This is a genomic window from Pseudoxanthomonas sp. SORGH_AS_0997 (genome assembly GCF_031453535.1).
GTDB classification, from domain to species: domain Bacteria; phylum Pseudomonadota; class Gammaproteobacteria; order Xanthomonadales; family Xanthomonadaceae; genus Pseudoxanthomonas_A; species Pseudoxanthomonas_A winnipegensis.
The window spans coordinates 2514887-2572557 of sequence record NZ_JAVIZI010000001.1 but is presented as its reverse complement, the minus strand read 5'-3'; the positions used below and the strand labels follow the sequence as shown (position 1 = coordinate 2572557).

Genomic DNA, 57671 nt, shown 5'->3' with positions numbered 1-57671 from the left:
GCGCGTCCCAGGCGGCCTTGACCTGGCGCGGATGCAGCAGTGCCAGCAGGGGACGCGGCAGGAAGCCGTAGTTGACCAGGAAGTCCTCTTCCACCTGCAGCCGCGCGTAGCGGCGCTCCAGGTCCCCGGCGCGATAGTCCTTGACCCGATGGCGCAGGATCAGGTCCTGCGCGCGTGCCGGGGCGCGGATCGGATCGGCCTGGACGAAGCCCAGCTTCGCGATCGCGCCGGCCAGCGTGGTCGGGGTGAACAGGCTGCGCGCGACCGCGTAGCGGCGCAGGTCTTCCAGTCGGGGCGGGGCGGGCATGGGCGGCATTGAATCATGCGGCGAAGGATCGGCCCGATCGTGCATTGCCTGAGTTGCCGATGAAACAGTCGCGCCGACGCAAAAGCCGTGGTATCAATGCTGCCCATGAACGCACACCGCGCCCGCTATTACTTTTGGTTTCCGAAGCCACAGGCGGAGGAAGGAGCGCGTTCACCCTGAAGAAACCCTTCAGACGCATCCCGAAAGCCGCCAGCAACCCTGGCGGCTTTTTTGTTGCCAGCCCGGCGGTCCACGTACCCCACCGATCCGACGACACGAGACTTCAAGATGGCCCCGCTCACTTCCGACCTGCGCATCCGCAAGATCGAGCCCCTGCATACCCCGGCCGAGCTGATGACGGAGTTTCCCTGCGATGACGTCGCCTCCGACACCGTCGCCGCCGCGCGCGCGGCGCTGCACGAGATCCTGCACGGCCGCGACGACCGTCTGGCGGTGGTGATCGGCCCCTGCTCGATCCACGACCCGGCCGCGGCGATGGACTACGCGCGCCGGCTGCGCCCGCTGCGCGATGCGCTGGGCGGCGAACTGGAAATCATCATGCGCGTGTACTTCGAGAAGCCGCGCACCACGGTGGGCTGGAAGGGCCTGATCAACGACCCGCGGCTGGACGGCAGCTTCCGCATCAACGAGGGCCTGGCCACCGCGCGCAGCCTGCTGCGCGAGATCAACCTGCTCGGCCTGCCGGCCGGCTGCGAGTACCTGGACGTGATCTCGCCGCAGTACATCTCCGACCTGGTGGCCTGGGGCGCGATCGGCGCGCGCACCACCGAGAGCCAGATCCACCGCGAGATGGCCAGCGGCCTGTCCTGCCCGGTGGGCTTCAAGAACGGCACCAGCGGCGATGTGAAGATCGCGGTGGACGCGGTCGGCGCGGCCTCGCATCCGCATCATTTCCTGGCCGTGACCAAGCACGGCCAGTCGGCGATCGCCTCGACCACCGGCAACCCGGACTGCCACGTGATCCTGCGCGGCGGCAAGGTGCCCAACTTTGATGCGGCCAGCGTGCAGGCCGCCAGCGAGGTGCTGGCGCACAACGGCCTGGCGCCGCGCCTGATGATCGATGCCAGCCACGCCAACAGCGGCAAGAAACCGGAGAACCAGCCCAAGGTCGTCGAGGATCTGGTGGCCCAGCTGGCGGCCGGCGAGGAGCGCATCGTCGGGGTCATGGTGGAAAGCCACCTGGTGGGCGGCCGCCAGGACCTGATCGAGGGTCAGCCGCTGACCTATGGCCAGAGCATCACCGACGGCTGCATCGGCTGGGACGATTCGGTGGCCGTGCTCGAGCGCCTGGCCGCCGGCGTGCGGGCGCGTCGCGCCCGTCGGATCGCGCAGGCCGCATGACCGCGCGCGCGGCCCGGCGGTCGCCGCCGGCCGCGCATACGTCCTGAACACACGCGTCGGGCATGCTTGGCCCGATGAACGCTTCCGACGCCGCGACGGCCCAGCGCCGTCCATCCCCCCTGCGCCGCTGGATGCGGCGCCTGGCCTGGCTGCTACTGGGCTGCTACGCGGCCTATCTGGTCGCCGGTAACCTCTACCTCAACACGCCGCTGGGGCCGTGGAGCGTCAACCGCAAGCCGGAGAAGTTCGCCATGCACTGGGGCCCGGCGCTGACCTGGTGGCCGGGCGAGATCGTGCTGTGGAAGGTGTCGCTGCGCGGCCATGTCGGGCGCGTGGTGTGGACCATGCAGGCCGATCGCGTGGCCGGGCACATCTCGCTGCTCAACCTGGTGCACAAGGAAGTCTATGTGCCGCGCGTGCGCGCCACCGAGGTGACCGGGCAGATCGTCAGCGTGGCGCAGGAGATCCCGCCGCCGCCGGTGCGCCCGGGGGGCTGGCTGCTCAACTTCCCGGCCATCACCAGCGACAGCGTGCGCGGCGGCACGCTCGGGCCCTTGACGCTGGAGGGGCAGGGCAAGGCCAAGGTGGGCTTCACCAAGCGCCTGCGCGGCGGCCCGGCCGAGCTGCTGCCCTCCACCGCGCACTTCGAACATCTGCGCCTGGGCTATGGCCAGGTCGCGCTGCTGGAGGACGCCACGCTGGGCAGCGAGTTCGCGATGACCCCGACCACGCGCGCCCAGGCCAAGGGCATCCAGAAGCTGCGGCGCATGCGCATCGCGCTCGACGTGGCCGGCGGCACGCCGGCGCTGGCGGCCCGGCAGAGCGATGCGGGCAAGCTCGAACTGACCCTGCAGCCCGGCCAGGGCCGCGTGCAGGGAGCGCTGAAGCTGGTGCAGGCCGAACTGGCGCCGGGCGGCGTGCTGTCCTGGCGCATGCCGGTGGTGATCACCGATGTGCACGGGCAGGTGCATCGCAGCACGCTCACCGCCCAGCTCTCGGTCGACCGCGATCTGCATCTGAAGGCCAACATGCCGCCGCAGACCGACGGCGTGCTGGCGCTCGACGCGGACCTGCGCGCCGATGGCACGCAGGTCCCGTTCGAGCAGCCGCGCACGTTGCTGCCGCGCACGTCCGGGCGGCTGGCCGGGCAATGGCAGTTCAGTTCGCTCAAGTGGGTCACCTCGCTGTTCGTCAACGTGCCCTGGCTGTCGCTGGACGGCGCCGGGCGGGTGCAGGGCGATGTCACGCTGGACCACGGCGTGCTGGCCGTGGGCAGCCACCTGGAGATCCCGCACGTGCAGGCGCAGGCCGACGTGGTGGCCCAGCGCGTGACCGGCACCGGCAGCGCCAAGGCGCGGCTGGAAGCTGGCGAGGGCGGGCGGCCGCGCTCGCGCGTGGACGTGGCGCTGACCGACTACAGCGTCGCCGCGATCGACCAGCTCAAGCGGCCCTACATCCGCGGCAAGGACCTCAAGCTCCATACCGACAGCGACGCCGACCTGGCCAAGGCGCGCGAGTCGCTCAAGGCGCAGGCGACCTTCACCAATGCGCAGGTGCCGGACCTGCGGGCGTACAACCGCTTCCTGCCCAATGACCATCTGCGCTTCGACGGCGGCTCGGGCACACTGACCGGGCAGCTGGCGCTGGATGCGGCCGGCCAGGCGGGCAACGGCCAGGTGCGCATCGCCGCGCGCGCGGCCCAGGTGCGGGCGGCGGGGCTGGCGATGCGCGGCGATGTGGACGTGGACCTGCGGCTCAAGCGCGCCGACCTGCAGCGCCAGCGGTTCGCCGTCGATGGCAGCACGGTCGCGCTGAAGAACATCAGCTTCGCCCACGCCGGGCTGAGCCGCAGCGGCTGGTGGGCCAACGTGTCGCTGCCGCGCGCGCAGATGGACGTGGCAGACGAGCGACTGGCGGTGCAGGGCACGGTGTCCACGCAGATGAAGGACGTGGGCTTCCTGCTGGACCTGTTCTCGCAGGATCGCGATTACCCGGGCTGGATGGTCAAGCTGGTCGATGCCGGCACGGTTCGGGCGTCCACGCGCGTGCGCTGGCGCCAGCACGACCTGGTGCTGGACGATATCGACGCGCGCAACGACCGCTTCGACCTGGTCGGGCGCTTCCGCCTGCAGGGCCGCGACAAGGCGCAGGGCGATCTCTACGCGCGCTGGGGCGTGCTGGGCGCGGCGGTGGAGCTGCGCAACGGCGCCCATACTTTCCACTTGCTGGGCGCCAAGCGCTGGTACGAGGCCCAGCCGGGCTACCTGGATTGAGGTTCAGCTTGCAGCAGGCGTTCGTTTTGCACTGCAGCGTGCAATGTCCTCGCGGGGGGCGCAGGATTGACCCGCATCCCGACGTGGGGGAGGGAGCAGGCCCGGAACTGGCGCAAGCTGTTTCGGGCTTTTTATTGCCTGTTTTTTGGGTCGCGTGGTCGGGGAAGCTGACTTCGGCGAGCAGCCTCGACCCGGCCGGGCGCGGCTCCTCGACTCGGTCCGCCCTCCATGGCGGACTCGCCGCCGCAGGCCATCCCTGGCCCGCTCTCCGCCGCGCCCGACCGGGTCGAGGCTCCTAGGCCCATGGATCGGGATTTCTTTCGATTCGAAGGCATCGAGCAGCGCCTTGCCCCCTCCCTTTCGCCGCAGGCGAAGGGGAGGGCCGGGGAGGGGTGCTTTTGCTCTTGCTTCTGTGGCTTGCCCGGTAAAGCCCCGACCCCTCCCCATCCCTCCCCTGCGCTTCGCGCAAGGGAGGGGGCTTAAACCGAAGTCCTGTTACCTGACGCGCGAGGCAGCGGGCCACCGCCCGCTGGACCGCTGCCCCTCCGAAGTCGAAACGCCCACAGGCCGAGATTCTTGACCGGGAGAACAGTCCCCGAGGGAGAGCGCTGCCTTTGCGGCTTTTGGGCGACGGCGGCGATGGGCATCGTCGGTGGAGCCTCATCGCCGCCATGGCGGCTCCCACCTTCCACCACCTCTCGGCTCCCGACTCCCGCATCGCATTGCTGCGTTCCGTGGGGCGGGACGCGCGCGGCGGCGGGGGCGGGGCCCAGGCGATAGAATGACGCCATGGACACGCCCGCTCCCCGCCAGATCCCGTTGCAGGTCGTCACTGCGCCCACCGCCGCCGCCTCGCTGGAGACCGGCGCCAAGCAGCTGGGCGGCGACAAGATCGGCCGCTCGCCGGTGCAGTTCGCCGACGCGCCGGTGCTGCGCAAGCCCTCCTGGATCCGCGTGCGCATCCCCTCGGGCAACGCCGTGGCCAACCTCAAGGCCAAGCTGCGCGAGAACCGCCTGGTCACCGTCTGCGAGGAAGCCAGCTGCCCGAACATCCATGAGTGCTTCGGCCATGGCACGGCGACCTTCATGATCCTGGGCGAGGTCTGCACCCGCCGCTGCTCGTTCTGCGACGTGGCCCACGGCCGGCCCAAGCCGCCCGATGCCAACGAGCCGGCCAGCCTGGGCAACACCGTGGCCGACATGGGCCTGAAGTACGTCGTGGTCACCAGCGTGGACCGCGACGACCTGCGCGACGGCGGTGCCCAGCATTTCGTCGACTGCATCGGCGCGATCCGCGAGAAGTCGCCGGGTACCCGCATCGAGATCCTGACGCCCGACTTTCGCGGCAAGGGCCGCATGGAGCGCGCGCTGGAGATCCTGGCGACCAATCCGCCGGACGTGTTCAACCACAACATCGAGACCGTGCCAGACCTGTACCGCAACGTCCGTCCGGGCGCGGACTACCAGTGGTCGCTGACCCTGCTCAAGCAGTTCAAGGCCCAGCACCCGGAGATCCCGACCAAGTCCGGCATCATGCTCGGCCTGGGCGAGACCTTCGAGCAGATCCAGGCCACCATGCGCGACCTGCGTGCGCACGAGGTGGACATGATCACCATCGGCCAGTACCTGCAGCCCACCCCGCACCACCACCCGGTGCTGCGCTACTGGACGCCGGAGGACTACAAAGCCCTGGAGGTCTATGGCTACGAGCTGGGCTTCAGCCACGTCGCTTCGGGCCCGATGGTGCGCTCGTCCTACCACGCCGACCAGCAGGCCGCCGGCGCGGGCGTGGCCGCCTGATCCGCGCCTCCCATCCCAACCTGCGCAGCACCCTGTCCCGCCGCCTGGCCCTTGAGCCTGGCGGCGGTGTCGTATGGACGCCTTGTGCGGGCGCGTTCACATTGCGGAACCGCCTCCCCCCTAGGCTCGCATCGTGCGTGACAGCCCGCGCAACTTTCGGCACTGTGGCGTTGTCAACGTTCCACGCATCTTTCCCCACACGCTTCCACCGGCCCCGCGGCCGCGAGTCCATCGAATGAAAGCCAAGCTCACCCTGACCCTGCTGGCCCTGGCCCTGACCGCCCCGGTGGCGCTGCTGGCGCGGCCTGACGCGACACCCAGCAAGCCGGCCAGCACCAGCGTGGTGCCGATGGGGCCGACCGCCGACCAGTCCACCACCTCCAAGCTGGTCTACGGCCTGCTGTCCGACAGCCGCTACGCCTACCGCCCGCGCGCGCTGGACGATGCGCTGTCCCAGGACGTCTACAAGCGCTACCTGGATGCGCTGGACGGCGGCAAGCAGTTCTTCACCGCCAAGGACATCGAGGGCTTCATGCCGCTGTCCACGCGGCTGGACGATGCGATCAAGAGCGGCCAGCTCTCGCCGGCCTACGACATCTTCCAGGTCTACCGTCAGCGCGTCGGCGAGCGGGTGGCCTATGCGCGCAGCCTGCTGAAGAAGCCGGACTTCGATTTCACCACCCACGAGCGCTGGGAGTACGACCGCGAGAAGGCGCCGTGGGCCAAGGACAGCGCCGAGCTCGACGCGATCTGGCGCAAGTCGGTGATGAACGACTGGCTGCGGCTGAAGATGGCCGGCAAGAAGCCCGACGCCATCGCCCAGACGCTGGACAAGCGCTACGCCAACATCCAGCGCAGCGTGGACGAGCTGGACAGCGAGGACGTGTTCCAGACCTTCCTCAACGCCTATACCTCGGCGGTGGATCCGCATACCGACTACTTCACGCCCAAGACGGCCGAGCAGTTCAACCAGCAGATGTCGCTGTCGCTGGAAGGCATCGGCGCGGTGCTGCAGCGCCAGGACGACACGGTGGTGATCCGCGAGATCGTCCCGGGCGGCCCGGCCGACCTGTCCAAGAAGCTGCAGCCCGGTGCGCGCATCGTCGGCGTGGCCCAGGGCAGCGATGGCGCCTTCACCGACGTGATCGGCTGGCGCACCGACGATGTGGTCGATCTGATCCGCGGTAAGAAGGGCACCCGCGTGCGCCTGGAGTTCATCGCGCCGGAGGCGGGCATGGACGGGCCGCACAGCACGGTGACCATCGTGCGCGACAAGGTGCAGCTGGCCGAGCAGGCCGCCAAGAGCGAGATCGTGACGCTGCCGGCCTCGGGTACCACGCCTGAGCGGCGCATCGGCGTGATCAAGCTGCCGGCGTTCTATCAGGACTTCGAAGGCCGTCGCCGCGATCCGAACAACTACACCTCGGCCACGCGCGACGTGCGCAAGCTGCTGGACGGCTTCAAGGGCCAGCACATCGACGGGGTGGTGATGGACCTGCGCAACAACGGCGGCGGCTCGCTGGACGAGGCGGTCGATCTGACTGGGCTGTTCATCGACCAGGGCCCGGTGGTGCAGGTGCGCGAGTCCGGCGGCCGCGTATCGGTCAGCGGCGACACCACTCCGGGCGTGTCCTGGGACGGGCCGCTGGCGGTGCTGATCAACCGAGGCTCGGCCTCGGCCTCGGAGATCTTCGCCGGCGCCATCCAGGACTACGGCCGCGGCCTGGTGATCGGTGAGACCAGCTTCGGCAAGGGCACCGTGCAGAACCTGGTCGACCTGGACCGCTGGCCGGCCAACGAGGGCGGCAAGCGCTTCGGCCAGCTGAAGCTGACCATCGCCCAGTTCTTCCGCGTGGCCGGCGGCAGCACCCAGCACAAGGGCGTGGTGCCGGACATCGCCTTCCCGGCCAGCATCGATGCGACCGAGTACGGCGAGGACACCTACGACAACGCGCTGCCGTGGACCAAGATCGCGCCGGTCAGCCACACCCAGTACGGCAACTTCGCCCCGCTGCTGCCGAAGCTGGAGGCCCTGCACGACGCGCGCGTCAAGAACGACCTGGAATACCAGTGGTGGTCCGAGGACGTGGCCCAGTTCCGCGCCGAGAAGGCCAAGAAGTACGTGACGCTCAATGAGGCCGAGCGCCTGGCCGAGCGCGATCGCCAGGAAGCCCAGCGCAAGTCGCGTCAGGAAGAGCGCAAGAAGCTGGGCATGCCGCTGGACCCGCTGGCCGGCGATCTGGCCGACGACGGCCTGGGCGCGAGCGAGCGCGACATCGTCAAGGATGCCGCGCGCGAGAAGCTGGCCGACAAGCGTCCCGATCCGCTGCTGCACGAATCGGCCGCGATCCTGGGCGATGCGATCGGCGTGCTGGGCCAGGACAAGCAGCTCTCGGCGCAGGTGTTGCCGGTGTCGACCAAGTCGGGCAGCTGGGCAGATTGAGGGCGTCGCCACTGGCGGGAGCAGCTGTCTCCTTAAATCTCGCAGCGGTCTGCCTGTAGAGCGGAGCTCGCTCCGCTGCTCTTCGTTCAGTTCGTGGGGAAGGCCCCAGCGGAGCGAGCTCCGCTCTACAGGGGGGAGCCGGCATTCCCGCGTTCGCGGTAACGGCGGTAGGAGATTTCCGGAAGCTTTGGGTTGGTGGCCGCCGGACGATGATCGGATGCGGGCGCCTTCGGGCGCCCGTGTCGTTTGGGGTCCGGGCGAGCGCTCGCAACGTCGGATTCCACCGGTGCGGGTGTAGCCAGGCGCGGGGCAGGCCCTAGACTGTGCGGCCCCGCGCTGTGGTGAACCCCCATGTCTTCCCCGATGCACGCCGCCACGTCTCCGCGCACCGGCGGCCTGGCCGTGCCGGCCGCGCTGCTGCTGGTCTACGTGGTCTGGGGTTCGACCTATCTGGGGATCCGCATCGCCCTGGAGCATGGCGTGCCGCCGCTGCTAGTGACCTCGGGCCTGCGTTTCGTGGTCGCCGGCGCGCTGCTGTTCGGCGTGCTGCGCCTGCGCGGGGTGGCCGCGCCGACGCGCGCGCAGTGGAAGAACCTGGTCATCATGGGCGCGCTGCTGCTGGGCATGGGCAATGCGCTGGTCGTGCTGGCCGAGACCACGGTGTCCTCCGGCCTGGCGGCGGTGGCGGTGGCCTCGGTGCCGGTGTGGATGGGGCTGTTCGGCCTGCTGCGCGGCCAGCGCGCCACGCGCATCGAATGGCTCGGCCTGATGCTGGGCTTCGCCGGGGTGGTGTGGCTCAACGCCGGCGGCACGCTCACCGCCAGTCCGCAGGGGCTGGTGTGCCTGCTGCTGGCGCCGATGGCCTGGGCCTTCGGCTCGGTGTGGTCGCGCGGGCGCGACCTGCCGTCGCCCTTCATGGCCGCCGCCGGGCAGATGCTGTGCGGCGGCACGTTGATCATGCTGGCCGGCTGGCTGCGCGGCGAACGCCTGCACGCCGTGCCGCCGCTGGAGGGCGTGCTGGCGGTGGTCTATCTGGCGCTGTTCGGCTCGGTCATCGCCTTCACCGCCTATGTCTGGCTGCTGCATCACGTGCGCCCGGCGCTGGCCGGCAGCTATGCCTACGTCAATCCGGTCATCGCCGTGGCGCTGGGCGCCTGGCTGGCGCATGAGCGCTTCACCGCGCATGACCTGGGCGCGATGGCGGTGATCCTGGTCGGCGTGGTGGTGATCACGCTGGCCAAGGTGCGGCGCAAATGAGCGTGGCGGCGCCGACGCTCGACCGGCGCGGCGTGGCCGCCACGGTCGGCGCGTTCGTGGTGTGGGGCCTGTTCCCGCTGTACTGGCGGCTGCTGCAGCACGTGCCGTCGCTGCAGATCATCGCCCACCGCGTGGTCTGGAGTGCGGTGCTGGTGGTCGGCTGGCTGTGCCTGCGCGAGCGCGGCGCCTGGCTGCGGCGCATCGCCGCCCAGCCGCGCGCACGCGCCACCCTGGCGCTGACCTCGGTGCTGATCAGCTGCAACTGGGGGCTGTACATCTGGTCGGTCAACAACGGCCATGTGGTCGAGGCCAGCCTGGGCTATTTCATCAACCCGCTGGTCAACGTGCTGCTGGGCGTACTGGTGCTGCGTGAGCGGCTGACGCGGCTGCAGTGGATCGCGGTGGCGGTCGCGGCCGGCGGCGTGGCCTGGCTGACCTGGCAGGCCGGGCGCGCGCCCTGGATCGCGCTGGGCCTGGCCCTGAGCTTCGGCGCCTATGGCCTGCTGCGCAAGCTGGTGCAGGTCGATGCGGTGTCGGGACTGGGCATGGAGAGCGTGTACCTGTTCGTGCCGGCGCTGGCGCTGGTGGCCTGGGGCGAGGCCGGGCACGGCGGCGCCTTCGTGCACGGCTGGAGCCTGGGCACCGACGTGCTGCTGGTGCTGGCCGGGGCGGTCACCGCACTGCCGCTGCTGGGCTTCGCCTACGGCGTGCGGCGCATCCCGCTGTCGCTGGTCGGGCTGCTGCAGTACATCGCGCCGACCCTGCAGCTGCTGCTGGGGGTGCTGGTGTTCGGCGAGCCGTTCGGGCTGGAGCGGGCGCTGGGCTTTGCGCTGATCTGGGCGGCGCTGGGCGTGTTCGTCGGCGACAGCCTGTGGCGCGGACGCCGGCGCGGCTGATGGCCTCACGACCCCGTCAGCCCGCAGGCGCGACCATGGTCGCCATGAAGGACGACGTGACCGCCCCGCCGAAGATCGCCGACGTCCAGCGCGCGGTGCTGGACGCCGCCGCCGGCGCCGACCCCGCGCATGCGGCGCTGGCGCTGGTGGTGGACACCGACGGCTCGACCTATGTGCGCGCCGGCGCGATGGCGCTGTTCGATACCCACGGTGGCCAGGTCGGCTGGCTCAGCGGCGGTTGCCTGGAGCCTGAGATCCAGGTGCGCGCGTTGGCGGCGATCGAGCACGGCGCGGCCGACTGGCTGGAACTGGACACCCGCGAAGACGAGGACCTGCTGTCCGGCTCGGCGATCGGCTGCCGCGGCCGCCTGCAGCTGGCGCTGCTGCCGCTGGCGCTGCTGCCGGGGCTGGAGACCGCGATCGCCGCCTGGCGCGGCGGCCAGGACCAGACGCTGCGGCTGCAGACGCACAAACCCGATCAGCTGATCCTCACGCTGGGCGCGCAGCGTTGGACGCTGCCCTGCGCGCCTGCGCCGATCGGGCTGGCCGCCGGCATCGGGCTGCTGTTCCAGGCGCCGCCTCAGGTGCTGGTGCTGGGCGCCGGCCCGGAGACGCCGCTGCTGCTGCCGCTGCTGCGCGAGATCGGCTGGACCACGACCCTGGTCGAACGCCGCCCGCGCTGGCAGCCGGCCGACGCGCAGGCCGTCGGCGCCGATGCGCTGCAGCCGCTGGCGCCTGCCCAGGCGCTGACGCTGCCGGCTTCGGCCGCGGCCGATGCCGCGCTGGTCATGCACCACAACTTCGAACTGGATCGCGAAGCGCTCGAAGCGCTGGCCGCGACCGATATCCCCTTCGTCGGCCTGCTCGGGCCGGTGCGGCGGCAGCAGGACCTGTTCCGCCTGTTGCCGCCGGTGGCGCGCCAGGCGCTGGCCCCGCGGCTGCGTTCGCCGGTGGGGCTGGACCTGGGCGGGCGCGGCGCGCAGGCCATCGCGCTGAGCATCGCCGCGCAGCTGCAGGCCTGGCACCACGGCCGCACGGCGTGAGCGACCACATCGCCGTGGTGCTGGCCGCCGGCGGGAGCCGGCGCCTGGGCCGCGCCAAGCAGCTGCTGCCGCGCGCGGGCGAACCGCTGGTCTGCCGCGCCGTGCGCCTGGCCCGTGCCACCGCGCCCCTGCGCCTGCTGGTGGTGGTCGGCGCGCGCGCGACCCAGGTCAGCGCCGCGGTGCGCGCCGCCGATGTGGAGACCGTCATGAACCGCCAGTGGCGCGAAGGCCTGGCCGCCAGCGTGCGCGCCGCGCGCGATGCGCTGGCGATCGACGCGCGCGGCGCCACGCGCGTGCTGCTGCTGGCCTGCGACCAGCCGGCGCTGGAGGCCGCGCATCTCCAGGCGCTGCTCGAGGCCGCCGCGCGGTCCGATTCGGGATGCGCCGGCACGGTGCACGGCGCGCGTATCGGCATCCCCGCCGTGGTCACGCTGGCGCGCCTGGCGCAGGCCCAGCCGCAGGGCGATGCCGGCCTGCGCGAGCTGCTCAACGCGCTGACACCCGAGACGGTCGGCCGGCTCGCGGCGCCGGAGCTGGAGTTGGACCTGGACACGCCGGCGGACCTGACCACGGCGACCGCCCGCGGCCTGATCGATCCGCTGCCGTCTACGAGCGAGTAGCCGCTTCTTGGGGGTAGCCGCTGTCTCCTCGAATCTCGCGGCGGCCTACATGTAGAGCGGAGCTTGCTCCGCTGGGGGCTTTTCCACGAACTGAACGAAGAGCAGCGGAGCAAGCTCCGCTCTACAGGCGGGAGCCGTCCTTATGGCTTTTTGGCCCACGGCGGCGAAGTGCTTTGCCGGTAGAGCCCGTCGCCGCCATTGGCCGAAAAGGCCACAAGAGCGGCTCCGGCGATGCAGGGCTTTCGCTTCGCAACTGGCCTTACTGGGCAGACAGTGGTGCGGCGTGATCGGAAGGCCTCATCGCCGCTGCGGCGGCATCCGGCTTGTCGCCTTCAGCGCTGCGCCGTCAGTGTCTCGGTCGGCAGCGGCGGGGTCAGCGCCTCGGGCACGGGGCAGCGCGAGGCCGGGGTGGCGGTGGCGGCGAACCAGGCGTCCACCGTCGGTGCCAGCCGATCCAGGCGCATCGGCAGGCTCAGATGGGTTTCGCCCGGGACTTCCAGATAGCGGTCGCGCGGTGCGGCGGCGGCGAGCATGCGGCCGTGCGCGACCGGGATGTGGTGGTCGTTGGCGCCATGGACGATCAGCACGCAGGCCGCGGGTGGCGCGCAGGGCGCCGGCCACGTCGACATCGTCCAGGTTGAGGCCCAGCTGCGCGTCGGCCGCGGCGATCACCGCGTCGAGGTTCTGCCGGCCGTAGGTGGCCTGCGCGATCAGCGTGGTCGCGGCGGACTTCCACGTGTCCGGCCGCGCGGCCAGCATGTGCGGGACCATGTCGCGGATGCCGCGGCCGGCGTTGGCGAAGGATTCCATCGCCACCACGCCGGCCACCTGGGTGCCCAGGTCGTGCGCGGCGAAGATCGCCGTGGCCGCGCCGTAGGACACGCCGAACAGGTACAGCGGGCCGGCGATCTCGCCGCGCTGGCGCAGCTGGTCGACCACGCGCGCCACGTCCTGTCCTTCGCGCGTGCCGTAGCCGGCCGGGCCGCTGCCGGAGCGGCCGTGGTTGCGCAGGTCCAGGGTGATGGTGCGGTAGCCGGCCTGGGCCAGCTGCAGCGCCCAGGGCATCAGCGAGTCGCCGTCCATCATCCAGCCATGCAGCAGCACGACCGTGCCGCGCGGGGCGGCCGGCGCCTGCGGCCGCACGAAGTCCACATCGAAGGCCACCTGCTGCAGCGCGCTGCCGTCCGGGTTGCCGGTGTAGCGGTAGTCCAGCCGGTAGTCGCCCGGGTCCAGCGCGCGCCAGTAGATCGGCACGCCGCCTTGCCCCGGCAGCTTGCCGCTGCGGGTGGGCAGGCGCGCCATCAGCCCCTCGATGCGCGGAGCATCCAGCAACGGCGACACGCCACCGGGCGCGACGATGCGGGTGCTGAGCGAGGTCGAGTTGGGCGGGATGCAGGCGACCAGCCAGACGCAGCAGGCGAGTACCAGCACAAGCAGGCGGGACATCGGCGTGGGGAAGACAGCGAACGGCGGCGCAGCCTAGCGCCGCCGCCGGCGGGCGCGCTATCGCACCGGCGTGACATTCGCATGACAGCTGTCGTGGGTTCAGACAGGCGGCTTGCGTGCGGGGAGACGGTCACCGCGCCGACGCTGCGCGGTGACCGCCCTGTCTGATCGACTGCAGGCGTCGATGGCCAGACCGCCGGCGACGCCACGCCACCCCTTCCGCTGCGCCGGCGGTGACCTCACCGCCTCCAGGCGCTCATGACGGAAGCAGCCCTCAGACCTCGCGCAGCGCCTGGGTGATCGGCAGCCGCGCCGCGCGCAGGGCCGGGAACAGCCCGCCCACCAGCCCGATCGCCAGCGCCCACTTCAGCCCGCTCCACAGCAGCGGCGCGGAGACCTTGAACTGGAACACCACCTGGCTGAAGTTCTGCCCCAGCGTGGACACGCTGTAGTTGTTGAACAGCAGCCACGCCAGCGCGCCGCCCAGCAGCCCGCCCAGCAGCGCCAGCAGCATGGTTTCCAGCATCACCGCGGTCACCACCGGCAGGCCACGGAAGCCGATCGCGCGCATGGTGGCGATCTCGCGGGCGCGGGCGGCCACCGCCGCATACATCGTATTGAGCGCCCCGAACACCGCGCCCACCGCCATGATCGCGCCGATCACCGTGCCCAGGATGGTCAGCAGCTTGTTGAGGCCGCCGCCCTGCTTGGCGTAGTAGGCGCGCGTGGTCTCCACGTCCAGCTTCAGGCGCGGGTCGCCGGCCATGGCGGCCCTGAACTGCTCGAAGCCGGCCTTGCCCTCGGTCCTGACGGTCACCGACTGGTAGGCGCGGCGGTTGTAGGCGCTGGCCAGGGTTTCCGCATCGGCCCACAGCTCCGAGTCGTGCGCATCGCCGGAGGCGAACACGCCGACCACCTGCCACTGCTGGTTGCCCAGCTTCAGCGGCTGGCCGACCGAGAGTCCACCGAACTGATGCAGCGCGCCCTGGCCGACCACCAGCTCGCGCATGCCCGGCTTGAAGCGCCGGCCCTGGATGATCCGCATGCGCTCGTGCACGGCCCAGGCTTCCTCGCCCACGCCGCGCACCTGCACATTGGTGTCCGAACCATCGGACTTGGACGGCAGCGCGACCACCTGCGACAGCTCGGCCGAGACCAGCGGCCGGCCGTTGGCATCGCGCGCGATGCCGGGCAGGCGGCCGATCAGCGGCAGCTGGTCGCGGGTGATGACCGAGTTGGCCTCGGCCTGCGAGCCGCCGCGCAGCACGATGGCGCTGGTCTCATCGCCGGTGTCGTTGAGCTGGGCCTGGAAGCCGTTGCCCATCGCCAGCATCGCCACCAGCACCGCGACCACGCCGGCGATGCCGACCACGATCACCGAGGCCGCGCCCCAGCGCTGGGGCAGGCTGGCCACGCCGATGCGCGTGGCCTGCAGCGCCAGGCGGCCGGTGCGGGTCAGCCCCAGCCACAGCCCCAGCAGCGCCGCGAGCGCCAACACGAGAAACCACGGCAGCGCCACCCAGACGCCGATGGCCACCACCAGTGCGCCGATGGTCAGCGCATTCCACAACCCTTGCTTGCGTTTCATGCGTGCGCTCCTTCAGCGGCCGGCCAGTGCATCGACGATCTTCAGGCGGCTGGCGCGTAGCGCCGGCAGCACGCCCACCACCAGCCCGATCACCACCACCAGGCCCGCGCCGACGGCCCAGGTCTGGCCGGGCACGCGCGCCGGCAGCATGCCGCCGGCCTTGGCCGCCAGCGCCGGCAGGATGCCCGCCGCCAGCCCCAGGCCGATCGCCCCGCCCAGGCCGATCAGCAGCAGCGATTCGACCAGCACCAGCCACAGCATCGTGCGGTCCTGGAAGCCCAGCGTCTTGAGCGTGGCCAGCTCCGGCACGCGCTCGCGCACGGCCTGGGCCATGGTGTTGCCGGTCAGCAGCAGCAGGGTGAAGAACACCGCGCCCATGATCGAGGTGACGATCAGGCCGATGTCGGCGAACTGCTTGACGAAGGCCTGCTGCCAGGACGACTCGGTCTGCGACTTGGTCTCGTGGTCGGAGTTCATCGACAGCGCATCGATGGCCTGGGCCACGCGCGAGGCGTCGTCCGGGTTGTTGAGCGTGACCGTGTACCAGCTGACCTGGCTCTTGATGTAGTCGTTGGACTCATCGAAGTACTTCCAGTTCATCACCAGCTGGTTCTCCTCGTTGGCCGCCGTGCTGCGGTCCTTGGCGCGGAAGATGCCCACCAGCTGCAGCGGCCAGTCGTTGCTGCCGCCGCGCGGGAAGATGGTGGCCTGCAGCGGGATGGTGTCGCCGAGCTTCCAGCCGAACTTGTTGGCCAGCGTCTCGCCGACCACCGCGCCGGTGCGCGTGGTCTGGAAGGCCTTGAGCTGCGCGGGCGGCAGCTGCAGGTTGGGGTAGAGGTCGAAGTAGTTGGGCGCGACCGAGAAGTTGGGGAAGAAGTCCTTCGGGTCGCGGTAGATGCCGCCGAACCACATCGCATAGGTCACGTCCTTGACGCCCTGGACCTGCTTGATCTTCTGCTCCAGGTTGAGCGGCAGGGTCTGGGTGATGGACAGGCGCGAGGCGACGATCAGGCGGTTGGCGCCATCGACCGAGCCGCCGGAATTGAACGCCACGCGCACCGAGTCGAGCATCCCGTACAGCAGGAACGCGGCGACCACGCTGAGCAGGGTCAGGAAGGTGCGCGTCTTGCTGCGGAACAGCTGCGCCCAGACCAGGGAGAGATATTTCATGACGGACCTCGTGAGGCGAGGAGGGCTAAGGAAGAAGCGCGTGGAGGTGTCGTGCGGCGCGGGCCTCGGCGCGCGATTGCGTTCGCGCACGGCCCGCGCCGGAGTTCATCACTCAATGCTCGAGCGCATCGACCAGCTCGCCCTTGTCCAGGTGCACCGTATGGGTGGCGTACTCGGCGGCCTTGGGATCGTGGGTGACCATGATGATGGTCTTGCCATGGTCGCGATTGAGCAGCTGCAGCAGGGTCAGCACTTCCTCGGCCGAGGCGCGGTCCAGATCGCCGGTGGGTTCGTCGCAGATCAGGAAGGTCGGGTCGGAGACGATGGCCCGGGCGATGGCCACACGCTGCTGCTGGCCGCCGGAGAGTTCGTTGGGGCGATGGTCGCGGCGCTCGGCCAGGCCCACCAGGGTCAGGGCGATCTGCGCGCGGCGCTTGCGGTCGGCGGCCGACAGGTCGGTCAACAGCAGCGGCAGCTCGACGTTCTTCTGCGCGGTGAGCATCGGCATCAGGTTGTAGAACTGGAACACGAAGCCCACATGCCGGCTGCGCCAGTTGGCCAGCTGTCCGCCGCTGAGCCGCTCGATGTGCTCGCCCTCGATCTGGATCTCGCCCGAGGTCGGCGAATCCAGCCCGCCGATCAGATTGAGCAGGGTCGTCTTGCCCGAGCCGGACGGCCCCATCAGCGCGACGAAGTCGCCGGCGGTGATGTCCAGGTCCAGGCCGTGCAGCACGTGCACCTTTTCCGGGCCGCGCTGGTAGGTCTTGGTGAGGTTGCGGATCGAAACCAGGGACGTCATGGCGATGCCTCGTGTGGATGTGGGCCAAGGCCCGGGCAGAAGGAAACAGGCGCAAGGCGCGTGGGGCCCTTCGCGTGCGGTCCGGCGCCTGCTGCGCCGGTCTTGCTCGATTGCAACGACGCTCGTGCGCGGCGGGCTTCGACATCGCCCGCCGCCTGACACTCAAAGACCTCAGGACGCCGGTGCGCCGTCGCCGACCGCGACGCTGTCGCCGTCCTTGAGCGTGGCCGGCGGATCGAGCACCACCTGCTCGCCGGCGCGCAGGCCGTCGAGGATCTGGCGCTCGCTGGCCAGCGTCTGGCCGGGCTTGAGCGTGCGGCGCTGGACCTTGTCGCCCTCGACGACGAAGGCCACCGGTACGCCATCGCGCTCCACCACCGCCGCGGCCGGCACGCGCACGCCCTGCGGCGCCGGTGCGTCGGCCCTGGGCGCGGCCTCCAGGAAGCTCACGTTGACGCCCATCTCCGGCACGATGCGCGGGTCCTTGACCTTCAGCGCGATGCGCACCTTGACCGTGGCCTTGCCGCGGTCGGCGGTGGGGATCACGGCGATCACCTCGGCCGGGATCTTCCAGTCCGGATAGGCGTTGAGCGTGGCCACCACCGGCATCTTGGGCTGCACGCGGCCGATGTAGGCCTCGCCCACGTCCACCTCGACCTCCAGCGAATCCATGTCCACGATGGTGCCGATGCCGGTGCGGGTGAAGCCGCCGCCGGCCGACAGCGGCGAGACGATCTCGCCGGGCTGGGCCGCCTTGGCGGTGATCACCCCGGCGAAGGGCGCGCGCACCACGGTGTAGTCCTTGCCGATGCTGGAGATCTTCAGCTGATCGCGGGCGACCTGCACGTTGCGGCGCGCGGTCTCCAGCTGGGCGCGCAGCGCATCGCGCTCGGCGACCTGCTGGTCGAACTGCGAGCGCGAGACCAACTGTTGGTTCACCAGCGCATCCAGGCGCCGGGCCTCGGCCTCGGCCCGGGTCAGCTGCGCCTGCACGTTCTGCACCTGGCTCTGCGAGGAGGAGAGCTGGGACTGCGCCAGGCGCTTTTCGGCATCGGCATTGATCGGGTCCAGGCGCGCCAGGATCTGGCCGGCCTCCACGCGCTGGCCTTCCTCGATCATCACCTCCTCGACCCGGCCGGTGATCTGCGCCGAGACGGTGGCCGTGCGCCGCGCGACCACATAGCCGGTGGCGTCCAGCACCGAGGCTGGCGCGTCGGCGCCGCCGGTCATCGCCGCGACCGTGGCCGTGCGCACCTGCACCGGCTTGGCCCGGCCGAGCGCGAACCACGCGGCCGCCGCCAGCACCAGCAACACCAGCACGACAACCACCGCGATCCACACGCCCTTGCGCGAGGGCGCCGGCGGCGGGGCCTTGCTGCGATCGATGCGCAGCTCCTTGAGCAGTTCGGCTGAGGCGTTCATGGATCCATCGATGACGTCGTTGAGGCGCAAGTGTGACCAGACCGGGTGATTCGTACCAAGTTGCCGGAAGTCACAACCTGCCTGCGGTCGGGGCGCAGCATGCGCGGCGCGTGGGCCCTGCGGCCAGTGACAGCTGTCATCCGCAATGGCTGATCGACGCCACTGCCGGACCCGCGCATGACGGCGCAGGCTAACCGCACCTTCCGGTAATGGCTGATACGTCCCATGCCCGTCATTCCTCTCGATCCGGCTTCACCGGCACCCGCGGCGCTGCTCGGCGCGCATGCCCGCTATGGCGCGCTGGTCGCGCTCGACGGCGTCGACCTGGCGCTGCGGCCCGGCCAGGTGCTGGCGCTGCTCGGCCCCAACGGCGCCGGCAAGAGCACCAGCGTGGCCCTGCTGCTCGGCCTGCAGCGGCCCGACGCCGGGCAGGCGCTGCTGTTCGGACACGATCCCGATGCACTGAGCGCGCGGCGCCGGGTCGGCGTGATGCTGCAGAGCGCCGCCTTGCCCGACACGCTCACCGTCGGCGAGCTGATCGCGCAGACGCGCGGCTACTACGCCTGCCCGCTGAGCGTGGCCGACTGCGTGGCCATCGCCGGCCTGGACGGCCTGCTGCCGCGCCGCTACGGCCGGCTGTCGGGCGGGCAGCAGCGGCGCGTGCAGTTCGCCCTGGCCATCTGCGGCCGGCCCGAGGTGCTGTTCCTGGACGAGCCCACCACCGGCCTGGACATCCAGGCGCGGCGCCAGCTGTGGGCGGCGATCCGCGCCCGCGCCGCGGCCGGCTGCGCCGTGCTGCTGACCACCCACTACCTGGAGGAGGCCGAGGCCCTGGCCGACGAGGTCGCGGTGCTGCAGGCCGGGCACATCGTCGCGCGCGGCAGCGTGGCCGAGCTGCGCGGCCGCGTGCTGCAGCGCTGCATCCGCGCCCGCACCCGCGTGCCGGCGGCGGAGATCGCCCGCTGGCCCGGCGTGCACGCGGTGCGCCACGACGGGCAGGTCCTGGAGATCCAGGCCGAACCGGCCGAGCCCATCGTCGCGCGCCTGCTCGCCGCCGATCCGCAGCTGGACGAACTGGAAGTGCGCCGCGCCGGCCTGGCCGACGCCTTCCTCGCCATCACCCAAGGGCGGGAGGCCGCATGAACGCCATCACCGCCACCGCGCCGTCCACGCTGCGGCTGTATGCCAACGAGGCGCGCTTCGAGGCGCTGCGGCTGCTGCGCACGCGCTCCTTCGTGCTGCCCACGCTGCTGTTTCCGCTGATGTTCTATCTGCTGTTCGGCGTGCTGCTCAACCATGGCAACGCCGAGGCCAAGCGCTACCTGATGGCCAGCTACAGCGTGTTCGGGGTGATGGGGCCGGGCCTGTTCGGCTTCGGCGTCAGCCTGGCGCTGGACCGCGAACGCGGCCTGCTCACCCTCAAGCGCGCGCTGCCGGTGCCGCCGGGCGCGCCGCTGGCCGCGCGCATGCTCATGGCCATGGTCTTCGCGCTGTGCGTCGGCGTGCTGCTGCTGATCGTCGGCACCGTGCTGGGCGGTGTGCAGCTGACGCCCGCGCAGGTGGCGGCCCTGCTGACGGTGGACGTGCTGGGCGTGCTGCCGTTCTGCGCGCTGGGGCTGCTGGTCGGCGCCCTGGTCGGCGGCAGCGGCGCCCCGGCGGTGGTCAACATGATCTACCTGCCGATGTCGCTGCTGTCCGGCCTGTGGCTGCCGCTGTCGATGCTGCCGGGCTTCTTCGGCAAGCTCGCACCGCTGTGGCCGGCCTGGCACCTGGGCCAGCTGGCGTTGAAGGGCGTGGGAATGGACGATGGCGGTGCGGTGCTGGTGCATGCAGGCGTGCTGGCCGCGTTCGCGGCGGTGTGCTTCGCGCTCGCCCGGCGCCGGCTGCGTCGGGCATGAAGTCCCGGCGCCTGTGGTGGCAAGATCGTGGCTTCGTTCAGGACCTGACCCCATGACCTTTCCCGTTCCTGCATGGCTGCGGCCCGCGCCGGGCTCGCGTGCTGCCGAACAGATCGCGCAGGGCAAGTCGCCATGGACCGAGGCGGTCCACCTGATCTGGTCGGCCTGGGTGTTCGTGGTGCCGGTGTTCGAGCCTCACGGCTTCACCGCGACTTGGTGGCTGTGCACGCTGGTGTCGTATCCGCTGTTCCTGCTGCTGTACACGCTGACGATGGTCTCGGCGCGCCGCCGGGCGAACATCGCCGCGCTGGGCATGGTGGCGATGGCCTCGGCGCTGTGCGCGGTGTATCCCTCGGCCATCAGCTATTTCATCTTCGGCTGTCTGACGCTGCGGATGGAGGGGCGGCACGCGTTCGTGCGCTACCTGGGAATCATGCTGGTGCTCAACGCCGCGTTCCTGGCGTGCGCGCTGCTGGTCGGTTACCCCTGGCAGATCCTGCTGTGGCTGCCGATCTCCACCATCGGCACCGGGGTGGTGATCGCTGTGCAGCAGATCAACCAGCGCAAGGATTCGGCCCTGCGCCTGAGCCACGAGGAGGTCCGCCGCCTGGCCGCCGTGGCCGAGCGCGAACGCATCGGCCGCGACCTGCACGACCTGCTCGGCCACACCTTGTCGCTGGTGGCGCTGAAGTCCGATCTGGCCGCGCGCCTGGTCGAGCGCGACCCGCGCGCCGCGCGCGTGGAGATGGACGAAGTCAGCCGCGTCGCGCGCGAGGCGCTGGCCCAGGTGCGGCGCGCGGTCAGCGGCATCCGCTCGGCGCAGCTGGCCGCCGAGCTGGCCTCGGCCAAGCTGCTGCTGGAAACCGATGGCATCGCGATGGACTACCGGGTCGACGGCACGCCGCTGCCGCCGGCGGTGGAGAACGCCTTCGCCATGGTGCTGCGCGAGGCGGTGACCAATGTGCAGCGGCATGCGCGGGCGCGCACGGTGCACATCGCCGTGGCCGCGCAGGACCAGGCGCTGACCCTGCGCATCCACGACGACGGTCGCGGCGGCGCGCTGGTGCCGGGCAACGGCTTGGACGGCATGCGCGCCCGCGTGCAGGCCCTCGGCGGCACGCTGCAGGTGGACAGCGTGCGCGGCCACGGCACCACCGTGCTGGCGCACGTGCCCTGCGCCTCTCCCGCACTCGCCGAAGACTCCACCGTGGGCGCAACGGTCCCTTCAAATCAGATCGCATCCCCCCTGTAGAGCGGAGCTTGCTCCGCTGCTTTTGGCCGGATCGATCGGGAAAGCCTCAGCGGAGCAAGCTCCGCTCTACAGGGGGGCGCCGCAGCGGCGGCGATGAAGCTTCCCCATATAGAATCCCGCCATGCCCACCCAGCGCCCTCTGCCGTGATCCGCGTCCTGCTGGCCGAAGACCAGGCCATGGTGCGCGGCGCGCTGGCCGCCCTGCTGCGGCTGGAGGACGACATCGACGTACTCGAAGCGGCGGCCGACGGCGAAGCCGCCTGGCGCGCCCTGCAGCGGCTCACGCCCGACGTGCTGGTCACCGACATCGAGATGCCCGGCCTGTCCGGCCTGGAGTTGGCCCAGCGCGTGCAGCGCCACGGCCTGGCCACGCGCGTGGTGATCGTCACCACCTTCGCCCGGCCCGGCTTCCTGCGCCGCGCGCTGGACGCCGGCGTGGCCGGCTACCTGCTCAAGGACGCGCCGCCCGAACACCTGGCCGAGGCGCTGCGCAGCGTGCATCGCGGCGGCCGCGCCATCGCCCCGGAGCTGGCACTGGAAGCCTGGTCCGAGCGCGATCCGCTCAACGAGCGCGAGCGCCAGGTGCTGCGCCTGGCCGGCGACGGCGCCAGCGCCACCGACATCGCCAGGCAGCTGCGCCTCTCGCATGGCACGGTGCGCAACTACCTGTCCGAGGCGATCAGCAAGCTCGGCGTGGGCAACCGCATCGAAGCCTTCCGCGTGGCCAGGCAGAAGGGCTGGCTCTGATCGCCCAGGCGCGACGGGCCTGGCGCCTGCGCCCGCATCGAAAACTGCGACGCGCGTAAGCCTTTTGCACGCAATCGCATCGCGCCTGCCCGCTACCATGGCGCGTCGTCCCGCCCACGCCGCGCATGCTGTCCAAGAACCGCCTCGTCAACCAGATCGGCCCGCTGCTGGCGGCCATGATCTTCGTCCTGATCGGCTGGGGCATCCTGCGCGGCGCCGACCGCTTCGCCACCGATGCGCGCTGGGTCTCGCACACCCACGAGGTGATGGCGCGCATCGATGAGATCGAGGCGCGCCTGCGCGAGGCCGAATCGGCCGAACGCGGCTATCTGCTGACCGGCCAGGTCGGTTACCTGGCCGACTACCAGACCGGCAAGGCGCAGATTCCGCAGCTGTTCGCCGCGCTCGGCGCGCTGGTGCGCGACAACGGCCCGCAGGAGCAGCGCGTCACCCAGCTGCGCACGCTGATCGACCAGCGCCTGCGTCAGACCGACGCGGTGGTGCAGATCTACCAGCAGCAGGGCCTGACCGCCGCGCAGGCGACCATCGACACGCAGGCGCGTCTGACCTCCGATGCCATCCGCCGCCAGGCGCGGACGATGGGCGACGCCGAGCGCGCGCTGCTGGTCGAACGCGCCGCCTCCAGCGACGAGAGCGCCACGCTGCTGCGCATCCTGGCGATCGCCGGCATCCCGATCGGCATCCTGGTCATCGCCATGGTCTATGCGCTGATGGTGCGCGAGATCCGCGGCCGCCGCCGCGCCGAGCGCCGGATCCAGCAAAGCAACGCGCGCCTGGAGGCCACCGTGGCCGAGCTGGAGCACACCAGCGGCGACCTGCGCGTGCTCAGCCACTTCGCCAGCATGCTGCAGAGCTGCGTGCGCGTGGAGGAGGCGCTGGCCTTGACCTGCGAGGTCATGACGCAGCTGATGCCGGGCACCGGCGGCTGCATCTATCGCATCCGCGCCTCGCAGGACTACGCCGAGGCGATGGGCGGCTGGGGCACGCCGAGCGCCGCCAGCGCGGCGATGCTGACGCCCGACGATTGCTGGGCGCTGCGCCGCGGCCAACCGCAGCTGGTGCAGGGTCCGGGCACACTGCGCTGCCACCATATCGAGGGCGACGCCGGCGCCACCGCCTGCATCCCGCTCATGGCGCAGGGCCAGCAGTTGGGGTTCCTGTATGTCTCCGCGGACGACGCCGCCTTCCTGGCGCGGGTGCAGCTGATCGAGACCGCGGCCGAGCAGCTGGCCATGGCGCTGTCCAACCTGGAGCTGCAGGAACGCCTGCGCATCCAGTCCATCCGCGAGCCGCTGACCGGCCTGTTCAACCGGCGCTATCTGGAAGAATCGCTGGCGCGCGAACTGGCGCGCTGCGCGCGCCGCGGCCTGCCGCTGGCGCTGATGATGCTGGACCTGGATCACTTCAAGCGCTTCAACGACACCCACGGCCACCCGGGCGGCGACGCGCTGCTGGCCGGCTTCGGCCAGCTGCTGCAGCAGCTGTCGCGGCAGGAGGACATCGCCTGCCGCTATGGCGGCGAGGAGTTCACCCTGATCCTGCCCGAGTCCACGCCGCAGGCCGCGGCCGAGCGCGCCGAGCAGATCCGCGCCGCGGTCGAGGCCATGCGCGTGCCGCATCTGGGCAAGGACCTGCCGCCGGTGACGGTGTCGATCGGCCTGGCCTGCTTCCCGCACGACGGCCAGGAGCCCGAGGCCCTGCTGCGCAGCGCCGACCAGGCCCTGTACCGCGCCAAGGCGCAGGGCCGCAACCGCGTCGAGAGCAGCCACGACCCGCGCGCCGTCCGCTCGGCCTGAGCGCTGCCCCGGGTGTGAGCCTGATCCTGTGGGCGGCTCACATCTGTAGAGCGGAGCTTGCTCCGCTGGGGCCTTCCCACGAACCGAACGAAGAGCAGCGGAGTCCCCAAGAGGGGATTGCCACAAGCTCCGCTCTACACCCAGGCTGTTGGGAGATCTGGGGAGACATCTGCTCCCACTCAAGCAGCGTGCCACGGCGGCTTGCGCCATCGCACGAGCTGAGCAGGGAGGCCTGGTCCAGGCGATCAGCAAGCTCAACGAAGGCAGCCAGCTCCAGGCCTCGCGTATAGCCCGGCGGGGGCTGGCTGCAGCGCCGATTTGGCCGTGCGCACCGTGGAGCGGTGCGCACGGCCGCCCGGGTCAGAACGCCCAGGTCAGGCTGAGCGTGCCGCTGCGCGGCGCACCCCAGCCGCCATAGGCGGACGCGATCTGGCTGGCGTAGCGCTTGTCCAGCACGTTGTCCAGGTTCAACTGCACGGCCACCGCCTGGGTGATCCGATAGCGGCCGAACAGGCTCAGCAGCGCGTAGGCGCCCTGGTCGATGCGCGCCGAGCGGGCGACCGGCGCGGTGATGTAGACCACCCGATCGTTGTAGATGCGGTTCTGCCAGTTCACCCCGCCGCCCACGGTCAGGCCGTCCAGCGGACCGCCCTGGGCGGTATAGCTGGTGAACAGCTTGAGCGTGGTCGTGGGCAGGTAGGGCACCGGCGTGCTGTCGTCGTGGGCATTGCGCATCAGGTTGCGCGAGACGCCGAAGGTCGCGTTCCAGCCCGCCGCCAGACGGCCGTTGACCTCCAGTTCGTAGCCGCGGCTGACCACGTCCGCAGGCAGCGAGATCGCATTGCCCGCGGTGTTGTACAGGCCGGTGGAGACCGGGAAGTTGTCCTGCGCGGTGCGGTAGACCGCCAGCGAGGCGGTGAGCGCGTCCTCGAACCAGCCCGCCTTGACGCCCAGTTCGTAGCTCTTGCCCAGCTTCGGCGCCAGGAAGCGGTTCTGCGCATCGCGCGCGGTCTGCGGATTGAAGATGCCGGTATAGCTGGCGTAGGCCGACCAGGTCGGGTCGATGTCCCACACCAGGCCCGCATAGGGGATGGTCTTGTTGCGCGTGTCGTTGTACTCGCCGGCGCTGGTCCAGTGGGTGTAGCGCGCGCCGGTGATCAGCGATAGCGGATCGGCCAGCGACCAGCGGACCGCGGCATAGCCGGACTTCTGGGTGATCGTGCCGCGCCCGGAGACCTGCAGGGCCTTCCAGTTCGGCTCGGGCGCCTGGCTGCCGTCCCAGTCGTGGTAGTCGGGCAGCAGGATGCGGGCATTGAAGTCGTAGGTGCCGGTGTTGAGATAGCAGCGGCGGTTCCAGCTGGTGCCGAACATCAGCTGATGTTCGCGGCCGAACAGCGCGAACGGGCCGTCGGCGGCGGCATCCAGGCCTTCGACCTTGCGGTGGATGATGTACCAGCCCCCATAGGGGATCACGCCGCCGCCGCTGCTGCGGTCCAGTCCGTAGATCGTGTAGTAGGGATAGAACAGCTTGCTGTCCCCGTCGCTGCGGTCGTGGGTGGCGTTGAGCCTGAGCGACCAGCCGTTGTCGAAGCCCTGCCGCAGGCTGGCGAACGCGCGCTTGCTGGTCGTGTCCCAGTAGGCCCAGTCGGCGCCGGCGTTGAACGTGCGCGGCCAGCGGGTCCGGGTGCCGTCGGCATACAGCACCGGAAAGCCGCCCCAGGTCACATCGTCGGCGTTCTTCCGCTGCCAGTCGTAGCCCACGCTGAGTCGCGTGGAGGCGCCCAGGTCGGCGTCGAGCACCGCATAGCCCAGGGTCTTTTCCTGCGTGTAGCGCGCGAGGTTGAAGTCGCGGTCGGTGTAGTTGCCCACCGCCCGCGCCCGCACGGTGCCGCTGGCGTTGAGGGGCGTGGTCACGTCCACCGTGGCCCGGGTGCTGCCGAAACTGTCGCCGCCCACCGTCACGCTGCCGGTGAGCGTGTTGCTGTCGGCATGCTTGCGGATCAGGTTGACCGAGGCCGACGGATTGCCCGTGCCGGTGAGCAGGCCGGCGGCGCCGCGCACGATCTCCACGCGCTGGTACAGCGCGGTGTCCATCGAGGCATCGCTGTAGTTCCAGCCCTGCTCCATCGTGGTGGGGATGCCGTCGAACTGGAAGTTGTCGATGTCGAAGCCGCGCGCGTAGAACTGGTTGCGCTCGCTGTCGACCTGCCTGTTGGTCACGCCGGCGACATTGCCCAGCACCTCGCCGATGGTCTGCAGGTTCTGGTCTTCGATGCGCTGCTGGGTCACCACGCTGACCGACTGCGGGATCTGGCGCAGGCCCAGGTCCAGGCCGGTGCCGGCGGCGGTGGTCTTCACCGTGTAGTCCGGGGCGCGCTCGCCCTTGACCTGGAGCTTGTCCAGCGTGGTGACCCGCGCGGCGTCGTCGGCGGCGGCCGCAGGCGGGGCCGCCAGCAGCGCGGGGAGCGCGGACAGGCAGGCAAGGGCGAGCAGGGTGGGCGGCAGCGCGCGGCGCGTGCCGGTGGGGGGAATCGCAGTCATGGCAGTCTCTCCGTGGAACAGATGCCGACGGCGGGCAACCCCGTGCGTCGGGCGATGGGCGGAAGAGCTGGCTGGACTTGACGATCGCCGGGGTCGGCCCGCAGGGGCCGCAGCGTGATGTGCGAAGGCGGAGCTGGCGAGGTCGCGACCCCCGGCACGGAACGCACCGGTGGCCTGCGTCTGGCCGGGCGGCAGCGCCGCCGGCAGCGCGCGCAAGTGTAGCGACAGCGGCGACGGGCTTGTAGAGGCCTGGCGCGGCGATCCTTATCGCCGCCGCCGGCGTGTGGGCCTCAGCCCACGCACATGCGCTGGAATCGTGCCAGGCCCTGCGGCCATGGCCCGTAGCCGGCCTGGACATTGATGTGGCCCGCCGGGCCGACGTCCCACAGCGCGCATGCCCAGGCGTCGGCCAGCGCACGGGCGCGTTCGAAGCCGCAATAGGGATCGTCGTGGCTGGCCGCCAGCGTGGCGCGGAAGGGCAGGGCCGCGCTTGGCGCGGGTGCGAAGTCGGCCAGCGCGGCGGGCAGATCGGCGCGCTCGACATCGGGCGGGGCCACCAGCAGGGCATGGCGCACGCGCGTGGCCGCGGCCGGTCGCGCGGCGGCCCAGTGCGCCACGGTGATGCACCCCAGGCTGTGTGCCAGCAGCACCAGCGGGCCCTGCGTGGCCTGCGCCACGGCATCCAGCGTAGCGATCCACTCCGCGCGCCTGGGCGACATCCAGTCGCGCTGCTGCACGCGCTTCCAGTCCGGGTGCGCGGCCTGCCACTGCGACTGCCAATGCGCCGGGCCGGAATCCTGCCAGCCCGGCAGTACCAGCACCGTGGCAGGTGCGGCGCTCACGGCGCGTAGCGGCTGCGCAGCATCTCGAAGGCCGCGCGCAGCGCCATCGCCTCGCCGCCGGCGGGGCGGCCGGGGCGATCGTTGTCGTTCCAGGCGTACACGTCCAGATGCGCCCACGGCGTGCCGGCCGGGACGAAGCGCTCCAGATACAGCGCCGCGGTCACCGCACCGGCCATGCGCGAGCCGGCGTTAGCCAGGTCGGCCACGTGGCTGGTCAGATAGCGCAGGTACGGCCGCCACAGCGGCAGGCGCCACAGCGGGTCGCGCGTGCGCTCGCCGGCGGCCAGCCAGGCGTTGGCCAGCGCATCGTCGTTGGAGAACAGCACCGGCAGCTCGGGCCCCAGCGCGATGCGCGCCGCGCCGGTCAGCGTGGCGAAGTCCAGCAGCACCTCGGGCGTGTCCTCGCCGGCATGGGCCAGCGCATCGCCCAGGATCACGCGCCCTTCGGCGTCGGTGTTGTCGATCTCCACGCTCACCCCGGTGCGCGTGGCGATGATCTCGCCGGGGCGGAACGCATCGGGACCGATCGCGTTCTCCACCGCCGGCACCAGCAGGGTCAGGCGCACCGGCAGGCGCTGGCGCATGACCAGCTCGGCCAGCGCGATCGCGTGCGCCGCGCCGCCCATGTCCTTCTTCATGTTGCGCATGCCGTCGGCCGGCTTGAGATCCAGCCCGCCGGTGTCGAAGCACACGCCCTTGCCGACCAGCGACACCCTCGGCGCATCCTCCGCGCCCCAGCGCAGCGCGATCAGGCGCGGGGCGCGGTGCGAGGCGCGGCCCACCGCGTGGATCGCGGGGAAGTTCCGCGCCAGCAACGCATCGCCGGTGATCGCCTCGACCTGCGCGCCATGCTCGGCGCCGATCTGGCGCACGACCGCTTCCAGCTCATCCGGGCCCATGTCCTGGGTCGGCGTGTTGACCAAGTCGCGCACGCGCAGGCAGGCCGCTAGCAGGGCGTCGGTGCGCGCGTCGGCCGCTTCGCGCAGCAGCCGGGCCGGCGCGCGCGTGGCGGCCTTGTAGCGGTCGAAGCGATAGGCGCCCAGGCCCCAGCCCAGTTCCAGCGCCGCGCGCGCGTCGGCCGAGAGCGCGCTCACCACCTCCCAGGCGCTGCCGGCCGGCAGGCCCATCGGCGCGTGGCCGTAGGACAGCGGATCGCCCGCATCGGCGATGCCCAGCACCGCGCCGGCCACACCCGCCTCGCCCGGCAGCAGCGCCAGCGTGCCCGGCGCGGCGCTGAAGCCCTGCGCCTGCAGCCACGCGGCCACCGCCGGCGGCTGCTGCGCGCACCAGCCGCCGAACTGCTCGCGCTGCAGCACATGCAGCGGGCGCACCTGGTCGGTGCGGGCGTCGAGAAAGGCGGGAGCACTCATGCGGCGGCGGAGTCCTTGTCGTCCAGATGCGCGTCGAGCCAGTCGGCCAGCGCGGTGAGCGTGGAAAATTCGAGATCCGGCCGCGGCTCGTGCAGCGGCCAGGGCGCGCCCTCGCGGTTGAGCCAGGCCGCGCGCAGGCCCGCGCGCATGGCGCCGGCCGCGTCCATCACCGCGTGGTCGCCCACGTGCAGCACCTGTTCGGGCGGCAGCTCCAGGCGCACGCAGGCGGCGTGGAAGATGCTCGCCTCCGGCTTGGCCGCGCCGTGTTCGCGCGCGCTCAGCTGGAACACGAAGTGCTGATCCAGCCCGCAGCGCGCCAGATCGGCATTGCCGTTGGTCAGCGCCGCCACCGGCACGCGCGCGGCGATCCGCGTCAGCGCCTCGACGGCGTCGGGATAGCACTCGACCCGGTTGCGCTCGGCATAGAAGATCTCGAACGCGGGATCGAGCAGCGCCAGGTCGGCCCCGCTGTGGCGCAGGGCGTGTTCCAGGGTCAGCTTGCGCAGCGCGGAGAGGTCGTGGATCAGGTGCGGGTTGTCGGCGGTGACCTGGGTACGCAGCTCGCGCATGACCTCGATCGGGAACTGGTGTGCGGTGGCGGGGCTGTGGGTTTCCAGCCAGGCGTGCAGCTTGCGTTCGATGCGCTCACCGATCGGGGCGAACGGCCACAGGGTGTCGTCCAGGTCGAGGGTGATGGCGCGGATGTCGAAGGTCATGGGGGCATTTTAGCCTGTGGGCTGTGGCCCCTGCCTCGAGGGGCGCAGCCCGCCGTTGCCGTTGCCGTTGCCGGGCTGTTGCCTTGCTGTTGCTGTTGCTGTTGCTGTTGCTGTTGCTCTACCTGTCTGAGCCGTAAAGCACGCCGAGCACCGCAGCGAAGCAGGGCCGAAGAGGCGCCCTGTTTGAGCGAAGCGAGTTTGGGCGCCGTGCCCTGCTTCGCGAGGAGCGCAGGGGACCGATGCGCAGCATCGGCGTGCGTCCCGGCGAGAAGCGGTTTTGCTTCCTTTTGACAAGACAAAAGGAAGTCGCGCCGCAGGCGCGAAAGCTTTGCACTTGGCGCGCCGCAGGCGCGTTGCTTTCGTCCTACAAGTTCCGGCGCCAGCTCCTGACAAGTCTTGCTTTGAATTTGCAAGCAAAACTTGAGCGTCGCGCAAGCGCTTCTTAGAAGCAAAGCTTTCGCACGGCTTCGCCGTGCGAGCTACTTTTGTCTTGTCAAAAGTAGCCAAAACCGCTTCTCGCCGGGACGCGAGCCGCCGCTGCGCGGCGGTCCCCTGCGCTTCTCGGAAGACGGGGCACGGCGCCCAAACTCGCTTCGCTCAAACAGGGCGCCTCTTCGGCCCCGTCTTCCTGCGATGCTCGGCTCGCTTTACGGCTCAGACAGGGGAAGCAACAGCCGAAGCACAGCAACAGCAAGGGCAACGGCAGGTGCAACAGCAGTGCAACAACAGCAGCACCAGCAACGGCTGCGCTATTCCATCAGCCGCGCCCACCCCTCCATCCCCTGCACCCGCGCAAGCACCAGCTTGATGCACACCAGCATCGGCACCGCCAACAGCAGCCCCACGATCCCCCACAGCGAACCGAACACCATCAGCGACAGGATCAGGATCAGCGGCGACAGACGCATCTGCCGGCCCAGCACGATCGGCGTGACCACCTGGCCCTCCAGCGTGTGCAGGCCCAGGTAGATCGCCGCCGGCAGCAGCGAGGGCCAGGCATCGTCGAAGGTGGTCAGGCCCACCACCAGCATCATCACGATGCCGATCAGCGGGCCCACGTAGGGCGCGAAGTTGAGGATCGCCACCATCGTGCCCCACAACAGCGCATCGGCCAGCGGGAACTTCAGCAGCATCAGCGCGCCGGCGAACAGCAGGCCCACCACACAGTTGATCAGGCTGATGGTCAGCACATAGCGCGAGACCGCGCGCTCGATGGACTGCAGGATGCCCACGGTCAGCTTCTGCTGCTGACGCCTAGGCATCAGCGCCACGGCATGGCGCTGCAGCGGCTGGCCGTAAACCATGAAGAAGAACGTCAGCAGCACCACCGCCAGCACCGAGGCGATCATGCGCGGGGTGGCGGTCAGCGTGCGGTACGGATCGTCGGCGGTGCGCATCACCTGCGGGCGCCGGCCGGTGTCGCCGGCGGCGGCGCGGGCGAAGTTCTCGGCCGCCTGGTTGGCGTCGTAGACCGGCTTGGTCAGCTCATGAAGCTTGGGCGCGAGCTGGCGCAGCTCGCGCGGGGCCGCCTTGGCCCAGGCCGCGGCCGGCGGCACCATCTGGTAGGCCAGCGCCCCGGCCGCGGCCAGGCCCAGCATCAGCACCAGCAGCGCACCGAGGAAGCGCGGCACGTACAGCCGCTGCAGGCCGCGCAGCAGCGGGTTGCCGACCAGCGCAAGGAACACCGCCAGCAGCACCGGCAGGATCACCGCCTGCGCCAGCCACAGCGTGTAGCCACAGGCCAGGAAGGCCAGGATCACCAGCGACAGCGGCCCGCGCGGGCGCGGTGGCGCCGGTTTGACGGGCAGGGGCGTGGGCGCCGGCGAGAGATCGGCTTCGGAGGTGGACATGCGGCGGCTGGCGTTAGCGTTCGGAAACGTCGGTGGCCGCTTCGGCCGGGCGCGGCGCCTGCGCCGCCCAGGCCTCGGTCTCACCGCGCGCCTCGGCGGCGCGGCCATAGGATGACACGCCGCGCGCCGCGGTCGGCGCCGGCCCGCCGTCGGCGGTGGCCAGCCCGGCCGCCCGCGCCGTGGTGTTGCCCTGCGCCAGCCGCGCCGCGTCGTCCGCGCCGGTGGTCGCGGCCGCCGCACCCGCCGCGGCGGCGGCCTGATGGGTGGCCCCGGCCGCCGACTGCGCGCTGCCGGCCGCATCGTGCGCCTTGTCCGCCGCCTGATCGGCCTGCCAGGCGGCCATGGCCGCCTGCAGCGAGGTGAACATGCCGGAGATCGCGCTCACCGAGCGCAGCCACTTGGTCGCCCCGACCGCGCGCATCGGCCGGGTCTGGCCGATCACGAAGCCCAGCCCCAGGCCGGCCAGCACGATGCGCCATGGCGTCCAGCCGCGCTTCCAGTGCCCGATCAGGGCCTCGGCATCGGCCAGGGTCTGGGCGCGGCGATGCTCGACCAGCGCCTCGGCGCGGTCCACGCGATGGCGCAGGTGAGCGAACTTCATGGCGTGCCTCCTTGCTGGTCGCGCAGCTGCTCGGCGGCCGAGCGCGCCTCCGGCCCGGCGTCTTCCTCGTCGTCGTCGCCCAGGCCCATGGCCTTGAGCTGGCGCCGGGTGGCGTCCATCCGGCTGAAGCCGAAGTAACGCAGCGTCTGCCACACGCCCAGCGCGGTGATCGCCAGGCTCAGGCCCGCGGCCACCGACAGCGCGCCGAGCCAGGACAGCCCCAGCCGCTGCAGCAGGGCGATCAGCGCGCCCATCAGCAGCAGCCAGCTGGACACGCCGAACGCGGCGGCCACCGACATCCACACCATCGCCCGCGCCAGCGAGGCGCGGGCCAGGGCGAAGTCGGCCAGGACCAGCCGGCGCAACGATTTGGCGGTGGCCACCGCCGAGGACAGGCTGTCCTTGCCGGCCTTGCCGACGCGGCGCAGGCTCTCGTCCAGCGAGGGCGTTGCGTCGTCGCCGGGGGCGGCGTCGTGGTCGGGTGCGCTCACGCCGGCTCCGGTGTCGCGGTCGTGCGGGCGATCAATCGCTGCTGCGTCCCAGCTTGGCGATAACCCAGCCTGCGGCCAGGGCGATGCCGAAGGAGGCCAGCGGACGCTCGCGGATCAGTTCGGCGGCGCTGTCGATCAGGTCGCGGCCCTTTTCCACCAGGGCGTCGACCTGCTCGCGGGCGGCTTCGCCGCCGAATTCGGCCGCGCTCAGGCCGGCCAGCGCGCCGTCGGACAGCTCGGCCTTGGCCGTGGCCTTGCCCAGGCGCAGCTCGTCGCCGGCGACCGAGGCGGCGCCCTTGACCGCATCGCTGGCGGCCGAGGCGGCGGACTTCAGGTGTTCCCCGGCCTCGCCGAGGGAGGACTTCATCTTGTTGGCAGCGTCGGACATGGCATGGCTCCTTGAACGGGTGGGACAGCAGATGGTCGAGCCTACCCCAGGGCCGCATGAATGCCCCGTCAGCGTGCCGCATGCGGCCCGTGACGGGACGGCCAGCATTCAGCGCATCAGCAGCGTGCCGTCCTCGCCGTCGCGCAGCACGCGCAGCACCAGCTGCTGCGGCGGCTTGGCGAAACTGCTGCGGAAGCTGGGCAGGTCGGCGAAGCGGCCGTTGCTGCCCTCGATGATCACATCGCCGCTGCGAAGCCCGTTGGTCCAGGCGCGGCTGCGCGGCTGCACCTGGCCGACCTGCACCCCGCCGCCCACGCCGTTGGCGCGCAGGGTCTGGCGCAGGGCCTCGTCGACCTCGTTGAAGGTCGCCCCGGACAGGCGCGGGTCCAACTGCGCGCCGGGCAGGTCGCGCTGCTGTTCCTTCAGGCCCACGCGCAGACTCAGCGGCTTGCCGTCGCGGCGGATGTCCAGGGTGACCTGGCTGCCCACGCCCTGCAGGCCTTCGAAGTTGTGCAGCGCCGCGCTGTTGTCGATGCGCTGGTTGTTGGCCTGCAGCACCACGTCACCGGGCTTGAGCCCTGCGGCGGCCGCGCCCGAACCGGGATACACGCCGGTCACCAGCGCACCGCGCGGCGTATCCAGGCCCAGCGCCGTGGCCAGGCGCTGATCCACGTCCTGCGTGGTCACGCCCAGCGTGCCGCGCTTGACCACGCCCTTGTTGGTATAGAGCTGCTCGGCGATGTTGCGCGCCAGGTCGATCGGGATGGCGAAGCCCAGGCCGATGTTGCCGGCCATCGAGCCTGAAGGATTGAAGCTGGCGGTGTTGATGCCGACCAGCTGGCCCTGCAGGTTGACCAGCGCGCCGCCCGAGTTGCCCGGGTTGATCGAGGCGTCGGTCTGGATGAAGTTCTGGTAGCCGGCCACCGGGATGCCGCTGCGGCCCACCGCCGAGACGATGCCCGAGGTCACCGTCTGGCCCAGGCCGTAGGGGTTGCCGACCGCGACGACGAAATCGCCGACCTGCAGCTTGTCGCTGTCGCCCAGCGGGATCTGGGTCAGGTCCTTGGGCGGGATGCGGATCAGGGCCACGTCGGTGTCCGGGTCCGAGCCGAGGAACTCGGCCTCCACCGTGCGCCCGTCGCTCAAGGTCACCGACACGCCGTCGGCGTTCTCCACCACGTGGTGGTTGGTGAGCACCAGGCCGCGCTGGGCGTCGATGATCACGCCCGAGCCCAGCGCGCGCTGCACGCGCTCCTGCGGGATGTTGGGGATGCCGAACAGCCGGCGGAACACCGGATCGTTGGCGAATGGCCCCAGCGGGCTGGCCACACGCACGGTCTGGCGGCTGTAGACGCTCACCACCGCCGGGGTGACGCGCTTGAGCATCGGCGCCAGCGACGGGACCGCCTGGCCTTCCACCGCGGCCGGCAGCGCCGCGCCCGCGGCGGCGGCCGGCACGATCGCCGAGGACGGCGGCCCGTCCTCGCGCGCCAGCGCGGGGTGGTCGAAGGTCTGGTACAGGCCAAGGGCGACGAAGCCGCCGAAGGCAGCGGCGGCGGTCAGGGACAGCAGGGTCGGCAGTGGGCGCATACGGGTCGGGTGGCGATCGGCATGGAAGGAGGCGCCCGAGGGCGTGCGGCATCGCGGCAACGCGCCTGTCATCACCGCCCCCGGCAACCTGAACGAGTGTGATCAGCGGCGCCTAAACCGGCAATGAAATCGGCCCGCGCAGGCGCGGCGCGGGTTCCATGGAAGGCGCACCCCAGCGTTCCACGCAAACTGCGTGACGCGTGGTTGACAGCCCTCCGGGGCGGGACTACTTTCCATGGCTTGCGGCCCCAAGATGTAGCGAGGTGTCCGCGCAATGGCCCCAAGCCATAGGGTTTGGCTTGGGTTTCCCGGCGCCAGTGGGGAAGCGGCGCATGCATCAGGTGTGCAGGGGGTCCAGGCCGGACCGTCACCACAATCTGTCCGACGCTTCAGTGCCTTGCCCGGGCATGCGTGCGCACACGCCGCAGCTGACCGAAATTTCATCCATCTCGCGCGCGCGCCTAAGCTGGCGCGCGGGCCTTTCATCCATGACGGAGAGCTCCAATCCATGAGCACGGTGCGCCTTGAGGCGGTCAAGAAAGCAGAAGCGGCCCGCGTCATCCCGATGCAGCCCGCGTCCCAGGACATCTGGGACAAGAAGTACCGCCTGAAGAGCAAGGCCGGCGTGGCCATCGATGCCGACATCGACGGCACCTACCAGCGCGTGGCCCGTGCCCTGGCCGACGCCGAGCCGACCGCCGAGAAGCGCGCCTACTGGTACGAGCGCTTCGTCTGGGCGCTGCGCCGCGGTGCCATCCCGGCCGGGCGCATCACCTCCAACGCCGGCGCGCTGGAACACAAGCCGGCCACCAGCACGATCAACTGCACCGTCTCGGGCACCATCACCGACTCGATGGACGGCATCCTGGAGAAGGTCCACGAGGCCGGCCTGACCCTCAAGGCCGGCTGCGGCATCGGCTACGAGTTCTCCACGCTGCGGCCCAAGGGCGCCTTCGTCGCCGGCGCCGGCGCCTACACCTCCGGCCCGATGTCCTTCATGGATATCTTCGACAAGATGTGCTTCACCGTGTCCAGCGCCGGCGGGCGCCGCGGCGCGCAGATGGGCACCTTCGACGTGTCGCATCCGGACGTGAAGGACTTCATCCGCGCCAAGCGCGAGGACGGCCGCCTGCGCCAGTTCAACCTGTCCCTGCTCATCACCGACGGCTTCATGCAGGCGGTGGAGGACGATGCCGACTGGCCGCTGGTGTTCCCGGTCAACCAGAAGGAACAGGGCGACATCGACCTGACCGACGCGGCCAAGGTGGTCTGGCGCGAGTGGCCCAACGCCGACCAGTACGTGCAGCGCGACGACGGCCTGGTGGCCTGCAAGGTGTATGGGCACATCCGCGCCCGCCACCTGTGGGACATGATCATGGTGTCCACCTACGACTACGCCGAGCCGGGTTTCATCCTGATCGACCGCGTCAACGAGATGAACAACAACTGGTGGTGCGAGAACATCCGCGCGACCAACCCCTGCGGCGAGCAGCCGCTGCCGCCTTACGGCGCCTGCCTGCTGGGCTCGATCAACCTGACCACCTTCGTGCGCGACCCCTTCACCGAACAGGCGCGCTTCGACTGGGAGGAATACAAGGAAGTCGTGCGCGTGTTCACCCGCATGCTCGACAACGTGGTCGAGGTCAACGGCCTGCCGCTGGAGCAGCAGCGCAACGAGATCCTGCGCAAGCGCCGCCACGGCATGGGCTTCCTCGGTCTGGGCTCCACCCTGACCATGCTGCGCATGAAGTACGGCAGCGCGGACTCGTGCGAGTTCACCGAGCAGATCGCCCGCGACATGGCCGTGGCCGGCTGGGAAACCGGTCTGGCGCTGGCCAAGGAGAAGGGCGCCGCCCCGATCATGGAGGAGCGCTTCGAGGTGACCCCGGCGATGCTGCGCCAGCGCCCGGAGATGGAGCGCGACGGCTGGCGCGTCGGCCAGCAGATCGAAGGCAAGGTGCTGCACGCCAAGTACAGCCGCTACATGCAGCGCGTGGCCTCGGTCGCGCCCGAGCTGGTGGACGAGCTGGCCGAGGTCGGCGCGCGCTTCACCCACCACAGCTCCATCGCCCCCACCGGCACCATCTCGCTGAGCCTGGCCAACAACGCCTCCAACGGCATCGAGCCCTCCTTCGCGCACCACTACAGCCGCAACGTGATCCGCGAGGGCAAGAAGTCCAAGGAGAAGGTGGACGTGTTCTCCTACGAGTTGCTGGCCTACCGCGAACTGGTCAACCCCAAGGCCATGCCGTTCTCCGAGGACGCCCAGGCCAAGCTGCCGGACTATTTCATCGCCGCCGACGACATCAGCCCCAAGGAGCATGTCGACGTGCAGGCCGCCGCGCAGAAGTGGGTGGACAGCTCGATCTCCAAGACCGCCAACGTGCCCACGGACTATCCCTACGAGCAGTTCAAGGACATCTACCGCTACGCCCACCAGCAGGGCCTGAAGGGCTGCACCACCTTCCGCTTCAACCCGGCCGCCTTCCAGGGCGTGCTGGTCAAGGAGGCGGACCTGGAGAACACCACCTACCGCTTCGAGCTGGAGGACGGCTCCTTCGTCGAGGTCAAGGGCAACGAGCAGATCGAATACGACGGCGAGATGCACACCGCCGCCAACCTGTTCGACGCGCTCAAGGAAGGGTATTACGGCAAGTTCTGAGCGCCGCGCGCGCCGGCCCACACCGGCATGCGCGATGCTGGAAGACCCCTGCGCCGCCCGCAGCACGGCGCAGGGTGGACACCCGTAGCACGCGGCTGCACTGGCATCGTCTTGGCACCCCTACGAGCCCTGATGGAGGGCACATGAGCACAGGAACGGAAATCTCGGCGACGCTTTCCGAAGCCGCCGAAAGTGTGAAGGAAAAGACCAGCGAGCTCGCCACCGTCGTGGCCGAGGCCGCTTCGCATGCCGCCGACACCGTCGCCAAGCGCGCGGCCACGGCGAAGAAGTCCGCCAGCAAGACCCTGGAGAAGGCCAAGAAGGCCGTGACCAAGCGCACCAGCAAGGTCACCAAGGCGGTCAAGAAGACCGTGGCCAGCACCAAGCAGAAGCTGGTCGCCGCCAGCGCCTCGGCCAAGGCCGAGGCCGCCGCGCTGAAGGCCAAGGGCGTGGGCAAGAAGGTCGCCGCCAAGAAGGCCGCGAAGAAAGTGGCCAAGAAGACGACGGCCAAGCGGCTCGCCGCCAAGCCGGCGGTGAAGAAGGCCGCCGCCAAGAAGGTCGCGGTCAAGAAGGCCGTCAAGAAAGCCGCAGTGAAGAAAGCGCCGGCCAAGAAAGCCGCCGCCAAGAAGGCGCCCGCCAAGAAAGCAGTGAAGAAAGCCGTCAAGAAAGTCGCCAAGAAAGCGAAGTAACCCGCAGCACCGCCCTGGCCGCGCACCGGCCAGGGCACGCCGCCTGAGCGCGCCTACTGGCGCACGGCGGTGTCCTCCCACCTCAACGCAGTACCGCATCCAGGACCCAAGGCCATGGCCGTCAAGATCGACAAGAAAATCAAGGGCTACAGCGTGCTCACCCCGGAAGACAAGGCGCGCCAGGCCGCCGCGCCGGTGCCCGCCGAGTCCGTCAGCCCGCGCCACCGCCGAGGCCGAGGCCGAGCTGCCCGTGGCCGAAGTCATCCAGATGCACGAGCGCATCGAGCGCCCCGACGTGCTGGTCGGCAGCACCTACAAAATCAAGTCGCCGATGGTCGAGCACGCCATGTACGTGACCATCAACGACATCGTGCTCAATGCAGGCACCGAGCACGAGCACCGCCGCCCGTTCGAGATCTTCATCAACTCCAAGTCGATGGAGCATTTCCAGTGGATCGTCGCGCTGACGCGCATCATGTCGGCCGTGTTCCGCAAGGGCGGCGACGTGACCTTCCTGGTGGACGAGATGAAGGCCGTGTTCGACCCGCGCGGCGGCTACTTCAAGGCCGGCGGCGTGTACATGCCCTCGCTGGTCGCCGAGCTCGGCGCCATCGTCGAGGAGCACATGAAGTCCATCGGCCTGATCCACGACCCGGAAATGTCCGAGCACCAGAAGGCGATGCTGGCCGAAAAGCGCAAGCAGTACGAAGACCGCTCAAAAAAAAACACTGACGTAACCCCCGGCGCCAAGCGCAGCGACGCTGTTGCTCCCTCCCTTTCGCGCAGCGAAGGGGAGGGCCGGGGAGCGGGCGCTCCTGCCTCTACTTCCGCCCTCATCCCCAACAGCACCGCCGACCACGTCGAGGACATCGAAGTCACCGGCGACGGCGCCAGCTTCCCGCCCTCGGCCAGCATGTGCCACAAGTGCAACACCAAGGCCATGGTGATCATGGATGGGTGTCAGACGTGTTTGAATTGTGGGTATTCGAAGTGTGGGTAAGTTTTTTTACCAATAGACAAATCGGTCGTCAAATTAGCCCGCTATTTTTCTAAAAGCAAACGGAGCTGCTTGTGTTGGAAGGGGAAGATAAAATGCTGTCGGCGGCAGTTGGTTCAAAAGTTATTGCGGCCGTGTCTGGAGAAATAGCTAAGGGTGCGACACCTCTTTTGGTGAAAAACTTCATCGAAAAAGTCGTCACGCCATACTTTAGTGGGAAGAAAGCAAAGGCAAAAATAGTAAACGGGACAAGGAGGTATGCTAGAAATATTGAGTTTAGAACTCGTTGCGTACCAAGTATTGCCATAAAAAGTGGCTCTTTCATACTAGATGATATTTACGAGCCGCTTCAATTAGTCCGGGTTGGGAATGGCGAAGAGCTCACAATTGAGGGCTATCCGGCAGAACTGTTTCGCGGAAATCGTTGTGTGGCCATCATTGATTCGGCTGGCATGGGAAAGTCGACGCTGACCAAATACGTCATTCGCCGCTGTCTGTCCGAGCTAAAAAAAATTCCTCTACTCATCGAGCTTCGCAGGCTTAAGCATGGTCAGACGATAATAAGTCTGATTTGCGAGGAGGTTCTTGGAAAAGAACGCTCAGATGGCGCTACAAGTGATCTGGTTTTATCCCTAATGGAAGGAAATTTTCTTTTTCTCCTTGATGGGTATGATGAAGTCGATCCCGAACTTCGAGCGGATGTAAGTGCAGAAATATCTCGCATATCTTCGGACTATCAATACTGCAACTTTTGGCTGACTTCTCGTCCAGATCCGGCCCTGGCTAGTTTTTCAGAATTTAGTGCCTTCGAAATATCTAACCTCACATATGAGCAGGCATGCTCTTTGCTCAAGCGGTATGATCAAGGACGTGGCCTTGCTTCAGTTCTTATTGAAAAACTAGATTCTCTACCCCAGGTGGAGGATTTTCTTGGAAATCCGTTGCTTGTGACGTTGCTTTACAAGGCTTTTGACTATAAGGCCACGATACCAATTAAGCGAAATATTTTCTTTCGGCAAGTTTTTGATGCGCTCTATCAAGATCATGATCTTAGTAAGGAGGGGGCGTTCGAGCGAAGGAAAAAATCAGCGCTTGATTTGGATGATTTTCATAAGTTTGTGCGGGCGCTTGGATTCGTAACCTTCAAGGGGGGAAGAGTTCAGTACTCACAGATTGAATTTACTGGCTACATCAAAGAGGCAATTGATAAGTCGCGGCTGCCAATTGATTCGGCAAAAATGAAGTCTGATCTACTCTCTGCCGTTCCTATTTTTGTACGCGATGGAGATGAAGTTCGCTGGTCGCATAAGGCTTTTCAGGATTATTTTGCAGCTCAGTTCATCTATTATGATTCTGAATCGGTTCGAGATCAGATAATTGATCGATTGTTTGCTAGTGAGTCTATTGGGCGTTACGAAAATATACTGTCTATGCTGGGGGAGCTCGATCTAGGGCTTTTGCGCGAAAGATGCATTATGCCTTTTTTAAATGAGGTCGGTGCGTTCGATTGTGGTGGTGAAGGCAATTATTCGCCGACATTGAGGTACATTGATTCGGTCACAGATATCTACGCTATTAAGGATCTCCACCCCAAAAAGAAGGCGGGAGGCCCCTCAATCTTTGACCATGCGGTCGAGGAGCTTTATTCTGAGTTTCCCGAGCTGAAAGGGCGCATGCAGATTAGGGCGACATTCTCATCTAAAGAATATGTGGCCGTGGTCAGTTTTGCTAAGGCGCCGGCGATAAAGCATCAAATTGTTGGAGACATGGATTCGGCTTCTTTTCCTATAGGGCGGAAGGGCAGAATTCCTTTAGTAGTTATCAAATCTTTCATGGACAGTCGGGCTGCGTCCCTCAGCAAGATTGTTCGAAAAAGTGACGACCCAGAAGCCGCGCGAACTATTCTTGAAGCTATGGCAAGTATGGCTCAGGTAGCAGCGCCCACAGCTGATTCTCTTGAACAATTAAGGATTGAGGTTGCGCGTAGGGGTTCTATCAAGGCTGCCGAATCTTTACTAGATGGTCTCTGACCCTCCTATGCAAGAAGTGACAATAGGGGTCAAAGTGCAGTTTTGCTCGTAAGAGAGTATTGGGGTCAGAGTGCAATTTCACACGCAGGCGAAGGAATCTTGCTCGTGCTTCGCGAAATGAAGCTTCTCTCTGGCCCCTAATTTGTTTTTGGGAAAGCGCCCGAAGGCGTCTCTCCGCCCTCCCTTCCGGCGCTCGGCGCACTTTAAAGGCACTGAAGATCAAGAGCTGAGCAACAGCAACTTTTACGTAACCGGGTAAGAGTTAATTATTGGCTTCTGGGGCTAGCAGTAAGTTCTCCACACGCTGCAAGTCTAATCGTCGTCGAACAACTCCCCCAGATGCTCGGATGCCTTGTGCAGAAGCTCCACGGCGGCGTCTAGCGAATGTTTTGCTTCGCTCACTGCCAGCCCATTCCTTGTTCCGTCGTGCTTCGTTCCACACTCCATTAACTTGCCTCGTAGGAATGAAAGTTCGAGCAGCGCCAATTGCAGTGATGTTCCCGCAGGTCCAAGTTCGTGCAGTTGCTTGACGGACTGCTTTAGGCGGATAGGGATGGAGGTCTGTTTCAGTGCCGAGTCATAGCCGTACGCGTCTCCGAGGGTTCTATATCCGTCCGCCTGCAGCGCTTGCATTGACGCTGCAAGATCCGTGATTTCGTCGACCAGATCGACGGCCAAAGACCGCGCCTTTGCTCTCGCCTCGGTCTCCTTTTGTAGCCGTGCCTTTCGCTGCAGCTGTAAAGGCAGTAGTACGGCAACAAAAATCGCGACAACACTTCCCACCGCCTGGACCCATGCCGGGCCGGCTGGGTCTTGCAGCCACGCTCGCAAATTCTCTCCCGTCGGCCAGCTGAAGGCTGCAAACGCTCCGGAGAGTGCCAGGAGCACTGAAGCGTAAGTGATAACGCGGACTCTTGCGATGCTCCTGTGCTTCATAGCGCTGCGCCGTCCTGAAAGGTCTGGTTTCCGAATACTGCGGTCAGAGTAGACCTTTCCGCCAGCGTCTGCCCCGTTGGTAGACAAATTGCGGCGAGAGCGAGTGCCAAGCCCGCGAGCCGGCTAATTGCTAAGTCCCATAAAGTTGTCAAGCCATACTGGCCAAAAGCGGCCAGCGAATGCCGTGGTCGGCGCAGACTTTTAATGGGTGCATTAGCTTGCATTTCTTTCTAAGAAAAGCCGTTGACGCTGGCGTATCGAAAGCGCAAGATCGAATCGCGGCGTTAAATAACGCCGCCGGGATTGGTCTCCCGTCATCGAGGCGCACCAGCGCCCATCGTCCGATGCTTGGCGCTTTTTTATTGCCCTGCATGGTGCGAGGGGCTTGCTCGTCAGTTCATGGCGGGCGGTACGTGGGGGGCTTCGGCCCCGCCGGTCCTCGGTCCGGTAGACCAACCCGTACCGTCCGCCACCTCGATTGGTCTCGGTGTGGCGGATTCCCTTTGTACCGAGGAGTTCGCCATGACCCAGAAGACCGCCGCACCCAAAATGACATCTGTGCCCAGCCGCCGCACCGGCAGGCCCGTAGCACCGGTTGACGTGCGTGTTCCCACTCCATCGATACTGGTGCTATCGCCAGGCGACCTGTCGCCCACCACGCTGTTCACGCCCCTATCGACTGAGAACGAAGTATCGCGCAAGCGAGCGCACCCGCGCCGTCCAGCCCAGTGCACCGTGGGCCGTCGCTACGACGACGTATTGGTAGATGGGAGCCTGCAGAGCCGTTGCGTGCCCACGCTGCACCTGAGCGGCCTGTGGCTGGCGGAATTGGGCTTCGCACCGGGCAGCAAGCCGCGCGTCGCCATTGTCGATGGTGCGCTGGTGATCACGCCTGAGTCCGGAGCGAGCGAGTAAAGCGATCACGCTGGTGGCGGGAACGTGGTCAGGTTCGCTTACAGCGATAGGTAAACCTGACCCCTTAAGGTAAAAACTTGGCTTCTACTTCTCCGGGAATGGCAAAACCCGGGTCAGATTGCGGTTTTCTACCTGATGGACGGAATCAGTCTCGTGCTTTCGCGACCATGAAACTGCACTCTGGCACCTGTTTTTGGTGGCGGGCCACATAGCCAACGAGTCGCCATTGCCGAAGTGCATTGGCGCCGTGAGCCGGTGACGCGCCGGGCGTCACGCGGCCGCCTCATTCCGGGCCGCCGTATGCCACGCATGCGCCGCGCGCAGACGCTGTTGCAGGATCTCCGCCAGCCGCGTCACCGCCGGCGGCGGCGCGGCGACCGCGCGATGGAGGGTCAGCCCCAGCGCCGGCAGCGTAGGCAGGCCGCCGGCGCCGGGCGGCAACAGGGTCAGTGTGTCCGGCACGCCGGCCGGCGTGCGCAGAGTCACGCCCAGGCCGGCGCGCACTGCGGCCCACACCCCGCCGAGGCTGGCGCTGGTGAAGGCGATGCGCCATGGGATGCCGGCGCGGTCCAGTGCCGTGGTCGCGGCGGTGCGCAGCAGGCACGGCGCCTCCAGCATCACCAGCGGCAGCGGTGCGTCGCCGCTCCAGGCCAGCGCGGGCGAGAGGCCGGGTGCGGCGGCGATCCAGCGCAGTGGCCAGGGCGCCTGCGCCTGGCAATGCGCCGAGCCGGCACCGGACTCCCAGGCCAGCGCCAAGTCCAGTTGGCCGGCCTCGACCCGTGCCCGCAACTCGTGCTGGCGGGCGATGCGCGCTTCGATCCGCACCTGCGGGTGGGCACGGGCGAAGCGCCCCAGGACGTCGGGCAGCATGTGTTCGCCGAAATCCTCCTGCAGCCCCAGCCGCACCCAGCCCTCCAAGGTCGTGTCCTGCAAGGCCACGATCGCCTCGTCGTTGAGCTCAAGCAGACGCCGCGCGTAGCCCAGCAAGGCTTCGCCGGCCTCGGTCAAGGCCAGGCCGCGGCCCTGGCGGCGGAGCACCGGCTGGCCGGCCTGTTCCTCCAGCTTCTTCAACTGCGCGCTGATCGCAGAGGTGGACCGACCGCGCCGCTCGGCCGCCTTGGCGAAGCTGCCCAGTTCCACGCCGACGACGAAAGTACGCAGCGCATCGAGATCGAAGGTGATCGGACGCATCGGAGCGATCCTGTTTTTCCGGATGAATGATTCGATATCTTCCGATTTTACGGAAGATCCGGCGCAACTAGGCTGTGCCCGCTCCCCATTGCGAGGCCTCCGATGCGCGATTCCATCCCCACCGCTCCTTCCCCGCAGGCGGCGTTCGCCGACATTGCGCCGGCCTTCGCCCGGTTGACCGACGAGGTGCTGTTCGCCGAGGTGTGGCAGCGCCCCGGCCTGTCGCCGCGCGAGCGCAGCCTGGTCACCGTCGCGGCGCTGGTGGCGCTGTACCGCTTGGAGCAGCTGCCGTTCCACCTGCAGCGCGGGCTGGATCACGGCCTGGACCGCGACACCCTGGCCGAGGCCATCACCCACCTGGCCTTCTATGCCGGCTGGCCGTGCGCGGCGTCGGCGCTGCCGTTGCTGCGCGCCGCCGCTGCGGCCCGGCCGGCCACGACGGAGACGCCGTGATGCCGCATGCCCGTATCTCGCTGCTGCGCGGCACCTCGCCCGCTTATCTGCGCGCGCTGTCGTCCAGTCTCTACCAGGCCATGCACGAGGCCTTCGAGGTGCCAGCCGGCGATTGCTTCCAGATGATCCACCAGCTGGCGCCGGAGGAATTTGCGTTCGACCGCCACTACCTGGGCGGGCCGCGTTCGGATCGCTTCGTGCTGATCGCACTCACCGCCGGCCGCGAGCGCAGCGATGCCTGCAAGCAGGCGTTCTACCGGCGCCTGGTCGAACTGCTGGCCATCGCGCCGGGGATCGCGCCGGAGGACGTGATGGTCACCATCGTCACCACCTCGGCGCAGGACTGGTCCTTCGGCGGCGGCCGCGCCGGTATCGCGGCCAGCGGGGCGCCGGCATGATCGCCATGCAGTACAGCATCGCGCTTCCGGCCGACTACGACATGGCCATCATCCGCCGCCGCATCGCCGAGAAGGGGCCGCTGCTGGACGCGCTGCCCGGGCTGCTGTTCAAGGCCTATCTGGTCGCGGATCGGCGCGATCCGGCGCTGCCCGCCCGGCAAAACCTGTATGCGCCGTTCTATCTCTGGCGCGATGCGGTGGCCATGCATCGCTTCCTCGACGGCCCCGCGTTCGCGGCGTTGTGCGAGTCCTTCGGCCGCCCGGCGGTTTCGTGCTGGATGGTCGAGGCCGCGAGCACACCTGCGGTCTTGCGCACGGCGCGCTACGCCACGCGCCAAATCCAGGCGGCCGGCTTCGCATCGATGGATGGCGCGCCCGACGAAGCGGGAGAGGCGCACGATCGCGCGCTGGCCACGGTGCTGGGCTACGAACCGCAGGGATGGACGCGTCTGCGCTTTGGTCTGTGGCGCGATTTGCCGCCGGCGGCGCACAGCGTCCAGTCCTACGTCGTGCACCACCTCAGCTCGCCAGGCGTCGCCGCGGCAGCAGGGTGAGGCGATGACGACGCGTGCTCAGGACAGATTACGCAGTGATGGTGTCAGGCTCGCCGCCAACAGCCTGACGTTGGGACCCATCGCTGCATAAGCCGACAAGCCATACTTTGGCGCAATCAAACCTGGGGTAGCGTGCCAGCAGAAGTAGGGGGTCGGAGTGCAGTTTTACGCGCAAGCGGCTGGGTCTGTCATGTGCTTTCGCGCGCATGAAACTGAACTCTGACTTCTCTTCGCCGCCCGGCTTGTTTCGGGCAACAGGGGTTTCAGTCCAAGACCTTGGCTTTGGCGATCAAGTCATCGACCGCCTTCGATACCAGTGGCTGCGCACGAACTGCTGGCATATTGGCCAAGGTATGCAGATCATAGGTTTTCCCTAGATCCTGCGCGACCAGGAAGCCGAGATAATAGCCACGGCGCTGTGGCAGGTCGGACGTCTTGGGCCCTCCAAAATTGAACAAGTCGGCATAGGCCGCATGGTCCTTTGACATCAGGACTCCCTTTAGTGCCAGTAGTGACGGCAGAAGCTTTTCGCGTGTGGCGGCTGCCATGTTGTCTGGAAGGGTCAACAGCAGCTCGTCTTCGCTGGCATCAGGATCCAGCTTGGAGGAGGCGTAGACCGCTAGTCCTTCGCGCCACAACGAACACCAGGTTTCCTCGCAAGGGCCTAACCGTGGTTCGTGGTAGACGTGAAACAATTCATGGTGAAAGAACGCCGATTCGTCGTGCACTTTGTCGCTATGGAAGGTGACCATGCCGTCTACGCCGAAGATCAGGACGGATTTGCCGTCGATGACGCGCGTGCCACCGTCCATTTCGCCGAGGGAGTGAAGTATCCAGACCAGGCTGTCCGGATGAAAATCTGGAAATGTTTTAAGAAATACCTGGGTGTTGCGTGGCAGATCCTCATCGATCATTTTGACCTTGGCGGCATATGCGTCGCGGATGGGCCCGAAAGCTTCGATGGATTTCTCGATAGTGCCGTCACGAAACGCCTGGGTCGCTTTGTCTCCGAAGCGCGCGAAACCGTAAAAATCCGGAAATTTCGCCGCGATATCGCGCTTGAAGATCGCGACCCGTTCCGCCATGGGCTTGCCCTGCGTCGCATCCCAGAAGGTCAGAAAGTCGCCTGAGATATTATGCACATCCAAGGTGGAGGCTGTCGCTTGCGCTGTAGGTGCTGTCGGCGCGGCCGCGATCGCGAACCGGCATGCGCCGTACATGAGCATCGTAAGCCCAATTGCAATTGCTTTTTTCGCTGTAGCCATTGTCTCCCGCCTAAGGTTGCGAACGTACACGTTGGTTGCGCCATGCGCTGCATGGATCTGCAGCCATCTTGAAGGAGGAGTCCCACGGACAAGAATACCCAAGTTCCGGCGGTGCGCGTCGGGGCGGGTCGCATTGCTGGTGGCGGCCATCCGGGGCTTGGCCTTGGCCTTGGCTTTCAATCCAATCGCACCCTCGGCTATCTCTCCCACGAACTCGGCCACCATGTGGCCGGCATTCCTGAAATCTCGGCGCCGCTCACCCGCGATCAGTACATTACCGAAAATATGGGTCAGAGTGCAGTTTTGCTCGTAAGCGACGGGATCCGGCTCGTGCTTGCGTGACAGTGAAACCGGATTCTGACCCCTCTTTTTGGGGAGCGCTGTCGGCTGGATATCCTGCTACTGATCAATGCTCCAGTCGGCTTTGTCCCGTGGTTGGCCGGTCTGGGTTGCGAGGCCACCGGGATCGATCAATGGCGCTATCCAGCCAAACGGCGGGGCAAGCTGTACTCGACCCTGCAGTCCACTGACATTGAGCAGAGTTGAAGCCTTGCAGCTTGCGGAGTTGCTCAATGACCCCGCCGGACTGACTTCTGAAAGAAAGCAACGCTACAGTGCAGTGCCTGCTTTGCGATCAACGGGTCGGGCGGGGCCTGGCCTTCCATCAACGCATCACATGCAAGGAGATCATCGTGGGCACTTGGGGTAATGGATCTTTTGAGAATGACGACGCGGCTGACTTCATGGCTGACCTCACTGAGGTTGCTGACCTGAGCCTGGTCAGTGACGCACTGGCCGCCGTGCTTGCAGCCGAGGATTACCTGGAGGCGCCCGATGCGTGCCTGGGCATCGCGGCGGCCGAAGTGGTCGCCGCCGCCGCCGGCCGGCCGACGGCCGCCGCTCAGGAGGAAGAAGAACTGACCGAGTGGCTTGCCCGGATCGCACCGGAGGTGAGCCCGGACCTCATCAAGCAGGCCATCCAGGCGCTCGACCGGATCGTCGGCAAGCAGTCCGAGCTGCGCGAGTTGTGGGAAGAGGCCGACGAAGCCGATGCATGGCAGGCCACCGTGATGGCGTTGAAGGCGAAGCTGCAGGGTTAGGCACGGCACGACGGCTCGCGTACCGGCTGCACGAGCTATTTTTCCAATCCACAACCTGACGGGACAGGCCGCATTCGCGCCGTGTTCCCTATCAGTAGCCTGACTTCTGACCCGGTCTACCGAAAATAGGGCAGAGTACAGTTGCCTGTGGGAGCGAAGAAGTTGATCTCGTGCTTTGGCTCGGATGCAACTGAACGCTTAGTGCTCTTCGCGGCTGGACGTTGTCGGGTGATATAGAGCACACATGAGATCATCGCTCTCGAAGATTTCGCTGTTAGGTGCGCAGCTCCTTTTGAACGGTTGCTGCCACTTCACGCCTTGCCACCCAGGGAGTTACATCACCGGGACGGTGACCGATGCTGTATCACATCAGGGAATTGCCAACGCTAGCGTTCGGCTCTATCACCACGCCACCCATACTGCTCGGATCTTTCGCGCATATGAAGCCGCGCTCGGACCGTTCATTTGGCGCAGCCGCTTCAGCCTGTGACGGGCGGTCGGAAATGCTTGCGCCTTTGCGGCTTGCGTACGCACCACGCAGTCTTCGGCGTGATCGTTCACCAGGCCCATCGCCTGCATGAAGGCATACGCGGTGGTCGGGCCGACGAACTTCCAGCCAGGCCTGCTTAGCCAGTCGGCTCACAGCATCTGCATTTTTGAAACTCGTCGCTAGCCAGATGCGGACTTCGATAGGCACCAGACGCTATCGCCGTAGATAGGTCATTAAATCTAGTCTAGCGTCACATTTTTGCTATTGACTAAGTCGAGCAGATCAAGCGAGTCTCGTAAGCACGACACTAGGATGTCGATGGGGAGCGATAGGCATGGAGGCCCGCTGTGTTCGTGGATGCCAATTTTCTGTCAGATGTAGAGCGAGTTGCTCCGTCGGGCCGGATCAATATCGGTATATTTTAAAACTGAACCTACTTGGTTAGACAAGAACTTAAAGGATGCTCTGCATCCTCGCAAAGGATATGCGATGAATTATTCAAAAGTAATTGCTATAATTTTTCTTACTATCTACTCTGTCTTTTCCGGCGTTTCTTTTGCCCAGAGTAATGGGCAAGGCTGGTCCCTTGAGGCCGAGAATTCGACAATGCCTCGCAAGGGATTTGGAAGCTTCGAGAATCAACCGCAAGCGGTCTCGTGGATACCGAACATCCCAGGCGTTCAGCCTAATGCGGGCGATCTCTATTCCTACGTCAAGTATGTGAGAAAAGTTACGCCAAAGCCAAACGGACTAACCGAGATCACATATTGGATGGGCAAGACACAGCCGCTTGATCCGGATTGGACCTACTACTTAGGCGGCATCACTTACAGTGAGGAAGACGCGACAGAGCTCATCCGTAGCGCCTATGATCCTGTACCTGCCTGCGCCTCTTACGGCGCCGCTGTCGCTACGCCCACCAGCGACTGGTACGCGCTGTTTACGGGGATGGAAGGACGCTATGAGGGAAAGTCTTTAAGCATCTCCACTTTCGAGTATGAAGACGTTGGGATTTGCTCATCTGTAACTTATCAGCAAACTTTAATTAGGATGCGGCGTCTTCAGTGCCCTGTTCCTTACACTCAGTGGAATGATGATGAGCAGGGCTGCGTCAATTTAGACGCGTTCGCCTATGTCACAGGGACGAATCTGCAATGCGATGGTGGATCTGGTAACAGCGGTTATGTGGGTAACCCCTGTGACGTCAAGACTGGCGATAAAACGCAACCCGAGCTCGATCTCGACCTTGGATGGATGAGTCTGCTTCGTACCTATCACTCGACGAGTTCTATGAGGAATGGAGGATTCGGGACGGGCTGGACTCACAACCATCAGATCGCGCTAGTCTTTGGCACGGGTGTCGCTCAAATAGTCAGCGGATCTGGCTTCTCGAAGACATTCGCCGAAACTGACGGAAAATTCGTTGCAACAGATAGCAGTGGGGACACTCTGCAGGCACGTGGCGCTGGCTGGGTCCTTAATTCGGGCTCAAGTACAACCTCTTTCGATTCAGCGGGCAGGTCTACCAGAATAGATTACGAGACAGGTAAGTTCATAGAATATGATTATGACGAGATTGGAAGGCTTGAATCAGTACGAAATTATGATGGCAGGGAATTGAGTTTTAATTATGCCAGTGATTCTGAAGCTTCAAGCATAGCTTCAGTTTCTCTTGGTGGCGCGCAGCTCGCATCTTACACATACAATGAGCTGGGTCAGGTAGCTTCCGTTACTTACGCGGACGGAAGCTCCAGGGGCTATCATTACGAGGAAACAGATAATCCCAACAACTTAACGGGAGTGACAGACGAGGAAGGCCAGCGTTTCAGTACCTTTACCTATGATTCTTCTGGAAAAGTCGTTTCCAGTTCGCATGCTGGGGGAGCTCAAGGTGTAAGCCTGTCCTATGCCAGCGGTAGTACGGTCGTCACAGATTCGCTTGGAAATGAAACAACATACACAATATCTTCCAACAGCTCCGGAGTGCCTAGCATTTCGGCAGTATCCGATAGCAGAGGGACGACAGCCTACACGCGTTTCAGTGCGGGAGCTGATGCTCGGCAGCGATTGAGCAGCGTCACCGATCCTATGGGGGTGGTTACCAAGCACGCGTATGGAGAGATAACGGATTCCGGCGTGGTGGAGAACGTTCACACCATGCAGGAAGCATTTGGACTGCCAGAGCAACGTACGACGATCACCCGCACAGAGGTTGAATCCAATCGGATTTTGTCTGTCCAGTTTGATCGACTACTGGTGGACTACACACGCAACGCACGTCTGCAACCTACATCTATCACCTCCACTAACCTCGATACGAGCGGTGCACGGATTGCAACCCTGTCATACTGTGAAGATGCGGACGTAACGGCAACTGGAAGCAACTGCCCAATTCTTGGCCTTCTGAAAGCATTCGACGGTCCGCGCACCGACGTTAACGACCTCACTCAATACGCCTATTTCGGTAGTGATGATATGGGCTGCGGCATGGCAGGATCTGGCAGCTGTGCTCATCGCAAAGGAGATCTGTGGAAGGTGATTGATGCGTTCGGGCATGTCACCGAAACCCTCGCCTACGACGGCGCAGGCCGCCCGCTGTCGGTCAAGGACCCCAACGGCGTCATCACCGACTACGAGTACCACCCGCGCGGCTGGCTGACCGCCACCAAGGTGCGTGGGGCCGACAGCAGCACCGAATCCGACGACCGCATCACCCGCATCGACTATTGGCCCACCGGCTTGGTCAAGCGGGTCACTCAGCCCGACGGCGCCTTCACCGCCTACACCTATGACGCAGCGCACCGCCTGACCGACGTCAGCGACAACGCAGGTAACACGATCCACTACACCCTGGACAATGCCGGCAACCGGATCGCCGAAGACACCAAGGACGCCAATGGCAACCTCAAGCGCACCCTGAGCCGGGTCTACAACCAACTCGGCCAGTTGGCGACGCAGGCCGATGCCGTGGGCAATCCGACGGATTACGGTTACGACGCCAACGGCAACGCCACTTCGGCCACCGACGCCCTGTCGCGGGTCACCCAGTCCGAGTACGACCCGCTCAACCGCCTCAAGCGGACGCTGCAGGACGTGGGCGGCATCGCCGCGGAGACCAAGCTTGCCTATGACGCCCTGGACCGCCTGACCGAGGTCACCGATCCCAAGGGCCTGAAGACCACATACAACTACAGTGCGTGGGGTGACTTAACGCAGCAGGTCAGTCCGGACAGTGGCAGCACTACCTACACTTACGACAGCGCTGGCAACCGGGTCACGCAGACCGATGCGGAGAACAGGGCTGCCACTTACGTCTACGACGCCCTGAATCGGCTGACGGGGATTAGCTATGCCACGCCTGCGCTCGATGTCGCGTACACCTACGATGTCACTGAAGATGTCTGCAGTGTCGACGAGACCTTTTCGACCGGCCGCCTGACCAAGATGCAGGACGGCAGCGGCACCACGCAGTATTGCTACAACCGCTTTGGCGACCTGACCCGCAAGGTGCAGACGGTCAATGGCGTGGCCCTGACCTTGCGCTATAGCTATGCCCCGGGCGGCCAGCTCACCGCCATGACCTATCCGGATGGCGCCGTGGTGGACTATGTGCGCGACAGCCAAGGGCGGATCACCGAAGTCGGCGTCAAACCGAGCGCTGGCGCCCGCCAGGTGCTGCTCACCGGCGCGACCTATCACCCGTTCGGTCCAGCGGCAGGCTGGACCTACGGCAATGGCCGCCAGATGACCCGCACGCTGGATCTGGACTATCGTCCGGCCGCCATCCATGACGCCAGCACGGGCGGGCTCGCCGTCGGCTTCAACTACGACGAGGTCGGCAACCTGGTGGAACTGACCCAGCCGGGCAGCACCTTGCCGCAGGTCGGCCTCGGCTATGACGCCCTCGGGCGGTTGACCCAGTTCAAGGACGGCCCGACCGGAACGGTGATCGATGGCTACGGCTACGACAAGACCGGCAACCGGATCAGCCTGAGCACGGCAGCAGGCACCTCGACCTACAGCTATCCGACCACCAGTCACCGGCTCACCAATGTCGGTGGCATCGCCCGCACCTACGACGCAGCCGGCAACACGACGGCTATCAACGGGACGGCCAAGCAGTTCGTCTATGACGACACGGGGCGGATGAGCAGCGTCAAAGCCGGCGGGATCACCACCCGCAACTACCAGTACAACGGCAAGGGCGAGCGCGTGCGCAGCTACCTGAGCACGGCCAACACCTACACCTTGTACGACGAGGCCGGCCACTGGGTCGGCGACTACGGCGCCAATGGCACTCCGGTACAGCAGGCGATCTGGATGGATGATCTGCCGGTAGGCCTGCGCGCCGCGGCCGCCAGCACCGTGAGCTACATCGAGCCCGACCATCTGGGCAGCCCACGCGCGGTCATCGACCCGGTAGCCAACACCGCAATCTGGAAGTGGGACATCAAGGGCGAGGCCTTCGGCGCCACGGCGCCGGAGCAGGATCCGGATGGGAACGGTACGGCGTTCAATCTGGATATGCGGTTCCCGGGCCAGCGCTACGATCAGTACACGGGACTCAGCTACAACTATTTCCGCGACTATGAGCCTGGCACGGGGCGGTACAGTCAGAGTGATCCGATTGGATTGCGCGGAGGGATGTCAACATACAGCTATGCTGAAGGAAATCCGATTTCGGGACTTGATCCGTTGGGTCTTACCGGGGAGCGCGTTAAGGCAGAACCAGTACCTCAAACTCCACAAATGGCGGCGGCAGCGAGTCGTCTGCAAGGGCTTGCTAATAGCGCAGCTCGAAATGTGGATGCCACTTGTGGCATACGGTGCTCGCTACCGTGGATACGAGGCACACTGATACACAGTGAGTTTAAACGACTGGTGGACACTACATGCCCTTCCGCGCAGTACGCAACTGAGGTTAGCTACAAAGATGGGCAAGTTGTTCCATACGGCACATGGGGGTCCTCACGCGCAGATGTCATCTTTGGACAGACGGGCGCCCCCACCGCTGTGTATGATCTAAAAACAGGCTGGGCATACATTTCTCAAGGCCAAGCTCAGGCCTACTATCAGAACTTGCCGCCTGGAACTCCAATTCTCGTGATTAGACCCGATGGCCGTTAAGTCAATAAATAAGCGCTTGGTGTCTCGACTGATGCATCAGAGAGTCAACGGACTGCTGAACTCTGGCGTCTACTTTTTCCTTGATGGTTATGATCACGTATTGAGAGGATTCGCTCTCGAGTATGTGCCGAGAGGGCTCTATGTATGGAACTTCAGGTTTCCTTTATTCGATTTTTTTGGCCCTAACCTCTCATATAGTAATCGCCTGAGCGAAGGCTCATTCATCGATAAGGCTGAGAAGACAGAAGAAGAAATCGTTGATTTCGTATTGGCATCACCGGAGCTTGCCGAATCGTTATCTGGAGAGCCAATGACTTTGTTGGATTTTAATAAATTTTTGCACAGGAGTCATGCATTTCTTAACCCGCATGCCCAGCTGATTTATGCCGCATCACTGACGTTACTAAATCAAGAACCGCAAGCCCTTGCAGTGTTGGAAAAAATTCCATCCACCTTACATCCCAAGGATGTTCCGTCCCTTAAGAACTTAATAATTGGCATTGAAAATGGCACTGCTCGAGAAATTCTTGATGATGTGTGTCGAAAAAATCTAATAACACTTGGAATATCACATTTACGCTAGAAAAATTGTCAACACCTAGAGCGGAGCTTATCTTCGTTCGGCCACACGAATGACTGGATTACAGCAACGGACCGGGACGGTGATCGATAGCTACGGCTACGACAAGACCGGCAACCGTATCAGCCTGACCATCGGGGCAGGCGCCTCGACTTACAGCTATCCGACCGCCGATCACGGGCTCACCAACGTCGGTGACATCGCCCGCGCCTACGACGCAGCCGGCAGCACCACGGGCATTAACGGGATGGTCGACAATAGGGGTCGGAGTGCAGTTTGGCTCGCAAGCGCCAGGATCCGGCTCGTGCTTGCGTGACAGTGAAACCGCACTCTGACCTCTTTTTTTTGGGGGGGGGGTATCAACTCCTCGGAGTAGCATGAGCGGGATGAAGATCACCCCGAACGATGTGCGCGAGCGCGCTCGCGTCTGGGCGATGGCGCCGGATGATCCTGAAGGCGCGGCCGTTCTTGCCCGCAGGATCAATCATCCGTGGTATCGCTGCCAAGCACTCGCACGTGCTGCCGAATTCTCCGATGGGCGCAAACGCGCCGAACTGCTCGATGCAGCCATTCGGGCGGCGCAGGAGCAGGACGAGCCCAATCGCATTGTGACGGTCTCAGCATGGCCGATCCGTGTCATGGTGGATCGCGCACCCGACCTGGCGGAAGGTCTCGTCCGCCGAATGATCCACGTTGCCGAAACCGAGCCGCATACCCTTCGCCGAGCGCACGCGCTGCAGTCGCTTGCGTTCGCCGTGTCCCGCTCACCGTTGCTTCTTGGACTTGTTGTTCCAGCGATGGCCAAGGCCATTCTTGGCGGGCACGGGTGGCGCATTGACCGTGTGATCCGCGATACCTTCGAGTTGGTCCGCGAAACCCATCCAGATCTGCTGCTCTCCTTGGCGCTGCATCACAAGGCCAATCGTCAGCAGCAAAGGCTTTTGGCGTCACTCTCCGAGTGAGGATGACGACCCGACGTACACGTTTCTCCACCCCGTCACGGGGAATGGGGGTCAGGGGAATGGGGGTCAGAGTGCCATTCTGCTCGCGAGCGAAGAGGGGGCTCGGGCTCTTTCGGCCATGAAATTGGACTCTGATCCCTGCTTCGGTCCATCGTTGCCGGAGGCTCTTCTTCAAACGTGACCGATCAAGATCGTGCCAAGGGTGAAAAGATGAAGGTCGTCTACCTGGTTGGATGGAGTCCTGGCTGTGACAAAGTTGGTCTCAATGACATGTTAAGGGCTCGGTTCAACTTTACTCTTGGTGAGGCCAAGAAGGCCGTTGACAACGTGCTAGAGGGGGAGCGTGTCGAGCTGCACGTCCACGACGACCAGTTAGAGGTCGTCTCCTCAGAACTTGAAACCTTTTGTGTCAAGTACGAAGTGACCTGAATTCGACACTTGATGCTGCCGGAAACAGGAGGCAGGGGACTGTTTTCCATGCAGGGACGGCATTGGGCTCGTGCTTCAGCGGACACAAAGCTGTGCTCCGGGTCCTGTTTGGTCCCTCAAAGAGGGCAGGTTGCCTAGCCGATACCCCAGAACGCGTCCTTGACCGCATCCCAGAGTTGCTTGAGTGTCTTGCTGCGGCCGCGCGCGAAGGCGAGCCGAACGCACTGCACCAGCAGCGCAACAGCAAGCGCGGCGAACACCAGAAGACCCAAGGCCTCCCTCAATAGAAACGTAGCGACTGCCAAGGCTGCCAATAGCCCGAGAACCGCCAGGTCTGTCTTTAGCGTGCTTGGCGATGACGTTGGTCCCATGGCACCTAAGATCTGAGTTAACCGAGATGCGAAACGGCGTCGGCTCGGACGCACTGTCAGCCTGCTTGCCGCACCGCCCAGTAAGCTGCGAGCGCGATCCCAGCCGTGAGCTGCAGAACGAGAATACATCCGACGCCGATGCGACCAGCGGCTTGTTGGGTGCGGCGGGCCACATAACCGAGCGCCAGCGTGACCATGAAGCTGATGGCCCAGGCGAACCAGGCGATGCCCTTGCCTACGCAACCGAAGCTCTCGCAGTACATCCGCCAGAGCATGACGCCGCCGATGGCCAGTGCAAGCAAGGCCAGCGCATAAACCCACGTGGTGGCAAGCGCCAGGATACGGCGCTGCTTGGACGAAGTTTCAACGATCACCATCAGCGGTCTAACGCCAGCGTTAAGCCGAGTAGCGAAGCGGCGTCGGTTTGAACAAATGCTAGGGCGCATGTCGGGTCTCCCCAGCCTCGCTTTGATGAGAGGCGGGTGCGACCGATCAATGGTTGCTTGATACTGATGAGCCTGCACTTAGATGCAGTACACATGCGGCCCCTCCACGCCTTCAGACCACCAAGCCTCTAGCTCGGGGAAGCAAGAGATCACTTGGCCCACCACCTGCTCTGGCTTGTATCGAAGGTGCCCGGTTCTGAGAACCTCATGCCAAGGTCTGCGAAGATTGAACCAGCAGCCCAATGGGCCGCCTCTCCTGCGTTGAAGTCGACCATGTCTTGTCCGGCTTCGCATGGGCAAGCCTTCCGGCGCACTGAAGTTCAAGACGAAATATGGCCGGTGGTACTTGTCCCATTGAATCTCGAACTCATACGCCACACCCCCGTCAATCTTTCGAAAAGGAGTGCGCAGAGAATTGTTTGACTTGATGCGCGCAAATCCGCGCTCCAGCGCGAAGGGGTAGAACTCTCGCTTCACGGCTTCGCGCAGGGGCTGTGGCATGTGTGATGGCCAAGGCATGAGTCAGGTCGCGCTGCGAGGCGGCGTCGCCTCGAATGAACTGGTGGGCGCCGCTCCGGCCGCCATCAGCTGATCAACCAGTTCTGCCAGGGTGAGCGGGCCCGCGTCTTGCCAGAAGGCCTTTGGCATTGCCACGCCAAGTGTCTCCTGCAGTTCCGCGATCGTCTCCTCCACATCCAGATCCCTATCCATGGCGTCGAAGCGAGGGCCGCCTGCCACGACAGCAACGCTATCTCCGGGGAGGAAGTACGGGTTCGGCCAGCCCAAGTGACGCGCCATGATGACACCCATCTGGGTCGCGACGCGCTGCCGCTCGCCTCCGCCCCAGCGATCCAACAGACCGGGCGAGCGCGATCGCTGCTGGGCAGCGAGCGCCTTAAAGAACGAAAGGTCAGGTCCAAGCCAGCGAACGCCGATGAAGAATCTCTCCCATGGGTCGGTGGGCGGGTAGTTCGGCGGATACTGGAGCGGCTGGTCAGGAGTCATCGTCAGCATCTGATCCCACACCCCGGAGTTGGGCTGTCGCGGGGATTGTTTGGATGCGCTTTCAGGCCTGTCAAGCAGATTCCCGAGGGAAGTAAGGGGTTACGGACCGCGTCGTGCCGCCGCCAGCTGAAGCCTCCGGACGTGCCGACGGCCTGGACCACAAGCAGGCTAGACTCCGGTCCAGATCAACGCAGGGGAAAACAGGATGAATACGCACAGAAGCTTGCGCGCCGCGCTGCTTTCAGTCGCGCTCGTGTTCGGCACCGCGCAAGCCAAAGAAACACCGCTGCCGCAGCCACAGGCCAGCCTGATCTCCAGCATCTCCGCCGACGCGATGCGCGGGGATCTGTCCTTCCTGGCGTCCGATGCGCTGGAGGGGCGGGGCACGCCGTCGCGGGGGCTGGATCTGGCGGCCGAGTACATCGCGGCGCAGTTCCGGGGCGCGGGGCTGGAGCCGTTGGGCGATGACGGGTATTTCCAGACGGCGGACTGGCGCCAGATCGCGCCGGAGAAGGAGCGGGCCAAGTTCGCCGATGCGCCCG

Annotated in this window: 47 protein-coding genes and 4 pseudogenes (2 of these 51 running past the window's edge); 29 read left to right on the top strand and 22 right to left on the bottom strand. The window is 66.5% G+C overall.

The genetic code is table 11. The features are described from left to right. Positions 1-307, bottom strand: partial view of a crosslink repair DNA glycosylase YcaQ family protein gene (locus QE438_RS11255; RefSeq protein ID WP_306995596.1) — the start only. Its footprint begins 791 nt before the window's first position; 307 of the gene's 1098 nt are visible here — the first part of the coding sequence; its start codon is at positions 305-307; its stop codon lies beyond the left edge, outside the window. A 288-nt stretch (positions 308-595) separates the two neighbouring features. On the opposite strand from QE438_RS11255, the gene QE438_RS11250 reads away from it, so the two are divergent. The 8 genes from QE438_RS11250 to QE438_RS11215 all read left to right on the top strand — a co-directional run bounded on the left by QE438_RS11250 (position 596) and on the right by QE438_RS11215 (position 12001). Further along, entirely contained in the window at positions 596-1669 is a 1074-nt protein-coding gene (locus QE438_RS11250; protein WP_306995598.1) for a 3-deoxy-7-phosphoheptulonate synthase, read from the top strand. A 74-nt stretch (positions 1670-1743) separates the two neighbouring features. Continuing rightward, positions 1744-3942 carry a hypothetical protein gene (locus QE438_RS11245; protein ID WP_306995600.1) on the top strand — a complete coding sequence of 733 codons (2199 nt, stop codon included), beginning with the start codon at positions 1744-1746 and terminating at the stop codon, positions 3940-3942. 789 nt (positions 3943-4731) lie between these two features. Beyond that, positions 4732-5742 carry a lipoyl synthase gene (lipA, locus tag QE438_RS11240; protein ID WP_130516636.1) on the top strand — a complete coding sequence of 337 codons (1011 nt, stop codon included), beginning with the start codon at positions 4732-4734 and terminating at the stop codon, positions 5740-5742. Positions 5743-5977: 235 nt separating this feature from the next. Continuing rightward, positions 5978-8185 carry a carboxy terminal-processing peptidase gene (locus QE438_RS11235; protein WP_306995603.1) on the top strand — a complete coding sequence of 736 codons (2208 nt, stop codon included), beginning with the start codon at positions 5978-5980 and terminating at the stop codon, positions 8183-8185. Positions 8186-8536: 351 nt separating this feature from the next. Further along, the gene (gene yedA, locus QE438_RS11230; RefSeq protein WP_130536103.1) at positions 8537-9442 is read left to right on the top strand and encodes a drug/metabolite exporter YedA; all 906 of its coding nucleotides are present in this window, start codon (positions 8537-8539) and stop codon (positions 9440-9442) included. Further along, positions 9439-10338: an EamA family transporter RarD gene (gene rarD, locus QE438_RS11225; protein ID WP_306995606.1), complete on the top strand. Its 900-nt coding sequence runs from the start codon at positions 9439-9441 to the stop codon at positions 10336-10338. The genes yedA and rarD overlap by 4 nt, the downstream gene beginning before the upstream one ends. After that, positions 10338-11381 (top strand): XdhC/CoxI family protein, encoded by a 1044-nt coding sequence (locus tag QE438_RS11220; RefSeq protein ID WP_306995608.1) that lies wholly within the window; start codon positions 10338-10340, stop codon positions 11379-11381. Before rarD ends, QE438_RS11220 begins: the two co-directional genes overlap by 1 nt. Further along, on the top strand, positions 11378-12001 hold the full coding sequence (locus QE438_RS11215) for a nucleotidyltransferase family protein (protein ID WP_306995610.1): 624 nt from the start codon (positions 11378-11380) through the stop codon (positions 11999-12001). The genes QE438_RS11220 and QE438_RS11215 overlap by 4 nt, the downstream gene beginning before the upstream one ends. 332 nt (positions 12002-12333) lie before the next feature. On the opposite strand, the pseudogene QE438_RS11210 reads toward QE438_RS11215, so the two are convergent. From QE438_RS11210 to QE438_RS11190, 5 genes and pseudogenes are all read right to left on the bottom strand, one after another. Beyond that, positions 12334-13447, bottom strand: a pseudogene (locus QE438_RS11210) (alpha/beta fold hydrolase). 274 nt (positions 13448-13721) lie between these two features. After that, positions 13722-15035 carry an ABC transporter permease gene (locus QE438_RS11205; RefSeq protein ID WP_306995615.1) on the bottom strand — a complete coding sequence of 438 codons (1314 nt, stop codon included), beginning with the start codon at positions 15033-15035 and terminating at the stop codon, positions 13722-13724. 12 nt (positions 15036-15047) lie between these two features. Next, on the bottom strand, positions 15048-16205 hold the full coding sequence (locus QE438_RS11200; protein WP_130528221.1) for an FtsX-like permease family protein: 1158 nt from the start codon (positions 16203-16205) through the stop codon (positions 15048-15050). 112 nt (positions 16206-16317) lie between these two features. Further along, positions 16318-17004 (bottom strand): ABC transporter ATP-binding protein, encoded by a 687-nt coding sequence (locus tag QE438_RS11195; protein ID WP_130532602.1) that lies wholly within the window; start codon positions 17002-17004, stop codon positions 16318-16320. A gap of 171 nt (positions 17005-17175) precedes the next feature. Further along, positions 17176-18426, bottom strand: a complete 1251-nt coding sequence (locus QE438_RS11190; RefSeq protein ID WP_306995619.1) for an efflux RND transporter periplasmic adaptor subunit — start codon at positions 18424-18426, stop codon at positions 17176-17178. Positions 18427-18651: 225 nt separating this feature from the next. Here QE438_RS11190 and QE438_RS11185 point away from each other — a divergent pair, with 225 nt between their 5' ends. The 5 genes from QE438_RS11185 to QE438_RS11165 all read left to right on the top strand — a co-directional run bounded on the left by QE438_RS11185 (position 18652) and on the right by QE438_RS11165 (position 24140). Continuing rightward, a complete protein-coding gene (locus QE438_RS11185; protein ID WP_131660385.1) occupies positions 18652-19569 on the top strand; it encodes an ABC transporter ATP-binding protein in 918 nt (305 codons plus the stop codon). Then, positions 19566-20324, top strand: a complete 759-nt coding sequence (locus QE438_RS11180; protein WP_306995622.1) for an ABC transporter permease — start codon at positions 19566-19568, stop codon at positions 20322-20324. Before QE438_RS11185 ends, QE438_RS11180 begins: the two co-directional genes overlap by 4 nt. 52 nt (positions 20325-20376) lie before the next feature. Beyond that, complete coding sequence (locus QE438_RS11175; RefSeq protein ID WP_306995623.1) at positions 20377-21576, top strand: sensor histidine kinase; 1200 nt, start codon at positions 20377-20379, stop codon at positions 21574-21576. A 144-nt stretch (positions 21577-21720) separates the two neighbouring features. Beyond that, the gene (locus tag QE438_RS11170) at positions 21721-22323 is read left to right on the top strand and encodes a response regulator transcription factor (RefSeq protein WP_130516658.1); all 603 of its coding nucleotides are present in this window, start codon (positions 21721-21723) and stop codon (positions 22321-22323) included. 125 nt (positions 22324-22448) lie between these two features. Continuing rightward, a complete protein-coding gene (locus QE438_RS11165) occupies positions 22449-24140 on the top strand; it encodes a diguanylate cyclase (protein WP_306995626.1) in 1692 nt (563 codons plus the stop codon). A 360-nt stretch (positions 24141-24500) separates the two neighbouring features. Here QE438_RS11165 and fhuE read toward each other — a convergent pair whose 3' ends face one another. The 9 genes from fhuE to QE438_RS11120 all read right to left on the bottom strand — a co-directional run bounded on the left by fhuE (position 24501) and on the right by QE438_RS11120 (position 34529). After that, positions 24501-26681 (bottom strand): ferric-rhodotorulic acid/ferric-coprogen receptor FhuE, encoded by a 2181-nt coding sequence (gene fhuE, locus QE438_RS11160; protein WP_306995628.1) that lies wholly within the window; start codon positions 26679-26681, stop codon positions 24501-24503. A 290-nt stretch (positions 26682-26971) separates the two neighbouring features. Next, the gene (locus QE438_RS11155; protein WP_306995630.1) at positions 26972-27523 is read right to left on the bottom strand and encodes an alpha/beta hydrolase; all 552 of its coding nucleotides are present in this window, start codon (positions 27521-27523) and stop codon (positions 26972-26974) included. Continuing rightward, positions 27520-28893 (bottom strand): leucyl aminopeptidase family protein, encoded by a 1374-nt coding sequence (locus QE438_RS11150; protein ID WP_306995632.1) that lies wholly within the window; start codon positions 28891-28893, stop codon positions 27520-27522. Before QE438_RS11150 ends, QE438_RS11155 begins: the two co-directional genes overlap by 4 nt. Continuing rightward, positions 28890-29609 (bottom strand): HAD-IA family hydrolase, encoded by a 720-nt coding sequence (locus QE438_RS11145; protein WP_306995634.1) that lies wholly within the window; start codon positions 29607-29609, stop codon positions 28890-28892. Before QE438_RS11145 ends, QE438_RS11150 begins: the two co-directional genes overlap by 4 nt. A gap of 749 nt (positions 29610-30358) precedes the next feature. Next, positions 30359-31459, bottom strand: a complete 1101-nt coding sequence (locus QE438_RS11140; RefSeq protein ID WP_306995636.1) for an AI-2E family transporter — start codon at positions 31457-31459, stop codon at positions 30359-30361. Between the two features lie 13 nt (positions 31460-31472). Then, positions 31473-32060, bottom strand: a complete 588-nt coding sequence (locus tag QE438_RS11135) for a hypothetical protein (RefSeq protein WP_306995638.1) — start codon at positions 32058-32060, stop codon at positions 31473-31475. Continuing rightward, positions 32057-32551, bottom strand: coding sequence for a phage holin family protein (locus QE438_RS11130; protein WP_306995640.1), 495 nt, complete (start codon positions 32549-32551; stop codon positions 32057-32059). Before QE438_RS11130 ends, QE438_RS11135 begins: the two co-directional genes overlap by 4 nt. Positions 32552-32582: 31 nt before the next feature. Further along, positions 32583-32939, bottom strand: a complete 357-nt coding sequence (locus QE438_RS11125; protein ID WP_130524469.1) for a hypothetical protein — start codon at positions 32937-32939, stop codon at positions 32583-32585. A gap of 108 nt (positions 32940-33047) precedes the next feature. After that, positions 33048-34529 carry a Do family serine endopeptidase gene (locus QE438_RS11120; protein WP_130524519.1) on the bottom strand — a complete coding sequence of 494 codons (1482 nt, stop codon included), beginning with the start codon at positions 34527-34529 and terminating at the stop codon, positions 33048-33050. A 508-nt stretch (positions 34530-35037) separates the two neighbouring features. Between QE438_RS11120 and QE438_RS11115 the strand changes: the two genes are divergently transcribed. The 4 genes and pseudogenes from QE438_RS11115 (at position 35038) to QE438_RS11100 (ending at position 40907) form a co-directional block, all read left to right on the top strand. After that, entirely contained in the window at positions 35038-37191 is a 2154-nt protein-coding gene (locus QE438_RS11115; RefSeq protein ID WP_306995643.1) for an adenosylcobalamin-dependent ribonucleoside-diphosphate reductase, read from the top strand. A gap of 143 nt (positions 37192-37334) precedes the next feature. Then, positions 37335-37880, top strand: coding sequence for a hypothetical protein (locus tag QE438_RS11110; RefSeq protein WP_165403008.1), 546 nt, complete (start codon positions 37335-37337; stop codon positions 37878-37880). Between the two features lie 114 nt (positions 37881-37994). Further along, positions 37995-38880, top strand: a pseudogene (locus tag QE438_RS11105) (NrdJb). Positions 38881-38954: 74 nt separating this feature from the next. Further along, positions 38955-40907, top strand: a complete 1953-nt coding sequence (locus QE438_RS11100) for an NACHT domain-containing protein (RefSeq protein WP_306995645.1) — start codon at positions 38955-38957, stop codon at positions 40905-40907. Between the two features lie 312 nt (positions 40908-41219). Here QE438_RS11100 and QE438_RS11095 read toward each other — a convergent pair whose 3' ends face one another. After that, positions 41220-41585 carry a hypothetical protein gene (locus tag QE438_RS11095; RefSeq protein ID WP_307183932.1) on the bottom strand — a complete coding sequence of 122 codons (366 nt, stop codon included), beginning with the start codon at positions 41583-41585 and terminating at the stop codon, positions 41220-41222. A 780-nt stretch (positions 41586-42365) separates the two neighbouring features. Between QE438_RS11095 and QE438_RS11090 the strand changes: the two genes are divergently transcribed. Beyond that, the gene (locus QE438_RS11090) at positions 42366-42758 is read left to right on the top strand and encodes a SymE family type I addiction module toxin (RefSeq protein ID WP_306995649.1); all 393 of its coding nucleotides are present in this window, start codon (positions 42366-42368) and stop codon (positions 42756-42758) included. A 270-nt stretch (positions 42759-43028) separates the two neighbouring features. Here the strand turns inward: QE438_RS11090 and QE438_RS11085 are convergent, their stop codons facing one another. After that, positions 43029-43949: a LysR substrate-binding domain-containing protein gene (locus QE438_RS11085; protein WP_306995651.1), complete on the bottom strand. Its 921-nt coding sequence runs from the start codon at positions 43947-43949 to the stop codon at positions 43029-43031. Between the two features lie 102 nt (positions 43950-44051). Here QE438_RS11085 and QE438_RS11080 point away from each other — a divergent pair, with 102 nt between their 5' ends. Genes QE438_RS11080 through QE438_RS11070 form a run of 3 tightly spaced genes read left to right on the top strand, consistent with a single transcriptional unit; the run spans position 44052 to position 45354 of the window. Then, a complete protein-coding gene (locus QE438_RS11080; protein ID WP_306995653.1) occupies positions 44052-44402 on the top strand; it encodes a carboxymuconolactone decarboxylase family protein in 351 nt (116 codons plus the stop codon). Continuing rightward, complete coding sequence (locus QE438_RS11075) at positions 44402-44800, top strand: tautomerase family protein (protein ID WP_306995655.1); 399 nt, start codon at positions 44402-44404, stop codon at positions 44798-44800. The genes QE438_RS11080 and QE438_RS11075 overlap by 1 nt, the downstream gene beginning before the upstream one ends. Continuing rightward, entirely contained in the window at positions 44797-45354 is a 558-nt protein-coding gene (locus tag QE438_RS11070) for a DUF4865 family protein (RefSeq protein ID WP_306995657.1), read from the top strand. Before QE438_RS11075 ends, QE438_RS11070 begins: the two co-directional genes overlap by 4 nt. A 263-nt stretch (positions 45355-45617) precedes the next feature. Here the strand turns inward: QE438_RS11070 and QE438_RS11065 are convergent, their stop codons facing one another. Then, entirely contained in the window at positions 45618-46844 is a 1227-nt protein-coding gene (locus QE438_RS11065; RefSeq protein WP_306995659.1) for a hypothetical protein, read from the bottom strand. Positions 46845-47003: 159 nt separating this feature from the next. Between QE438_RS11065 and QE438_RS11060 the strand changes: the two are divergent. Further along, positions 47004-47141 (top strand): annotated as a pseudogene (locus QE438_RS11060) (IS4 family transposase); the annotation flags it as partial. A 92-nt stretch (positions 47142-47233) separates the two neighbouring features. Continuing rightward, positions 47234-47719 (top strand): DUF4259 domain-containing protein, encoded by a 486-nt coding sequence (locus QE438_RS11055; protein WP_309734105.1) that lies wholly within the window; start codon positions 47234-47236, stop codon positions 47717-47719. Positions 47720-48121: 402 nt separating this feature from the next. Here the strand turns inward: QE438_RS11055 and QE438_RS18925 are convergent. Next, a pseudogene (locus tag QE438_RS18925) lies at positions 48122-48337 on the bottom strand (DNA-3-methyladenine glycosylase I); the annotation flags it as partial. Positions 48338-48698: 361 nt separating this feature from the next. On the opposite strand from QE438_RS18925, the gene QE438_RS11045 reads away from it, so the two are divergent. The 5 genes from QE438_RS11045 (at position 48699) to QE438_RS11025 (ending at position 55307) form a co-directional block, all read left to right on the top strand. Then, the gene (locus QE438_RS11045) at positions 48699-53336 is read left to right on the top strand and encodes an RHS repeat-associated core domain-containing protein (protein WP_306995661.1); all 4638 of its coding nucleotides are present in this window, start codon (positions 48699-48701) and stop codon (positions 53334-53336) included. Positions 53337-53355: 19 nt separating this feature from the next. After that, positions 53356-53919 carry a hypothetical protein gene (locus QE438_RS11040; RefSeq protein ID WP_306995663.1) on the top strand — a complete coding sequence of 188 codons (564 nt, stop codon included), beginning with the start codon at positions 53356-53358 and terminating at the stop codon, positions 53917-53919. Positions 53920-53998: 79 nt separating this feature from the next. Continuing rightward, positions 53999-54232, top strand: coding sequence for a hypothetical protein (locus tag QE438_RS11035; RefSeq protein ID WP_306995665.1), 234 nt, complete (start codon positions 53999-54001; stop codon positions 54230-54232). Positions 54233-54302: 70 nt separating this feature from the next. Then, positions 54303-54878 (top strand): hypothetical protein, encoded by a 576-nt coding sequence (locus tag QE438_RS11030; protein ID WP_306995667.1) that lies wholly within the window; start codon positions 54303-54305, stop codon positions 54876-54878. A gap of 210 nt (positions 54879-55088) precedes the next feature. Then, positions 55089-55307: a hypothetical protein gene (locus QE438_RS11025; RefSeq protein ID WP_306995669.1), complete on the top strand. Its 219-nt coding sequence runs from the start codon at positions 55089-55091 to the stop codon at positions 55305-55307. Between the two features lie 134 nt (positions 55308-55441). Here QE438_RS11025 and QE438_RS11020 read toward each other — a convergent pair whose 3' ends face one another. From QE438_RS11020 to QE438_RS11010, 3 genes are all read right to left on the bottom strand, one after another. After that, on the bottom strand, positions 55442-55579 hold the full coding sequence (locus tag QE438_RS11020) for a hypothetical protein (RefSeq protein WP_165494605.1): 138 nt from the start codon (positions 55577-55579) through the stop codon (positions 55442-55444). Positions 55580-55734: 155 nt separating this feature from the next. After that, entirely contained in the window at positions 55735-56055 is a 321-nt protein-coding gene (locus QE438_RS11015) for a hypothetical protein (RefSeq protein WP_306995671.1), read from the bottom strand. Between the two features lie 591 nt (positions 56056-56646). Beyond that, positions 56647-57129 carry a hypothetical protein gene (locus tag QE438_RS11010; RefSeq protein WP_306995673.1) on the bottom strand — a complete coding sequence of 161 codons (483 nt, stop codon included), beginning with the start codon at positions 57127-57129 and terminating at the stop codon, positions 56647-56649. A 205-nt stretch (positions 57130-57334) separates the two neighbouring features. Between QE438_RS11010 and QE438_RS11005 the strand changes: the two genes are divergently transcribed. Further along, a protein-coding gene (locus QE438_RS11005; protein ID WP_306995676.1) for a M28 family peptidase crosses the window boundary here: on the top strand, positions 57335-57671 show its 5' portion. Its footprint extends 764 nt past the window's final position; 337 of the gene's 1101 nt are visible here — the first part of the coding sequence; it begins with the start codon at positions 57335-57337; the stop codon falls past the right edge of the window.

Coding starts and splice junctions, on each gene's coding strand:
- QE438_RS11250 (WP_306995598.1), top strand. CDS start 596: ATGGCCCCGCTCACTTCCGACCTGCGCATCCGCAAGATCGAGCCCCTG.
- QE438_RS11245 (WP_306995600.1), top strand. CDS start 1,744: ATGAACGCTTCCGACGCCGCGACGGCCCAGCGCCGTCCATCCCCCCTG.
- lipA (WP_130516636.1), top strand. CDS start 4,732: ATGGACACGCCCGCTCCCCGCCAGATCCCGTTGCAGGTCGTCACTGCG.
- QE438_RS11235 (WP_306995603.1), top strand. CDS start 5,978: ATGAAAGCCAAGCTCACCCTGACCCTGCTGGCCCTGGCCCTGACCGCC.
- yedA (WP_130536103.1), top strand. CDS start 8,537: ATGTCTTCCCCGATGCACGCCGCCACGTCTCCGCGCACCGGCGGCCTG.
- rarD (WP_306995606.1), top strand. CDS start 9,439: ATGAGCGTGGCGGCGCCGACGCTCGACCGGCGCGGCGTGGCCGCCACG.
- QE438_RS11220 (WP_306995608.1), top strand. CDS start 10,338: ATGGCCTCACGACCCCGTCAGCCCGCAGGCGCGACCATGGTCGCCATG.
- QE438_RS11205 (WP_306995615.1), bottom strand. CDS start 15,035: ATGAAACGCAAGCAAGGGTTGTGGAATGCGCTGACCATCGGCGCACTG.
- QE438_RS11200 (WP_130528221.1), bottom strand. CDS start 16,205: ATGAAATATCTCTCCCTGGTCTGGGCGCAGCTGTTCCGCAGCAAGACG.
- QE438_RS11195 (WP_130532602.1), bottom strand. CDS start 17,004: ATGACGTCCCTGGTTTCGATCCGCAACCTCACCAAGACCTACCAGCGC.
- QE438_RS11190 (WP_306995619.1), bottom strand. CDS start 18,426: ATGAACGCCTCAGCCGAACTGCTCAAGGAGCTGCGCATCGATCGCAGC.
- QE438_RS11185 (WP_131660385.1), top strand. CDS start 18,652: ATGCCCGTCATTCCTCTCGATCCGGCTTCACCGGCACCCGCGGCGCTG.
- QE438_RS11180 (WP_306995622.1), top strand. CDS start 19,566: ATGAACGCCATCACCGCCACCGCGCCGTCCACGCTGCGGCTGTATGCC.
- QE438_RS11175 (WP_306995623.1), top strand. CDS start 20,377: ATGACCTTTCCCGTTCCTGCATGGCTGCGGCCCGCGCCGGGCTCGCGT.
- QE438_RS11165 (WP_306995626.1), top strand. CDS start 22,449: ATGCTGTCCAAGAACCGCCTCGTCAACCAGATCGGCCCGCTGCTGGCG.
- fhuE (WP_306995628.1), bottom strand. CDS start 26,681: ATGACTGCGATTCCCCCCACCGGCACGCGCCGCGCGCTGCCGCCCACC.
- QE438_RS11150 (WP_306995632.1), bottom strand. CDS start 28,893: ATGAGTGCTCCCGCCTTTCTCGACGCCCGCACCGACCAGGTGCGCCCG.
- QE438_RS11145 (WP_306995634.1), bottom strand. CDS start 29,609: ATGACCTTCGACATCCGCGCCATCACCCTCGACCTGGACGACACCCTG.
- QE438_RS11140 (WP_306995636.1), bottom strand. CDS start 31,459: ATGTCCACCTCCGAAGCCGATCTCTCGCCGGCGCCCACGCCCCTGCCC.
- QE438_RS11135 (WP_306995638.1), bottom strand. CDS start 32,060: ATGAAGTTCGCTCACCTGCGCCATCGCGTGGACCGCGCCGAGGCGCTG.
- QE438_RS11125 (WP_130524469.1), bottom strand. CDS start 32,939: ATGTCCGACGCTGCCAACAAGATGAAGTCCTCCCTCGGCGAGGCCGGG.
- QE438_RS11120 (WP_130524519.1), bottom strand. CDS start 34,529: ATGCGCCCACTGCCGACCCTGCTGTCCCTGACCGCCGCCGCTGCCTTC.
- QE438_RS11115 (WP_306995643.1), top strand. CDS start 35,038: ATGAGCACGGTGCGCCTTGAGGCGGTCAAGAAAGCAGAAGCGGCCCGC.
- QE438_RS11110 (WP_165403008.1), top strand. CDS start 37,335: ATGAGCACAGGAACGGAAATCTCGGCGACGCTTTCCGAAGCCGCCGAA.
- QE438_RS11090 (WP_306995649.1), top strand. CDS start 42,366: ATGACCCAGAAGACCGCCGCACCCAAAATGACATCTGTGCCCAGCCGC.
- QE438_RS11085 (WP_306995651.1), bottom strand. CDS start 43,949: ATGCGTCCGATCACCTTCGATCTCGATGCGCTGCGTACTTTCGTCGTC.
- QE438_RS11080 (WP_306995653.1), top strand. CDS start 44,052: ATGCGCGATTCCATCCCCACCGCTCCTTCCCCGCAGGCGGCGTTCGCC.
- QE438_RS11075 (WP_306995655.1), top strand. CDS start 44,402: ATGCCGCATGCCCGTATCTCGCTGCTGCGCGGCACCTCGCCCGCTTAT.
- QE438_RS11070 (WP_306995657.1), top strand. CDS start 44,797: ATGATCGCCATGCAGTACAGCATCGCGCTTCCGGCCGACTACGACATG.
- QE438_RS11065 (WP_306995659.1), bottom strand. CDS start 46,844: ATGGTGGCCGAGTTCGTGGGAGAGATAGCCGAGGGTGCGATTGGATTG.
- QE438_RS11045 (WP_306995661.1), top strand. CDS start 48,699: ATGAATTATTCAAAAGTAATTGCTATAATTTTTCTTACTATCTACTCT.
- QE438_RS11030 (WP_306995667.1), top strand. CDS start 54,303: ATGAAGATCACCCCGAACGATGTGCGCGAGCGCGCTCGCGTCTGGGCG.
- QE438_RS11025 (WP_306995669.1), top strand. CDS start 55,089: ATGAAGGTCGTCTACCTGGTTGGATGGAGTCCTGGCTGTGACAAAGTT.
- QE438_RS11015 (WP_306995671.1), bottom strand. CDS start 56,055: ATGGTGATCGTTGAAACTTCGTCCAAGCAGCGCCGTATCCTGGCGCTT.
- QE438_RS11010 (WP_306995673.1), bottom strand. CDS start 57,129: ATGACTCCTGACCAGCCGCTCCAGTATCCGCCGAACTACCCGCCCACC.